This is a genomic window from Micromonospora sp. DT231, assembly GCF_049847025.1.
GTDB lineage: Bacteria > Actinomycetota > Actinomycetes > Mycobacteriales > Micromonosporaceae > Micromonospora.
Genome location: NZ_JBNCNO010000020.1, coordinates 60,165 through 114,442, shown reverse-complemented (window position 1 = coordinate 114,442; position 54,278 = coordinate 60,165). Strand labels below are relative to the sequence as shown.

The 54,278-nt window shown below is 71.5% G+C and carries 62 protein-coding genes and 1 riboswitch (1 of these 63 only partly in view); of the genes, 25 read left to right on the top strand and 37 right to left on the bottom strand.

The window, feature by feature from the left end; all coding sequences use genetic code 11:
* Together dusB and ACPXBU_RS33440 are read right to left on the bottom strand one after the other, a co-directional pair.
* On the bottom strand, positions 1–1,078 hold the 5' portion of the coding sequence (gene dusB, locus ACPXBU_RS33445) for a tRNA dihydrouridine synthase DusB (protein ID WP_425761225.1). It extends 95 nt beyond the left edge of the window; 1,078 of the gene's 1,173 nt are visible here — the first part of the coding sequence; it begins with the start codon at positions 1,076–1,078; the stop codon falls past the left edge of the window.
* 77 nt (positions 1,079–1,155) lie between these two features.
* Entirely contained in the window at positions 1,156–1,482 is a 327-nt protein-coding gene (locus ACPXBU_RS33440; RefSeq protein ID WP_425761224.1) for a hypothetical protein, read from the bottom strand.
* Positions 1,483–1,606: 124 nt separating this feature from the next.
* On the opposite strand from ACPXBU_RS33440, the gene ACPXBU_RS33435 reads away from it, so the two are divergent.
* Positions 1,607–2,077: a hypothetical protein gene (locus tag ACPXBU_RS33435; protein WP_425761223.1), complete on the top strand. Its 471-nt coding sequence runs from the start codon at positions 1,607–1,609 to the stop codon at positions 2,075–2,077.
* Positions 2,078–2,179: 102 nt separating this feature from the next.
* Here ACPXBU_RS33435 and ACPXBU_RS33430 read toward each other — a convergent pair whose 3' ends face one another.
* The 3 genes from ACPXBU_RS33430 to ACPXBU_RS33420 form a co-directional block, all read right to left on the bottom strand.
* A complete protein-coding gene (locus ACPXBU_RS33430) occupies positions 2,180–3,559 on the bottom strand; it encodes a glycine--tRNA ligase (protein WP_393375448.1) in 1,380 nt (459 codons plus the stop codon).
* Between the two features lie 114 nt (positions 3,560–3,673).
* Positions 3,674–4,153 carry a hypothetical protein gene (locus ACPXBU_RS33425; RefSeq protein ID WP_393375450.1) on the bottom strand — a complete coding sequence of 160 codons (480 nt, stop codon included), beginning with the start codon at positions 4,151–4,153 and terminating at the stop codon, positions 3,674–3,676.
* Positions 4,154–4,177: 24 nt separating this feature from the next.
* Positions 4,178–4,519, bottom strand: coding sequence for an antibiotic biosynthesis monooxygenase (locus ACPXBU_RS33420; RefSeq protein WP_110566725.1), 342 nt, complete (start codon positions 4,517–4,519; stop codon positions 4,178–4,180).
* A gap of 29 nt (positions 4,520–4,548) precedes the next feature.
* On the opposite strand from ACPXBU_RS33420, the gene ACPXBU_RS33415 reads away from it, so the two are divergent.
* The 8 genes from ACPXBU_RS33415 to ACPXBU_RS33380 all read left to right on the top strand — a co-directional run bounded on the left by ACPXBU_RS33415 (position 4,549) and on the right by ACPXBU_RS33380 (position 9,171).
* On the top strand, positions 4,549–4,806 hold the full coding sequence (locus ACPXBU_RS33415; protein WP_393375453.1) for a hypothetical protein: 258 nt from the start codon (positions 4,549–4,551) through the stop codon (positions 4,804–4,806).
* A gap of 54 nt (positions 4,807–4,860) precedes the next feature.
* Complete coding sequence (locus ACPXBU_RS33410) at positions 4,861–5,802, top strand: metal ABC transporter substrate-binding protein (protein ID WP_425761222.1); 942 nt, start codon at positions 4,861–4,863, stop codon at positions 5,800–5,802.
* On the top strand, positions 5,799–6,560 hold the full coding sequence (locus ACPXBU_RS33405) for a metal ABC transporter ATP-binding protein (protein WP_393375455.1): 762 nt from the start codon (positions 5,799–5,801) through the stop codon (positions 6,558–6,560). The genes ACPXBU_RS33410 and ACPXBU_RS33405 overlap by 4 nt, the downstream gene beginning before the upstream one ends.
* Before the next feature lie 3 nt (positions 6,561–6,563).
* Entirely contained in the window at positions 6,564–7,436 is an 873-nt protein-coding gene (locus ACPXBU_RS33400) for a metal ABC transporter permease (RefSeq protein ID WP_393375456.1), read from the top strand.
* A gap of 37 nt (positions 7,437–7,473) precedes the next feature.
* Positions 7,474–7,773 carry an ArsR/SmtB family transcription factor gene (locus tag ACPXBU_RS33395; RefSeq protein WP_355030824.1) on the top strand — a complete coding sequence of 100 codons (300 nt, stop codon included), beginning with the start codon at positions 7,474–7,476 and terminating at the stop codon, positions 7,771–7,773.
* Entirely contained in the window at positions 7,770–8,168 is a 399-nt protein-coding gene (locus ACPXBU_RS33390; protein WP_425761221.1) for a Fur family transcriptional regulator, read from the top strand. Before ACPXBU_RS33395 ends, ACPXBU_RS33390 begins: the two co-directional genes overlap by 4 nt.
* 51 nt (positions 8,169–8,219) lie before the next feature.
* Positions 8,220–8,828: a hypothetical protein gene (locus ACPXBU_RS33385; protein ID WP_425761220.1), complete on the top strand. Its 609-nt coding sequence runs from the start codon at positions 8,220–8,222 to the stop codon at positions 8,826–8,828.
* 175 nt (positions 8,829–9,003) lie between these two features.
* Positions 9,004–9,171 carry a hypothetical protein gene (locus ACPXBU_RS33380; RefSeq protein ID WP_393375465.1) on the top strand — a complete coding sequence of 56 codons (168 nt, stop codon included), beginning with the start codon at positions 9,004–9,006 and terminating at the stop codon, positions 9,169–9,171.
* A 72-nt stretch (positions 9,172–9,243) separates the two neighbouring features.
* On the opposite strand, the gene ACPXBU_RS33375 is transcribed toward ACPXBU_RS33380, so the two are convergent.
* The 5 genes from ACPXBU_RS33375 to ACPXBU_RS33355 form a co-directional block, all read right to left on the bottom strand.
* Positions 9,244–11,250 carry an acyl-CoA dehydrogenase family protein gene (locus ACPXBU_RS33375; RefSeq protein ID WP_425761219.1) on the bottom strand — a complete coding sequence of 669 codons (2,007 nt, stop codon included), beginning with the start codon at positions 11,248–11,250 and terminating at the stop codon, positions 9,244–9,246.
* A gap of 102 nt (positions 11,251–11,352) precedes the next feature.
* Positions 11,353–11,856, bottom strand: coding sequence for a DUF6328 family protein (locus tag ACPXBU_RS33370; RefSeq protein WP_425761218.1), 504 nt, complete (start codon positions 11,854–11,856; stop codon positions 11,353–11,355).
* A gap of 208 nt (positions 11,857–12,064) precedes the next feature.
* Complete coding sequence (locus ACPXBU_RS33365; RefSeq protein WP_425761217.1) at positions 12,065–12,814, bottom strand: sugar isomerase domain-containing protein; 750 nt, start codon at positions 12,812–12,814, stop codon at positions 12,065–12,067.
* Positions 12,811–13,620, bottom strand: a complete 810-nt coding sequence (locus ACPXBU_RS33360) for an aminoglycoside N(3)-acetyltransferase (RefSeq protein WP_425761216.1) — start codon at positions 13,618–13,620, stop codon at positions 12,811–12,813. Before ACPXBU_RS33360 ends, ACPXBU_RS33365 begins: the two co-directional genes overlap by 4 nt.
* 29 nt (positions 13,621–13,649) lie before the next feature.
* Positions 13,650–14,480 carry an alpha/beta fold hydrolase gene (locus ACPXBU_RS33355; protein ID WP_425761215.1) on the bottom strand — a complete coding sequence of 277 codons (831 nt, stop codon included), beginning with the start codon at positions 14,478–14,480 and terminating at the stop codon, positions 13,650–13,652.
* Between the two features lie 106 nt (positions 14,481–14,586).
* Positions 14,587–14,691, top strand: a riboswitch (TPP riboswitch).
* Positions 14,692–14,766: 75 nt separating this feature from the next.
* On the opposite strand from ACPXBU_RS33355, the gene ACPXBU_RS33350 reads away from it, so the two are divergent.
* From ACPXBU_RS33350 to ACPXBU_RS33340, 3 genes are all read left to right on the top strand, one after another.
* Positions 14,767–15,360 carry an ECF transporter S component gene (locus ACPXBU_RS33350; RefSeq protein WP_425761214.1) on the top strand — a complete coding sequence of 198 codons (594 nt, stop codon included), beginning with the start codon at positions 14,767–14,769 and terminating at the stop codon, positions 15,358–15,360.
* 93 nt (positions 15,361–15,453) lie between these two features.
* Positions 15,454–16,884, top strand: a complete 1,431-nt coding sequence (locus ACPXBU_RS33345; RefSeq protein WP_425761213.1) for an ABC transporter ATP-binding protein — start codon at positions 15,454–15,456, stop codon at positions 16,882–16,884.
* Positions 16,881–17,681, top strand: a complete 801-nt coding sequence (locus tag ACPXBU_RS33340) for an energy-coupling factor transporter transmembrane component T family protein (protein WP_393375486.1) — start codon at positions 16,881–16,883, stop codon at positions 17,679–17,681. The genes ACPXBU_RS33345 and ACPXBU_RS33340 overlap by 4 nt, the downstream gene beginning before the upstream one ends.
* A 207-nt stretch (positions 17,682–17,888) precedes the next feature.
* Here the strand turns inward: ACPXBU_RS33340 and ACPXBU_RS33335 are convergent, their stop codons facing one another.
* On the bottom strand, positions 17,889–18,383 hold the full coding sequence (locus tag ACPXBU_RS33335; protein ID WP_425761212.1) for a hypothetical protein: 495 nt from the start codon (positions 18,381–18,383) through the stop codon (positions 17,889–17,891).
* Between the two features lie 291 nt (positions 18,384–18,674).
* Between ACPXBU_RS33335 and ACPXBU_RS33330 the strand changes: the two genes are divergently transcribed.
* Together ACPXBU_RS33330 and gndA are read left to right on the top strand one after the other, a co-directional pair.
* A complete protein-coding gene (locus tag ACPXBU_RS33330) occupies positions 18,675–18,974 on the top strand; it encodes an MTH1187 family thiamine-binding protein (RefSeq protein ID WP_425761211.1) in 300 nt (99 codons plus the stop codon).
* Between the two features lie 104 nt (positions 18,975–19,078).
* Complete coding sequence (gene gndA / locus ACPXBU_RS33325) at positions 19,079–20,521, top strand: NADP-dependent phosphogluconate dehydrogenase (protein WP_425761210.1); 1,443 nt, start codon at positions 19,079–19,081, stop codon at positions 20,519–20,521.
* Positions 20,522–21,325: 804 nt separating this feature from the next.
* Here gndA and ACPXBU_RS33320 read toward each other — a convergent pair.
* The 5 genes from ACPXBU_RS33320 to recO form a co-directional block, all read right to left on the bottom strand.
* Positions 21,326–22,087 carry a pirin family protein gene (locus tag ACPXBU_RS33320; RefSeq protein ID WP_425761209.1) on the bottom strand — a complete coding sequence of 254 codons (762 nt, stop codon included), beginning with the start codon at positions 22,085–22,087 and terminating at the stop codon, positions 21,326–21,328.
* Positions 22,084–22,284 carry a thioredoxin reductase gene (locus tag ACPXBU_RS33315; protein ID WP_393375495.1) on the bottom strand — a complete coding sequence of 67 codons (201 nt, stop codon included), beginning with the start codon at positions 22,282–22,284 and terminating at the stop codon, positions 22,084–22,086. Before ACPXBU_RS33315 ends, ACPXBU_RS33320 begins: the two co-directional genes overlap by 4 nt.
* 354 nt (positions 22,285–22,638) lie before the next feature.
* Positions 22,639–22,824, bottom strand: coding sequence for a hypothetical protein (locus tag ACPXBU_RS33310; RefSeq protein ID WP_393375498.1), 186 nt, complete (start codon positions 22,822–22,824; stop codon positions 22,639–22,641).
* 71 nt (positions 22,825–22,895) lie between these two features.
* Positions 22,896–23,708 carry an isoprenyl transferase gene (locus ACPXBU_RS33305; protein ID WP_393375500.1) on the bottom strand — a complete coding sequence of 271 codons (813 nt, stop codon included), beginning with the start codon at positions 23,706–23,708 and terminating at the stop codon, positions 22,896–22,898.
* Between the two features lie 4 nt (positions 23,709–23,712).
* On the bottom strand, positions 23,713–24,579 hold the full coding sequence (recO, locus tag ACPXBU_RS33300; RefSeq protein WP_425761208.1) for a DNA repair protein RecO: 867 nt from the start codon (positions 24,577–24,579) through the stop codon (positions 23,713–23,715).
* A gap of 102 nt (positions 24,580–24,681) precedes the next feature.
* Here recO and ACPXBU_RS33295 point away from each other — a divergent pair, with 102 nt between their 5' ends.
* Positions 24,682–25,488, top strand: coding sequence for a DUF4097 family beta strand repeat-containing protein (locus ACPXBU_RS33295; RefSeq protein ID WP_393375505.1), 807 nt, complete (start codon positions 24,682–24,684; stop codon positions 25,486–25,488).
* 25 nt (positions 25,489–25,513) lie between these two features.
* Here the strand turns inward: ACPXBU_RS33295 and era are convergent, their stop codons facing one another.
* The 7 genes from era to ACPXBU_RS33260 all read right to left on the bottom strand — a co-directional run bounded on the left by era (position 25,514) and on the right by ACPXBU_RS33260 (position 31,683).
* Positions 25,514–26,419 carry a GTPase Era gene (gene era, locus ACPXBU_RS33290; protein ID WP_393375508.1) on the bottom strand — a complete coding sequence of 302 codons (906 nt, stop codon included), beginning with the start codon at positions 26,417–26,419 and terminating at the stop codon, positions 25,514–25,516.
* On the bottom strand, positions 26,416–26,802 hold the full coding sequence (locus tag ACPXBU_RS33285; protein WP_425761207.1) for a cytidine deaminase: 387 nt from the start codon (positions 26,800–26,802) through the stop codon (positions 26,416–26,418). Before ACPXBU_RS33285 ends, era begins: the two co-directional genes overlap by 4 nt.
* Positions 26,795–28,219 (bottom strand): hemolysin family protein, encoded by a 1,425-nt coding sequence (locus tag ACPXBU_RS33280; protein ID WP_393375680.1) that lies wholly within the window; start codon positions 28,217–28,219, stop codon positions 26,795–26,797. The genes ACPXBU_RS33285 and ACPXBU_RS33280 overlap by 8 nt, the downstream gene beginning before the upstream one ends.
* Complete coding sequence (gene ybeY / locus ACPXBU_RS33275) at positions 28,195–28,668, bottom strand: rRNA maturation RNase YbeY (protein WP_357077118.1); 474 nt, start codon at positions 28,666–28,668, stop codon at positions 28,195–28,197. Before ybeY ends, ACPXBU_RS33280 begins: the two co-directional genes overlap by 25 nt.
* A gap of 15 nt (positions 28,669–28,683) precedes the next feature.
* A complete protein-coding gene (locus ACPXBU_RS33270) occupies positions 28,684–29,742 on the bottom strand; it encodes a PhoH family protein (RefSeq protein WP_393375514.1) in 1,059 nt (352 codons plus the stop codon).
* Between the two features lie 131 nt (positions 29,743–29,873).
* Entirely contained in the window at positions 29,874–31,241 is a 1,368-nt protein-coding gene (locus ACPXBU_RS33265; RefSeq protein WP_425761229.1) for a serine hydrolase domain-containing protein, read from the bottom strand.
* Positions 31,242–31,323: 82 nt separating this feature from the next.
* Positions 31,324–31,683, bottom strand: a complete 360-nt coding sequence (locus tag ACPXBU_RS33260) for a histidine triad nucleotide-binding protein (RefSeq protein WP_088988083.1) — start codon at positions 31,681–31,683, stop codon at positions 31,324–31,326.
* Between the two features lie 96 nt (positions 31,684–31,779).
* Here ACPXBU_RS33260 and ACPXBU_RS33255 point away from each other — a divergent pair, with 96 nt between their 5' ends.
* Positions 31,780–32,541 carry an SDR family NAD(P)-dependent oxidoreductase gene (locus ACPXBU_RS33255; protein ID WP_393375517.1) on the top strand — a complete coding sequence of 254 codons (762 nt, stop codon included), beginning with the start codon at positions 31,780–31,782 and terminating at the stop codon, positions 32,539–32,541.
* Between the two features lie 72 nt (positions 32,542–32,613).
* Positions 32,614–33,525: a polyphosphate kinase 2 gene (gene ppk2 / locus ACPXBU_RS33250; RefSeq protein ID WP_393375520.1), complete on the top strand. Its 912-nt coding sequence runs from the start codon at positions 32,614–32,616 to the stop codon at positions 33,523–33,525.
* A gap of 27 nt (positions 33,526–33,552) precedes the next feature.
* On the opposite strand, the gene ACPXBU_RS33245 is transcribed toward ppk2, so the two are convergent.
* The 3 genes from ACPXBU_RS33245 to wrbA all read right to left on the bottom strand — a co-directional run bounded on the left by ACPXBU_RS33245 (position 33,553) and on the right by wrbA (position 36,235).
* Entirely contained in the window at positions 33,553–34,023 is a 471-nt protein-coding gene (locus ACPXBU_RS33245; protein WP_393375523.1) for a hemerythrin domain-containing protein, read from the bottom strand.
* An 89-nt stretch (positions 34,024–34,112) separates the two neighbouring features.
* Positions 34,113–35,582 (bottom strand): MFS transporter, encoded by a 1,470-nt coding sequence (locus ACPXBU_RS33240; RefSeq protein ID WP_425761206.1) that lies wholly within the window; start codon positions 35,580–35,582, stop codon positions 34,113–34,115.
* A 26-nt stretch (positions 35,583–35,608) separates the two neighbouring features.
* Positions 35,609–36,235 (bottom strand): NAD(P)H:quinone oxidoreductase, encoded by a 627-nt coding sequence (wrbA, locus tag ACPXBU_RS33235; protein WP_425761205.1) that lies wholly within the window; start codon positions 36,233–36,235, stop codon positions 35,609–35,611.
* A gap of 88 nt (positions 36,236–36,323) precedes the next feature.
* Here wrbA and ACPXBU_RS33230 point away from each other — a divergent pair, with 88 nt between their 5' ends.
* A complete protein-coding gene (locus ACPXBU_RS33230) occupies positions 36,324–36,764 on the top strand; it encodes a MarR family winged helix-turn-helix transcriptional regulator (protein WP_393375531.1) in 441 nt (146 codons plus the stop codon).
* Between the two features lie 128 nt (positions 36,765–36,892).
* Here the strand turns inward: ACPXBU_RS33230 and ACPXBU_RS33225 are convergent, their stop codons facing one another.
* The 3 genes from ACPXBU_RS33225 to hrcA form a co-directional block, all read right to left on the bottom strand.
* Complete coding sequence (locus ACPXBU_RS33225; protein ID WP_393375533.1) at positions 36,893–37,627, bottom strand: 16S rRNA (uracil(1498)-N(3))-methyltransferase; 735 nt, start codon at positions 37,625–37,627, stop codon at positions 36,893–36,895.
* Between the two features lies 1 nt (position 37,628).
* The gene (gene dnaJ / locus ACPXBU_RS33220; RefSeq protein ID WP_172862226.1) at positions 37,629–38,774 is read right to left on the bottom strand and encodes a molecular chaperone DnaJ; all 1,146 of its coding nucleotides are present in this window, start codon (positions 38,772–38,774) and stop codon (positions 37,629–37,631) included.
* Positions 38,775–38,849: 75 nt separating this feature from the next.
* Positions 38,850–39,872 carry a heat-inducible transcriptional repressor HrcA gene (hrcA, locus tag ACPXBU_RS33215; RefSeq protein WP_393375535.1) on the bottom strand — a complete coding sequence of 341 codons (1,023 nt, stop codon included), beginning with the start codon at positions 39,870–39,872 and terminating at the stop codon, positions 38,850–38,852.
* Between the two features lie 166 nt (positions 39,873–40,038).
* On the opposite strand from hrcA, the gene ACPXBU_RS33210 reads away from it, so the two are divergent.
* Positions 40,039–40,680, top strand: coding sequence for a DUF4870 domain-containing protein (locus ACPXBU_RS33210; RefSeq protein ID WP_425761204.1), 642 nt, complete (start codon positions 40,039–40,041; stop codon positions 40,678–40,680).
* Between the two features lie 66 nt (positions 40,681–40,746).
* Here the strand turns inward: ACPXBU_RS33210 and hemW are convergent, their stop codons facing one another.
* Positions 40,747–41,970, bottom strand: coding sequence for a radical SAM family heme chaperone HemW (gene hemW / locus ACPXBU_RS33205; protein WP_425761228.1), 1,224 nt, complete (start codon positions 41,968–41,970; stop codon positions 40,747–40,749).
* Between the two features lie 19 nt (positions 41,971–41,989).
* Here hemW and ACPXBU_RS33200 point away from each other — a divergent pair, with 19 nt between their 5' ends.
* Complete coding sequence (locus ACPXBU_RS33200) at positions 41,990–42,772, top strand: enoyl-CoA hydratase-related protein (protein ID WP_425761203.1); 783 nt, start codon at positions 41,990–41,992, stop codon at positions 42,770–42,772.
* A 162-nt stretch (positions 42,773–42,934) separates the two neighbouring features.
* Here ACPXBU_RS33200 and ACPXBU_RS33195 read toward each other — a convergent pair whose 3' ends face one another.
* Complete coding sequence (locus tag ACPXBU_RS33195; RefSeq protein ID WP_425761202.1) at positions 42,935–43,699, bottom strand: SDR family NAD(P)-dependent oxidoreductase; 765 nt, start codon at positions 43,697–43,699, stop codon at positions 42,935–42,937.
* A gap of 397 nt (positions 43,700–44,096) precedes the next feature.
* Here ACPXBU_RS33195 and ACPXBU_RS33190 point away from each other — a divergent pair, with 397 nt between their 5' ends.
* The 3 genes from ACPXBU_RS33190 (at position 44,097) to ACPXBU_RS33180 (ending at position 47,457) form a co-directional block, all read left to right on the top strand.
* Complete coding sequence (locus ACPXBU_RS33190) at positions 44,097–44,957, top strand: hypothetical protein (RefSeq protein WP_425761201.1); 861 nt, start codon at positions 44,097–44,099, stop codon at positions 44,955–44,957.
* A gap of 222 nt (positions 44,958–45,179) precedes the next feature.
* Positions 45,180–46,082: a phytanoyl-CoA dioxygenase family protein gene (locus ACPXBU_RS33185; RefSeq protein ID WP_091409805.1), complete on the top strand. Its 903-nt coding sequence runs from the start codon at positions 45,180–45,182 to the stop codon at positions 46,080–46,082.
* 190 nt (positions 46,083–46,272) lie between these two features.
* Complete coding sequence (locus tag ACPXBU_RS33180) at positions 46,273–47,457, top strand: low temperature requirement protein A (RefSeq protein ID WP_425761200.1); 1,185 nt, start codon at positions 46,273–46,275, stop codon at positions 47,455–47,457.
* A 12-nt stretch (positions 47,458–47,469) separates the two neighbouring features.
* Here ACPXBU_RS33180 and ACPXBU_RS33175 read toward each other — a convergent pair whose 3' ends face one another.
* Together ACPXBU_RS33175 and ACPXBU_RS33170 are read right to left on the bottom strand one after the other, a co-directional pair.
* Positions 47,470–48,660, bottom strand: coding sequence for a low temperature requirement protein A (locus tag ACPXBU_RS33175; RefSeq protein ID WP_425761199.1), 1,191 nt, complete (start codon positions 48,658–48,660; stop codon positions 47,470–47,472).
* Between the two features lie 144 nt (positions 48,661–48,804).
* Positions 48,805–49,446: an MOSC domain-containing protein gene (locus tag ACPXBU_RS33170; protein ID WP_425761198.1), complete on the bottom strand. Its 642-nt coding sequence runs from the start codon at positions 49,444–49,446 to the stop codon at positions 48,805–48,807.
* A gap of 134 nt (positions 49,447–49,580) precedes the next feature.
* On the opposite strand from ACPXBU_RS33170, the gene ACPXBU_RS33165 reads away from it, so the two are divergent.
* Positions 49,581–50,060, top strand: a complete 480-nt coding sequence (locus tag ACPXBU_RS33165; RefSeq protein ID WP_393375555.1) for a hypothetical protein — start codon at positions 49,581–49,583, stop codon at positions 50,058–50,060.
* A complete protein-coding gene (locus tag ACPXBU_RS33160; protein ID WP_425761197.1) occupies positions 50,057–50,371 on the top strand; it encodes a winged helix-turn-helix domain-containing protein in 315 nt (104 codons plus the stop codon). The genes ACPXBU_RS33165 and ACPXBU_RS33160 overlap by 4 nt, the downstream gene beginning before the upstream one ends.
* A gap of 33 nt (positions 50,372–50,404) precedes the next feature.
* On the opposite strand, the gene ACPXBU_RS33155 is transcribed toward ACPXBU_RS33160, so the two are convergent.
* The 4 genes from ACPXBU_RS33155 to ACPXBU_RS33140 form a co-directional block, all read right to left on the bottom strand.
* Positions 50,405–51,235, bottom strand: coding sequence for a carbohydrate ABC transporter permease (locus ACPXBU_RS33155; RefSeq protein WP_393375560.1), 831 nt, complete (start codon positions 51,233–51,235; stop codon positions 50,405–50,407).
* Complete coding sequence (locus ACPXBU_RS33150) at positions 51,232–52,218, bottom strand: carbohydrate ABC transporter permease (RefSeq protein WP_393375561.1); 987 nt, start codon at positions 52,216–52,218, stop codon at positions 51,232–51,234. The genes ACPXBU_RS33155 and ACPXBU_RS33150 overlap by 4 nt, the downstream gene beginning before the upstream one ends.
* Positions 52,215–53,501 carry a sugar ABC transporter substrate-binding protein gene (locus ACPXBU_RS33145; protein WP_425761196.1) on the bottom strand — a complete coding sequence of 429 codons (1,287 nt, stop codon included), beginning with the start codon at positions 53,499–53,501 and terminating at the stop codon, positions 52,215–52,217. Before ACPXBU_RS33145 ends, ACPXBU_RS33150 begins: the two co-directional genes overlap by 4 nt.
* A gap of 289 nt (positions 53,502–53,790) precedes the next feature.
* Positions 53,791–54,075, bottom strand: a complete 285-nt coding sequence (locus ACPXBU_RS33140) for a GlsB/YeaQ/YmgE family stress response membrane protein (protein WP_355030868.1) — start codon at positions 54,073–54,075, stop codon at positions 53,791–53,793.
* Between the last annotated feature and the right edge of the window lie 203 nt (positions 54,076–54,278).

Here is a 54,278-nt window from a genome sequence, read left to right as displayed (position 1 = left end):
AGTTGGTACGCCCGCGGGGCTGGCCCAGGGCGGTCAGCGGGAACGGTTCGGTCGGGTCGAGCTTGCCGAGCAGGTCGTCGAGCTGAGCCAGGCTTTCGATCATCGCCAACGAGCGGCGCAGTTCGCCGCCGACCGGGAAGCCCTTGAGGTACCAGGCGACGTGCTTGCGGAAATCGGCGCAGCCGTCCCGCTCACCCCGGGTGGGGTTGCGGGCGGCGGCCACGAACTGGTCGACGAGCAGCTCGGCGTGCCGGCGCATGGTCACCGCCACCTCGCCGAGGGTGGGCAGTCGCCGTTCCGACCGGCCGTTGAAGGCGGCTTCCAGGTCGGCGAAGAGCCATGGCCGACCCAGGCAGCCACGCCCGACGACCACGCCGTCGACCCCGGTGTGCGCGACCATCCGCAGCGCGTCGTCGGCCTCCCAGATGTCGCCGTTGCCGAGCACCGGCACGTCGAGGGCCTGCTTCAACGTGGCGATCGCGTCCCAGTCGGCGGTGCCCGAGTAGCGCTGCGCCGCCGTCCGCCCGTGCAGGGCCACCGCGGCCACGCCGGCCTCCTGGGCGGCGAGCCCGGCTTCGACGTACGTCAGGTGGTCGTCGTCGATGCCCTTGCGCATCTTGACCGTGACCGGCACCCCGGCCGGCGCCGCGGCGTCCACCGCGGCCCGCACCAGCCGGGCGAAGAGCCGGCGCCGCCACGGCAGCGCCGCGCCGCCACCACGCCGGGTCACCTTGGGTACGGGGCAGCCGAAGTTGAGGTCGATGTGGTCGGCCAGGTCGCGTTCCACGACGATCCGGACAGCGGCGGCGGTGATCTCCGGATCGGTGCCGTAGAGCTGGAGGCTGCGCGGCTTCTCGTCGTCGCCGAACGCGATCATGTGCAGGGTCTTCGGGTTCCGCTCGACGAGCGCCCGGGTGGTGATCATCTCGCAGACGTAGATGCCGCCGCCCTGCTCACGGCAGAGCCGGCGGAAGCCGACGTTTGTGATCCCGGCCATCGGCGCCAGCACCACCGGCGGCCACACCTGGTAGCCACCGAGGGTCAACGGGCGTCCGGCCGCCACCGCGACATCACTCACCCGGCAAGTATACGGAGGGGTTCCTCCCCCTTTGCCGGGCGCAGGGGGCGCTCGGGTCGACGCCTCCGGGGCCGCGCCTACCGGGCCAGCCGTCGGGCGGTGCTGAAGCCCGTCCCGCTCCTCCCCGTGCAGGTCTGGAGCACGAGGTCGTATCGGCTCGCCCAGTGCGGCATCGCGCCGCCCTTGCGCGGCTGCCACCGGTGCCCGACCACCTGGTAGGTGCCCGCGCACGGCCCCGACACGACCCGCACCACCCTCCCGGCCGGGAGCTCGTCCAGCCACGCCCAACCCATGGTGTCGTGCCCCGCCAGGAGGCACGTCGGCGAGGTCGTCCAGGTGACAAGCGCTCCGCTGTCGATCTTGGCTTGCGAGTGGATCGCCGTGACGGGGGTGAGACGTGTCACGGGCCGCGGGGGCGCGGTCGGCGCGGGACCACGGCGGGACGCGACCGGTGCCTCAGGCCTCCCCTGGGCGGCCTCGATCATCCCCCCGACGGACGACGCGGCCGGCGTTCCCGGCGGACCCGGCATGGCCGACGGACCCGACGTGACCGACGGACCCGACGTGACCGACGGACCCGACGTGACCGTCGGACCCGACGTGACCGACGGACCCGGCATGGCCGACGGACCCGGCATGGCCGACGGACCCGGCATGGCCGACGGACCCGACGGACCCGGCGGACCCGGCGGACCCGGCGGACCCGGCGGACCCGGCGGACCCGGCGGACCCGGCGGACCCGGCGGACCCGGCGTGGCCGTGGCGACCGCGCCGGTCGACCCGCGCCATACCGAGGACGCGTACGGCGGCGGCGCGGCCTGGGCGGCAGCCTCGGCACGGGCAGGCCGGACGCCGCTGTGGTGGGCCGTGGAGCCCGAGAGCGCCGGGAGCCCCGCGACGATCGCCGCCGCAGCGGTCACGCGCAGGACGGAAAGCCGCTTCGCCATGTCATCCCACCTTCTTCCGATCGAGACCCAAGATATCGAAAGATGGCATTGAATTAATTTCATCGGCCTGCGCGTCGCCGACGTGTCCCGCCCCTGGTCAGGCCGCCAAAAGGCCCCCTCCCGACCGCGGTCGGGAGGGGGCCTTCGGAGTACGTCAGCAGCCGGGAAGGCGCTCGATCAGGTAACGCTCGACCTGGTCCAGGGAGACCCGCTCCTGGGCCATGGTGTCCCGGTTGCGCACCGTCACGGCGTTGTCGTCGAGCGTGTCGAAGTCGACGGTCACGCAGAACGGGGTGCCGATCTCGTCCTGCCGGCGGTAGCGGCGACCGATCGCCTGCGAGTCGTCGAACTCCACCACCCAGCGCTTGCGCAGCAGCGTGGCGAGGTCCTTCGCCTTGGGCGACAGCGCCTCGTTGCGCGACAACGGCAGCACCGCCACCTTGACCGGCGCCAGCCGTGGGTCGAACCGCATCACCGTGCGCTTGTCCACGCCGCCCTTGGTGTTCGGCGCCTCGTCCTCGTCGTACGCCTCGAGCAGGAAGGCGAGCACCGCGCGGGTCAGACCGGCGGCCGGCTCGATGACGTACGGCATCCAGCGCTCACCCTTGGTCTGGTCGAAGTACGACAGGTCGACGCCGGAGTGCTTGCTGTGCGTGGAGAGGTCGAAGTCGGTGCGGTTGGCGACACCCTCCAGCTCGGCGAACTCGGTGCCGCCGAACTGGAAGCGGTATTCGATGTCCACCGTCCGCTTCGAGTAGTGCGACAGCTTGTCCTTGGGGTGCTCGTAGAGGCGCAGATTGTCCGCCGACAGGCCGAGGTCGAGATACCAGTTCCAGCGCTCCTGGAGCCAGTACTCGTGCCACTCTTCGTCGGTACCCGGCTCGACGAAGAACTCCATCTCCATCTGCTCGAACTCGCGGGTCCGGAAGATGAAGTTGCCCGGGGTGATCTCGTTGCGGAACGACTTGCCGGTCTGGGCGATGCCGAACGGCGGCTTCTTCCGGGCGACCGTCTCCACGTTCTTGTAGTTGACGAAGATGCCCTGCGCGGTCTCCGGGCGCAGGTAGTGCAGCCCCTCGTCGCTCTCCACCGGGCCCAGGTAGGTCTTCATCAGGCCGTTGAACATCTTCGGCTCGGTGAAGGTGCCCTTGTTGCCGCAGTTGGGGCAGTTCAGCTCGGCGAGCGAGGTCAGCGGCTTGCCGTGCTTCTCGGCGTACGCCTCTTCCAGGTGGTCCGCCCGGAACCGCTTGTGGCAGAACTGGCACTCGGTGAGCGGGTCGACGAACTCGGCGATGTGGCCGGACGCCTCCCACACCTTGCGGGCCAGGATCACGGCGGAGTCGAGGCCGACCACGTCGTCACGCTGCTGGACCATGTTCTTCCACCACTGCCGGCGGACGTTCTCCTTGAGCTCCACGCCGAGCGGGCCGTAGTCCCACGCCGATCGGGTGCCTCCGTAGATTTCGCTGGAGGGGAAGACGAAGCCTCGACGCTTGGCAAGGCTGACGACGGCATCGATACGGTCGGCTGGCATGTTTCCTCCTACGCCGGCTGGCGGTCGGCGGGGGCGAGATGTGGATGATTCGGTCGGTCCGGGTCAACGGTACGACCACCGTCGCCCTGAGCCCAGCAGAATACCGGGGGCGGGTCAGCTGACCCCGCAGACCTCCACGCCGCCGGTCTGCCCGTCGCGGCCGAGGCTGACCTGCTGCTGCTCCCGGTCGCCGCCGGCGAGGCTCACGTCCACCGGCACGGTCAGGTTGATGGCGTCGACCTCACCGAGCCGAAACGCGGTGACCTGCGGTTCGGCGGCGGCACGCCGTTCGAACTCGGGCCGGGACTCACGCCGCTGCGCGTCGTCGCAGAGCTGCTCGTACGCCCGCCCGTAGTCCCGCTCGACAAGCGCCTGGTAGTAGTCACCGGTCACGGTGCGGGCCTGTTCGCCGACCGCCTGCACACCGGTCACGGCCAGGCCGATGACGGCGCTGCCGCCCCCGCCACAGCAGAGCACCACGGCGAGCGCGCCGATGCCGAGGCCGATCCAGAGCCGAGTCCGGCGGCCCTCGGTGGGCGGCGCGGCGAACGGCGGAGCCACGCCGGGACCGGGTGGCGGGGCGGGTGCGGTCATAGGAGCAGCGTAGTGTCCGGCGCCTCAGCGGTAAGGACCCGCAGCCCGATCACTCTCGGCGACGACCACGGCCCCGCCGGGGGCGGCGGTGGCCAGCGCCTCGTACGCGGAGGGCTCGTCGACCGACTCGGCGAGCAGCGGGACGGCGCTGACCTTGACCTCGAAGGCGCCCAGTGCCCGGCGGTAGGTGCCGACCGACTCCCATTCGGTGACCAGCGACCAGTACCGGGGGTCGTCGAGCGCCCGGACCAGTTGACCGCGCAGGTAGCCGGGGCGGGCGGCCAGCGCGGTGAGGGCGGCGTGCGCCCGTTCGGTGAAGTCGTCGGCGACATCGACGTCGACCACGAACCGGTTGGTCACCAGCAACGGGTGTCCCTCCTCGTAGAGTCTGTGGGATGCAGCGTACGCAGCGCCCTCTGTTGGCCCGGTTGGCCGGGGCCAACCCGACGTCGGTGTTCCTGCTCACCCTGGTGGTGGTGCTGGTGGCGTTCTTCACGCCCGGGGTGATCGGCGGGCTGCTGACGCTCGCGCTCGCGGCCGTCCTGGTCGCCCTGTTGGCGACGACCTGGGCGGTTCAGGCGCCGCAGACCCGGCTGATTCGACTGGTGATGCTGACCCTGCTGGTGGCGGTGGGCCTCGCGAAGCTGCTCTGACATGCAATCATGCGTTTTTGACAATCATTATCGTTGCCACGGACAGTTGACGACATGAGCAACCGCACCACCTTCCGTGTCCTGGCCGCCACGACCGCCCTGCTCGCCCTGGGCGCCGGGGCCGGCTGCTCCACCAGCGCCGGCGGCGCCGACCCCAAGCGGGTCGACGTGGTGGCCGCGTTCTACCCCCTGCAGTTCCTGGCCGAGCGGATCGGCGGCGACGCGGTCCGGGTCACGAACCTGGCCAAGCCCGGCGCCGAACCGCACGACCTGGAGCTCAACCCCAGCCAGGTCGGCCAGGTCAGCGAGGCCGAGCTGATCGTCTACCTGAAGGGTTTCCAGCCGGCGGTGGACGACGCCGTCACGCAGAACGGTGGCGACCGGGCGTTCGACGTGACGAGCGTGCAGCCGCTGTTGGACGCGACAGCCGGCGGGCACAACCACGAGGGCGAGGAGGAGCACCCCGAGGAGGGCGCCGGCAAGGACCCGCACGTCTGGCTCGACCCGACCCGGCTGGCCGCCATCGGTGACCAGCTCGCCCAGCGGCTCGGCAAGGCCGACAAGGAGCACGCCGCCGACTACACCGCCCGCGCCGCGGCGCTGCGCACCGACCTGACGGCCCTGGACGGCGAGTTCCGGAACGGCCTGGCGACCTGCCAGCGGCGGGAGATCGTGACCAGCCACGCCGCGTTCGGCTACCTCGCCGACCGCTACCAGCTCGACCAGGTCGGCATCACCGGGCTGAGCCCCGACGTCGAGCCCTCGCCGCAGCGGCTGGCGCACGCGATCGAGGAGGCGAAGGAGCACCACGCCACCACGATCTTCTTCGAGACGCTGGTCAGCCCGAAGGTCGCCGAGACCATCGCCGGTCAGGTCGGCGCGAAGACCGCCGTGCTGGACCCGATCGAAGGGCTCGCCGCCGGCAGCGACGGGGACTACCTTTCGGTGATGCGTACCAACCTGGGGACCCTGCAGACGGCCTTGGACTGCTCGTGACCTCCCCTGTCATCACCGTCGAGCACGGGGTGGTCGGCTACGACGGCCGCCCCGTGCTCCGGGACATCTCGCTCACCGTGACCGCCGGCGAGGTGGTCGCGGTGCTCGGTGCGAACGGCTCCGGCAAGTCCACCCTGATCCGCGCCGTGCTGGGGCTGGTGCCGCTCAGCGCCGGCTCGGTCGCCCTCTTCGACAGGCCGTTGCGCCGGTTCCGGCAGTGGGCGCGCATCGGGTACGTCCCGCAGCGTCTGGGCGCCGGCGGCGGCGTACCGGCCACCGTTCGTGAGGTGGTGGCCTCCGGGCGGCTGGCCCGCCGGGGGGTGCTCCGCCCGCCGGGTCGAGCCGACCGTGCCGCCGTCGACACCGCGCTGCTCGCCGTCGGGCTCGCCGACCGGGCCGGTGACCCGGTGGCCACGCTCTCCGGCGGCCAGCAGCAGCGCACCCTGATCGCCCGCGCCCTGGCCGGCCAACCGGAGCTGCTGGTCCTCGACGAGCCCACCGCCGGCGTGGACGCGGCCAGCCAGGAGGCGTTCGCCGCCGCGCTGCGCGACTTCGTCACCGGTGGCGGCACGGTGCTGCTTGTCGCCCACGAGCTGGGCCCCCTGCGACCGGTGATCAGTCGGGCGGTGGTGGTGCACGAGGGGCGCATCGCGCACGACGGCGCGGTGCCGGACCCGGCCGGCCATCACGCGGAGCCCGACCACGACCATGTGCACCCGCACTGCTACGACGAGCCCGCCGGGCTGTGGAGCAACTGACCCATGGGACTGTTCCAGTACTCCTACATGCAGCATGCCCTGATCGGCGCGCTGGTGATCGGCCTGGCCGCGCCGGCGCTCGGCATCTACCTGGTGCAGCGCCGACTGGCGTTGATCGGCGACGGTGTCGGCCACGTCGCGCTGACCGGCGTCGGCGCGGGCCTGCTGCTCAACCGCTCGCCGGTGCTCGTCGCGGTGCTCGTCGCCACCGCCGGCGCGATCGCCATCGAGGTGGTCCGGGCGCGTGGGCGTACCTCCGGTGATCTTGCCCTGGCCCTGCTCTTCTACGGCGGCATCGCGGGCGGCGTCCTGCTCGTCGGCCTCTCCGACGCGACGAGCGCGAACCTCAACGCCTACCTGTTCGGGTCGCTGATCACCACCTCCCTCGCCGACGTGGTCACCATCGCGGTGCTCGGCGCGGCGATCCTGGTCACGATGATCGCGCTGCGCCCGGCGCTCTTCGCGGTCAGCCACGACGAGGAGTACGCCCGGGTCTCCGGCCTGCCGGTGCGCACGCTGAACCTGCTGATCGCGGTCTCCACCGCGGTCACCGTGACCATCGCGATGCGGGCCGTCGGGGTGCTGCTGATCAGCGCGCTGATGGTGGTGCCGGTCGCCACCGCCCAGCAGGTCACCCGGGGTTTCCGCAGCACCATGACCGCCGCGATGGCACTCGGGCTGTTCGCCGCCGGCTCCGGTGTCTGGGTGGCTGCCACGGCGGACACCGCGCCGGGCGCCTCGGTGGTGCTGGTGGCGATCGCCTCCTTCCTGGTGGTCGCCGTCGCCGGTGGGGTCTGGCGGACGCTGCGCCGGCGGTCGACGCCGGCCCCCGCGCCGGCAGCGGAACCACACGAGGTCGTGCTGGGCCGATCCTGATCCACGAGCAGTCGGTGCTAATGGGTACCGTTGCGCAATGACCAGCGCGACGGGCTACGAGGGGTTCGACGGGGCCAGCGAACTGCTCCGCGCCCTGTCGGCGCCCATCCGGTTGGCCATTGTCAGCGAGCTGGCCAGCGGCGAACGGTGCGTGCACGAGCTGGTGGACAAACTCGGCGCCGCGCAACCGCTGGTCTCCCAGCATCTGCGGGTGCTGCGCGGCGCGGGAGTGGTGCGGGGTTCCCGTCGAGGTCGGGAGATCGCCTACAGCCTGGTCGACGAGCACGTCGCGCACATCGTGGCGGACGCGGTCAGCCACGCCGGGGAGGGATCATGAGCGAGAACGGCGCCGCGGTGCGCAACACCCGCCAGCGTTCGGCGGTGAGCGCGCTGCTGGGTGAGATGGCCGGCTTCCACAGCGCCCAGGATCTGCACGCGATGCTGCGCCAGCGCGGCGAGCGGGTCGGCCTGACCACCGTCTACCGCACTCTGCAGGGGCTGGCCGACGCCGGCGAGATCGACGTGATGCGACCGCCCGGTGGCGAGCACCTCTACCGCCGGTGCAGCGAGGGGCACCATCACCACCTGGTCTGCCGGGTCTGCGGCAACACCGTGGAGGTGGCCGGGCCCGCCGTGGAGAGCTGGGCCGACCGGGTCGCCGCGCAGCACGGCTACGCCGACGTCAGCCACACCCTGGAAATCTTCGGCACCTGCCCCAGCTGTGCCCCCTGACCGTTGATCCGGCCCTGCCGGGAGCGCTCGGTTCGTGACACGCTGTCCGGCGTGAAAATCTATGCCGATCGGCTTCCGACCGCCGCCCGCCAGTTGCTCACCGACCTGCTCGTCGTCGCCTGGGTGTACGCGGCGATCCGCGGCGCGCTGTGGCTGCACGACCTGGTGCAGAAGCTTGCCGTACCGGGGCAGAAGTTGGAGGGTGCCGGCAGTGGCCTTGCCGACAACCTCTCCGACGCCGGGGCCAAGGTCCGCCGGCTGCCGCTTGTCGGCGACGACCTGACCGCGCCCTTCCAACAGGCCGCCGCCGCCGCCCGAGGGCTCGCCGACGCCGGCCGCGACCAGCAGCACCTGGTCGACCAGCTCGCCCTCGCCCTCGCCATCGCGGTGTTGATCTTCCCGCTCGGCCTTGTGCTGTTCGGTTGGCTGCCCCTGCGGCTGCGCTGGATGCGCCGGGCGGGGTCGGCCGCGAAGCTGGCCGCCGGGCCGGCCGGCCGGGACCTGCTCGCCCTGCGGGCGTTGGCCACCCAGCCGCTGGGCCGGCTGACCCGGATTGGCCCCGACGTGGCCGAGGCGTGGCGGCGCGGCGACGACCAGACAGTCGACGCGCTGGCCGCGCTGGAGCTACGCCAGCTCGGCCTGCGCGGCCGGGCCCGCTGACGCCGACGCGACGCCCCCGCTCGTGCTGGCGAACACCGCTCGTGCCGTGATCAGGTGAGAAAAAGTAGGTCAGAAGCAGCACCGGGACCTACTTTTCATCACCTGGTCAACGCAACGGCGGTGCCGACCACCGCGCCGTCGCGGTCTGCGGGGCGGGGACCGTTAAGGTCTTCGGGTGTTCTACTTCCTGCTCGTCATCGCCGTCCTGCTGCTCGGCTACGCCGCTGTCCTGGTGTCCTTCGTCCGCCGGGGCAAGAAGATCCCGCCCGCGGCGTACCTCGGTCTGGCGGCGCTCAACGGTCTGATCCTGGCGGCGGTGCTGGCCTGGGCGGTCTCCCGCTGACCCGCGCCGTGGACGAGGCCGCGAGCCAGCGCCGCGACGCGACCAGGCCGCGGGCCAGCGCGGCGACGCGGCTCACGGCTTCGGTGGGATGCGGCGGCGGACGTCCTCGGCGGTGGACGGGCCGGGCGACCAGCCGGCCACCCAGGGCAGCTCGTCGGACGGCGTGATCACGCCCTCCTCCAGGCCCGCGTAGCGGCCCGCGAGGATCCGCTTCGCGGCGGCGGTGTCGACCGAGTCGGTGTTGTCCCAGAGGGCCGAGAACAGGGCGTCCACCCGCACCCGCGCCTGCCGGCAGAACAGGTCGGCCAGCTCGACATTTTCCGGGCGGCTGTCCCGCTCGGATTGTGCCCGGACACAGACCGCGGACATCGCGAACAACTCGGCGCCGATGTCCACCACGCGGCCGAGGAACGCCTGCTTACGTTCCATCTTTCCCTGCCAGCGGGACATCGCGTAGAACGTCGACCGGGCCAGCTTGCGCGACGAGCGCTCCACCTGGCGCAGGTGCGCGGCGAGCGGCCCGAACTCGGCGTACGCCGACGGGCTCTGCCCCCGACCCACAGCCAGGGTGGGCAGCCACTTCGCGTAGAAGGCGCCGGCTCGGGCGCCGGCGCGTGCCTTGCGGCCCAGCCCCGCGTCCGGGTCGATGATGTCGCCGGCCACCGACAGGTGGGCGTCGACCGCCTCCCGCGCGATCAGCAGGTGCATGATCTCGGTGGAGCCCTCGAAGATCCGGTTGATGCGCAGGTCACGGAGCACCTGCTCGACGTTGGCGGGGCGTTCGCCACGGGCGGCCAGCGAGTCGGCCGTCTCGTAGCCGCGCCCGCCCCGGATCTGGACCAGGTCGTCGGCGATCTTCCAGGCCATCTCGCTGGCGTAGAGCTTGACCAGCGCGGCCTCGATCCGGATGTCGTTGCGGTCGTCGTCGGCGAGCAGGCAGCACAGGTCGAGCATGGTCTCCATGCCGTACGTGGTGGCGGCGATGAAGGAGAGCTTCTGCGCGACCGCCTCGTGCTCGCCCACCGGCCGGCCCCACTGGACCCGGTCGGCGGCCCAGCCCCGGGCCACGTTCAGCGCCCACTTGCCGGCGCCCACGCACATCGCCGGGAGCGACAGGCGGCCGGTGTTCAGCGTGGTCAGGGCGATCTTCAGCCCCTTGCCCTCGCCGCCGATGACGTTCTCGGCGGGCACGAACACGTCGTGGAACCGGGTGAGGCTGTTTTCCAGGCCGCGCAGACCGACGAACTCGTTGCGCCGCTCGACGGTGATGCCGGCGCTGTCCCCGTCCACCACGAACGCGGTGATCCCACCCCGGCGCCCCTCAGTGGCGGGCACCCGGGCCATCACCACGAGCAGGGTGGCCACGATGCCGTTCGTGGCCCAGAGTTTCACCCCGTTGAGCCGGTAGCCGGTGCCGTCCTCGGTCGGCTCGGCGACGGTGGCCAGCCGGGCCGGGTCGGAGCCGACGTCCGGTTCGGTGAGCAGGAACGCGGACACCTCGCCGGCGGCGAGCCGGGGCAGGAAGCGCTGCTTCTGCTCGGCGGTGCCGAACATCTTCAGCGGCTGCGGCACCCCGATCGACTGGTGTGCGGAGAGCAGCGCGCCGATGGCCGGGCTGACCGAGCCGGCAAGCATCAGCGCCCGGCAGTAGTGCAGGTTGCTCAGCCCGAGCCCGCCGTACCTCCGGTCGATCTTCATGCCGAACGCGCCGAGGTCGGCCAGGCCGTGGAAGACCGAGTCCGGAATGGACGCGTCGCGTTCGATGGCCGCGCCGTCCACCTCGGAGCTGAGGAAGGCGCGGAACCGACCGAGGAACTCCTCGGCGCGGGCCACGTCGTCCGGATCGGATTCGGGCCACGGGTCGATCAGGTCGAGGCGGAGGCGGCCGAGGAACAACTCCTTGCCGAAGCTGGGCCGGTCCCAGGCGGACTCGCGGGCGGCCTCGGCGACCCGCCGGGCCTCCTTCTCCGAGACCTGTCCGGCCTCCGCCGACAGCGGTGCGGCGGCCCCGGCGGTCTGCGGGGTGGTCGCGGAATCCGGGCCGTCCGGTGCTGGTCGACCGTCCTGTGTCGTGGTCACGGCTGCCCCCTCGAACCTCGGTGCGGCTGCTCGGCGTGTGCGACTACCGTCACGTTACTCCCGGGTGTTACCCAGGGGTAGTTTTCGTGGCGAACTGCTCGATCAGCGTCCGGCGATCTCGTCCGGGTCGTCGTCCTCGTCGTCGATGTCGTCGTCACCCCAGTTGCGGCGGGCGAACGGCAGGGCTGCCCAGAACGTCAGGAACCAGAGCCCGGTCAGCGCGCTGAGCACGAAGGCGATCGGCCGGTCCAGCACGAAGTCGGTGATCAGCAGCACCGCGCTGACCATCGCGATGAGCATGAAGGCGAGACCGCCGGTGGCCATCCGGTGCGCGAAGCGCACCAGCTCCGGCTTGCGCCCCTGGCGGAACAGCGCCCGGTGGAACGCCACCGGCGAGATGATCATCGCGGTGGCGGCGGCCGCGGCGAGCAGCGCGACGATGTAGACGTCCCGCTGGAACTCCGTGGTCTCGGTGAACCCGTTGCTGAACGGCAGGGTGAGCAGGAAGGCGAAGAGGATCTGCACGCCCGTCTGTGCGACCCGCAACTCCTGCAACAGGTCGGCGAAATTACGCTGCCAACGCTGCTTCTCGGTCTCCTTGGACACGCGCTACCTCCGGTGCGACGCTACTGCCGACGGTCCCGGCCGTCGGCAGCAACGCCAATGCCCCACCCGGCTGCGCGCGAAACGGGTTCACGACATTCGTTGTTCATCAGCGGTTCACACGCCGCCGGCCGACCGAGTCGACGCCGGGGACGGCCGGCGACGCCTGTCGGCCGCGGAGGTGCGGTGAGGCGTTCGCCCCGCGACGGCCTCAGGACCCGCGTCGGATCCGGCCGGCGTACCGGGCCTCCAACTCCGCGTTGTGCGCGTCGCCGTCCGGGATGTTCGCCGACAGGTAGACCGGCGGCCGCACGCCCGCCGCCAGCAGCCGAGCCACCACCTCCACCGTCACCTGCTGCGCCAGCAGCGCCGCGGTGATCGAGGAGATCGCGCCGACCGCGCCGCCGCCGGGCAGCGGCAGCGTCGCGTCACCGTACGGAGCGCCGTTGTCGAGAACGACGTCGGCGAGGTCGGCCAACGTGCGCCCGGACGGGTGGCGGGAGGTCATCCGGCCCGAGTGCTGCGCGGAGGTGATCGCCACCAGCGCGTGCCCGCGCGCCTTGACAAGCGTGGCGAACTCCACCATCGCGCCGTTGACCCCGGAGTTCGAAGCCAGCACGAAGACGTCGGTGGACCGCACCGGCGCCAACTCGTAGAGCCGGTGCGCGACCGCCGGATCCCGCTCCAGCAGCGGACCGAGCCGCTCGGCCGGTTCACCGCCGAGCAGCACCAGGTCACGCAGCGCGATCCGGTTCGTCGGCACCAGCCCTCCGGCCCGGCCGGCAATCTCCATGGCGAGAGCCTCGGAGTGCCCGGTGCCGAACGCGTGCACCACCCCGTCGGCGCGGACGGCGTCGGCGATCAGGTCCGCGGCCCGCCCCACCGCCTCCCGCTGGCTGGCGGCCACCCGGCCGATCGTCTCGGTCACCACGGCCAGGTAGGCCTCGGCACTCACCGTCATGCTTCCTCCGTCGTCCGGTTGCGGTCCAGCCAACGGACCGCGAAGTCGACAGCCGCCCGCTGCCGCATCAACCTGCCGGTCCCGGCGCCGACCGGTCCGGCGCGCACCGACCCGGTGGCCTCCAGGTCGGTGCCCAGCGCGTCGAAGTCGTCCGCGTCGAGCCGTACGTCCTGCCACCACACCCACTCCCGACCACCACCGTCGCCGGTCCGCACCGCGGCGCCGACCCGCTCGCGGGGTGAACCCGAGCAGCGGTATTCCGCCAGGTGCAGCGAGGTGCTCACCGAGTGGTCCACGCCGAGCAGGAGGACGTCGGCGTCCAGGTCGTAGAGCCGGGCCAGCGGGGAGCCCTCACCCAGCATGTCGGCCAGGCCGTGACCGGCCACCACCTGCTCGGCGGCCGGCCCGAGCGCGGCGAACGACACGTGCGGATGCACGCTGCGCAGGGCACCGGGCCAGCCGCGAACCGTCTCGGCGAGCACGCCCATGAACCGGCTCGGAGTGACCGCCGGGTCGAAGCCCGGCATCTCGGCACGGATCAGCGGCCACCAGTCCGCCGGCACCGGGGGGTTGCGCCACCCCGCGGGGTCGCTGTTGTCCGGCGTGTGGGTGGGCACCACGATCGTGCCGTCCGGGCCCAACGCGTCGCGCAGGGCAAGCACCACCGCGTGCGGTCCGCCGGTGACGAACCCCAGCGGACGCAGCGCGGCGTGCACCAACAGCGTGGCCCCGGGGCGTACGCCCAGCAGGCGCAGTTGCGCCGCGATCGAACGTCGAGTGCCCGGACCGCTGGTGTTCGTCGTCACGGTGCCCCTCCCTGACCGACCCGCACGGCTCAGGCCGTCCCGCCGGCCCGAGCGAGGATCGCCTCGGCGAGCGGGCCCGGCGCGGTGTCCGGAATCCAGTGACTCACACCCGGCAACCGCACGAAGCGGTACGCCCCGGTGACGTTCGCCGCGCACGCCTCGGCGGCGGTCCGGCCGATGGCGACGTCCCGGTCACTCCAGACGTACGTGGTGGGCACCGCGACCGGGCCGACACCGGCCAGGTCGGCGCGGGACATCGCCCGGTACCAGTTCAGGGCGGCGGTGAGCGCCCCCGGCTCACGCATCGGGGCCGCGTAGCGGTCCACCCGGGGCCCGTCGCCCGCCCCGCCGAGCATCTTGCGCAGCGCGGTCGCGTGCCACGCCAGCAGCACCCGCTCCGCCGTGCCCGGCTTACGGAACAAGGTGATGTACGACGAGCGGGCCTTCTGCTGGCCGTCGTTGGCCAGGGCGTGCGCCATGGCGGCCGGATGCGGCACGGACACGGCGGTCAGCGTGCGGACCCGGTCGGGGTGCCCGGCGGCGACCGCCCAGGCCACGATCGCGCCCCAGTCGTGGCCGACCAGGTGCACGGCGTCCAACCCCAGGGCGTCGAGCACCGCCACCACGTCGGCGACCAGCTCGGGGATCCGGTAGTCGGCCACCGCCGTCGGCCGCGCGCCGGGCGAGTAGCCGCGCTGGTCGAGCGCGTACGTGCGCAGCCCGGCCGCGTGCAGCGCGGGCACCACGTCGTCCCACTCGCCGCTGTGCTGTGGGAAGCCGTGCAGCAGCAGGACGGGTACGCCGTCCGACGGACCACCGGCGGTTACCTCGAACGTGAGACCTCGCGCGTCGACCCGCATGATCGTCAGCCTACCCAGCCGGCGTGCGGCGGGGTGAACGCCGAGATGGGCGGACGCCCTGCTGGGCCGGCACCCCTGGTCGGTGTTAGCGTCGACGAGACAACTTCACATCCGACAGGGGAGCGCACAGCGCTGAGAGTGCGGGCACGCCCGCAGACCCTCGAACCTGATCTGGGTAATGCCAGCGCAGGGAGTTCGGTCGACCTCCAGCCGCGCCGCCGTCCGGTGCCACCGGACGCGCGGCGTGCGTCTTCTCCTGGTTCGCACGCAGAACTGGGAGTAACACATGACATCCACCACCGACACCGGTCGTTGGCGCACCATCGACATCGTGGTCGCCTCGGTGATCGCGGTCGCCTTCGGCGTCATCTTCTGGGCCTGGGGCCTGGTCTGGAGCGCCACCGAGGGTGCGTTCGCCTTCTTCCCGCCGGCGCAGGCGCTGCTCTACGGCGTGTGGCTGATGCCGGCCGTGATCGGCGGTCTGGTCATCCGCAAGCCCGGCGCCGCGCTCTACTGCGAGACGGTGGCCGCGGTCCTGTCCGCGCTGCTGGGCAGCCAGTGGGCCGGCACGGTGATCCCACAGGGCATCGTGCAGGGCATCGGCGCCGAGCTGGCGTTCGCCGCGTTCCGGTACCGGTCGTACCGGCTGCCGACCGCGATACTGGCCGGCGCGCTCACCGGTCTCAGCGCCGCGCTGTTCGACTTCTTCGTCTGGAACGACGCCTACGCGCTCGCCGACTACCGCATCCCGTACGCGCTGATCACCATCGTCAGCGCCACCGCGATCGCCGGCGTTGGCGGCTGGCTGCTGACGAAGGCCCTGGCCAACACCGGCGTCCTGGACCGCTTCCCGGCAGGCCGCGAACGCGCCCTGATCTAACCCCGCCCACTCGCGTCGGTCATGAGGTGAGAACCACCGTCCACCTCGTGATCGACCGAGCAGGGTGGAGCCGGGCCGGAAAGGGGGTGTGTGGTGGGCGGGGTGTTGCTGCGGGGGTTCGGATGGCGGCACGCGGGGCGGCGCGCCTGGGCGGTGCGCGGGGTCGACCTGCGGGTTGAGGCGGGGGAACGGGTTCTGCTGCTCGGGCCCTCCGGGGCCGGTAAGAGCACCCTGCTCAGCGCGCTGGCGGGGTTGCTGCCGGAGGACTCCGGCGAGCAGGAGGGCACCGTCGAGATCGACGGGCTCGACCCGCGCAAGGGGCGGGAACGCGTCGGCATCGTCTTCCAGGATCCGGAAACCCAACTGGTGATGGCGCGCTGCGGCGACGACGTCGCGTTCGGGCTGGAGAACCGCGGGACACCTACCGACGAGATCTGGCCCCGGGTGGACGAGGCGCTGCACCGCGTCGGCTTCCCGTACCCCCGGGACCGCCCCACCGCCGCGCTCTCCGGCGGCGAGCAGCAACGCCTCGCCCTGGCGGGCGCGCTGGCGCTGCGTCCCGAGTTGCTGTTGCTCGACGAGCCGACCGCGAACCTCGATCCGGCCGGGGCCGACCTGGTCCGCGAGGCGGTGGCCGGCGCGCTGGACGCCGACACCACGCTGATCCTGGTCGAGCACCGGGTCGCCGAGGCGCTGCCGCTGGTCGACCGGGTCGTCGTCCTGGAACCGGGCGGCGGGGTCCGCGCGGACGGCACCCCGGAGGCCGTCTTCGCCGCCCACGGTGCCACGCTCGCCGCCGAGGGGGTCTGGGTGCCCGGTCACCCCATCGCGCCCCGACCCGCCGCCGCCGCGCCCGGGGACCTGTTGCTCACCGCCGACCGGCTCGGCCTGCCGCCCCGGTTGGGCTCCACCGACCTGGCGGTACGCGCCGGAGAGGCACTCGCCGTACGCGGACCCAACGGCGCCGGCAAGTCCACACTGGCGCTCCTGCTCGGCGGGTTGCTCCGGCCGGGCGCCGGACGGGTCACCGCATCCGTCGAGCTGGCCGGCACCGACCACGGCACTCCCCCGCACCGGTGGCGGGCACCCGCGCTGGCCCGGCGGATCGGGTCGGTCTTCCAGGACCCGGAGCACCAGTTCGTCACCAGCACCGTCTTCGACGAGCTGGCGCTCGGGCCACGCCGCATTGGTCAGCCCGAGGAGGCCGTCCGGGAGACGGTGAGCGGGCTGCTGGAACGGCTGCGGCTGGTCCACCTCGCCGCCGCCAACCCGTACACCCTCTCCGGTGGTGAGGCGCGGCGGCTGAGTGTGGCGACCGCCCTGGCCACCGCGCCCCGCCTGCTGATCTGCGACGAACCCACGTTCGGTCAGGACCGGCGGACCTGGCGGGAACTCGTCGACCTCTTCGCCGACCTGCGCGACGCCGGGCACGGCGTGGTCGCGGTCACCCACGACGCGGACTTCGTGACCGCGCTCGCCGACCGCACCGTCACCCTGCGACGCGCCCCGGACGACGACCGATGATCACCATCGGGTCGGTCGCCACGCCCGGTGCGCCGTTGGCCCGCCGCAACCCGGTGGCGAAGGTCGCCGCCGCGCTCGTCTTCTCGTTCACCCTGCTCGCCACCCTGGACCCGCTGGCACCGGCGATCGCCATCGCGCTCGAACTCGCCGTGCTGCCGCTGTTCGGCATCGGCTACCGGGTGCTGGCCCGGCGGGCCTGGCCGCTGCTCCTCAGCGCCGCCGGCATCCTGGTCACCCTGACGCTCTTCGCCGCCGACCGGTCCGGCCGGGTCCTGCTGGACGCGGGACCGGTCCTGGTGAGCACCGGCGTGCTGCTCACCGCGCTCGGGCTGGTGCTGCGCGTCTTCGCGGTGGCCCTGCCCGGCGTGATCGTCTTCGCGACCACCGACCCCACCGACCTGGCCGACGCGTTGATCCAGAACGCGAAGGCGCCGGCCCGGTTCGCCATCGGGGCGCTGGCCGCGTTCCGCCTGGTGCCGCTCCTCGGTCAGGAGTGGCAGATGATCAGCATGGCCCGACGCGCGCGCGGCGTCGACGCGGGACGCAACCCGGTCACGAAGCTGCGACTGTTCGCCTCCACCGCGTTCGCGCTGCTCGTCGGCGCGATCCGCCGGGGCACCCGCCTGGCCGTCGCGATGGACGCCCGGGGCTTCGACGCCGGTACGCCCCGCACCGTGGCCCGCCACCAACGCTTCACCTACGCCGATGCGCTCCTCATCGCCGGGTCCGCCGTGCTGGCCGGCGCCGCCCTCACGACAAGCGTCCTGGTCGGCACCTTCCGCCCCCTGATCGGCTGAGCCCGGCCGCCCCCGGCCGCCCCCGCGCGCGACCGACGCTCTCGCCGCCCGCACGCCGCCCCCCGCCCGCCGACCGCCGACCGTCGAGCGGGGCAAATCCGCGCAACAACAGGGATGTAGTGGCCTCGTTGGCGACGGAGGCCACTACATCCCTGATATTGCTGCCACCCCACGCAGCGCCTCCGCCCAACGGCGGGGACGGCTCGGTCAGCTGCGGCGGAAGGCGTAACGGCGGGTCTGGCCGGCCTGTTGGCTGCGGCCGCCGCCCGAGCGGTTGCCGCCGCCCTGGGGCGGACCAGCCGTCGGCGCCGTCGGTCGCCCGGCCGCCGGTTGCAGGTCTTCCACTGCCGGCGCGTCGACCACCGTCGGCACGTCGACCACTGCCGGCACGTCGACCACCGTCGGCACGTCGACCGGCAGCGCGAACGCATCCGAGGCGGCCGCCACCGGCAGCGTCGACTCGATCGGCACCGCCGGCTCGACCAGCACCGCCGGCAACGTCGGCTCGACCAGCAGCCCTGGCAACGCCGGCTCGACCAGCACCGCCGGCAACGTCGGCTCGACCAGCAGCGCCGGCTCGATCGGTTCGACGGCGAGGTCGGGGTGGGTGGACAGGGACGGGCCGGACTGGGCCGCCGGGTGGATGCCCAGCGGCGTCGCGCCGGGGGTACGGGACTTCTTCGGATTGCGCCTGGCAGGCATCCGGGCCTCCTTCGGTGCCGACCGGCTCGGCCGGTCCCGCGTTCCGGCGGTCGGTCGGATCGGCTGGTGACCGCCGCGTCGCGACGGTCGAACGGGAGAGAGACTGCTCACCGGGAGTCGGGCAGGGCCAGCACCGCCGAACTGCGGGTGGGATGCGGGACGCCCAGGAGCGCACGGACCGCGACGCGGGGCGGCGGGCCGGCTCGGAGAGGGGGCGTCAGTAGCGCATGCCCGCACACTATCGGCCGGTCGTCCGTCGGCGCAGCCGATTTTCCTGGCACCATCGGCGACATGCTTATCGCGTTCTCGGTAACCCCGCTCGGTGTCGGTGAGTCTGTCGGTGACCTGGTCGCCGACGCGGTACGCGTGGTCCGCGACTCGGGCCTGCCCAACCGCACCGACGCCATGTTCACCACGATCGAGGGTGAGTGGGACGAGGTGATGGCTGTCGTCAAGCGGGCTGTCGACGTGGTGGCCGCGCAGGCGCCCCGGGTGAGTGTGGTGCTCAAGGCCGACGTCCGCCCGGGGGTGACGGACGCGCTCACCGCGAAGGTGGCACACGTGGAGGATCGCCTGGCCCGGCAGAGCTGAGCATCATTTGCCGATAACCGGCTGTCGAGACGACACGCCCACGTTCCGCCGCACCGCGATACGGTCCTAGCACGCAAGTCCGACGGCGAGAGGTGGCGGCACGAATGGCTGAGCAGGCGACGGCGCAGATCGGTGTGACCGGGTTGGCGGTGATGGGCCGGAATCTGGCCCGCAACCTGGCCCGCAACGGCTTCACGGTGGCGGTGCACAACCGGTCGCCGGAACGCACCCGCAGCCTGGTTGCCGAGCACGGTGACGAGGGCACGTTCGTGCCCGGCGAGACGATGGCCGACTTCGTGGCGTCGCTGGAGCGACCCCGTGCGGTGATCGTGATGGTCAAGGCGGGTGCGCCCACCGACGCGGTGATCGACGAGTTGGTGCCGCTGCTGGAGGAGGGCGACATCATCGTCGACTGCGGCAACGCCCACTTCGCCGACACCCGCCGTCGGGAGGAGGCGTTGCGCGCGCAGGGGCTGCACTTCAGCGGCACCGGCGTCTCCGGTGGCGAGGAGGGCGCGCTGCTCGGGCCGAGCATCATGCCCGGCGGCTCCGCCGAGTCGTACGCCAAGCTCGGTCCGATGTTCGAGAAGATCGCCGCCCAGGTCGACGGTGTGTCGTGCTGCACCCATGTTGGACCGGACGGCGCCGGGCACTTCGTCAAGATGGTGCACAACGGCATCGAGTACGCCGACATGCAGCTCATCGCCGAGGCGTACGACCTGCTTCGGGCCGGTCTGGGCGCGAAGCCGGCGGAGATCGCGGAGATCTTCCGCGACTGGAACGGCGGCGAGTTGGAGTCGTTCCTCATCGAGATCACCGCCGACGTGCTCGCGCACACCGACGCGACGACGGGCCGGGCCTTCGTCGACATCGTGCAGGACCGGGCCGAGCAGAAGGGCACCGGCCGGTGGACCGTGCAGAGCGCCCTGGACCTGGGCATTCCGATCACCGGGATCGCCGAGGCGACCTTCGCCCGCTCGCTCTCCGGGCACGTCGACCAGCGGGAGGCGGCACGGCGGGCGTTCCCGGACGCGGGTGAGCAGTGGCAGGTCGACGACCGGGACGCGTTCGTCGAGGACGTCCGCCGGGCGCTGCTCGCTTCCAAGATCGTGGCGTACGCGCAGGGCTTCGACCACATCCGCGCCGGCAGCCAGGAGTTCAACTGGGACATCGACCTCGGCGGCACGGCCACGATCTGGCGGGGCGGCTGCATCATCCGGGCCCGCTTCCTGGACCGCATCCGCGAGGCGTACGACGAGAAGCCGGACCTGCCGACGCTGCTGGTGGCGCCGTACTTCGCCGAGGCGGTCGCCGCCGGCGTCCCGAGTTGGCGGCGGGTGGTGGCCGACGCGACCCGCGCCGGTGTGCCGACGCCGGCGTTCTCCTCGTCGTTGGCGTATTTCGACGCCCTGCGCGCCGAGCGCCTGCCCGCCGCGTTGATCCAGGGCCTGCGGGACAACTTCGGCGCGCACACCTACCAGCGGGTGGACCGCGAGGGCTCGTTCCACACCACCTGGGCCGGCGAGCGCACCGAGTCTCCGGCGTAGTCGGCGCGGCGCCCCGCGGCGCCGTGATCGTGCTCGATCCATGATGTAGTGGCCTTCCGCCCGTGGGGAGGCCACTACATCCATGTCAACGCCGTTGCGTTAGCGCCGTGGCGGCAGGTCAACACGTGCTGGATAACGGGACTCCTGGGGAGTGCAGCTAGATCAGGGCGTGTCTCGCGAGCAGTTCGCGCCGATCTTGCAGTTTCGGTTGTCCATATAGGTGATATGCCCCTTGTGTCGGGACAGAAAGTGCAAGATCGCGGAGCGGAGGCAGTCCGGACCCGGCAATCACCTCATCCTGGTGCCGAGCTTGGGGCCTTTATGGGCGCCCTGCCGCATGCCACAACGTCGTGACCGGCGACGCGGCGCGGTTGACGCGCAGCGGTCCCGCCTACAGCAACGGTGTTGTCCTGGATCTCAACGTGGTTGCGTTTGGCGCTGCGGCCGGCCCGGCACGACCTCGATCACCAACCGCCCCGTCGGGCAGGGTGCACGAGCCGCCCCCCTTTGCTCTGCACCCCAATAAGCACCGGTCACAGACCGTAGCCGTCGCACCCACGGGTGCAGAGCAAAGGACCCCCGACCACCCCCGGACACGCAGAGCCCGCCCCGCCGGCCGGCACCCCACGCACCCCTGGCCGACAAACCTGGGTCGACGCACAAGACCACCCCGGCACAACAGCATGATCGGCGAGACACTGCCCGTTGACGAACAACCGCTCGCCCTAACACAACGGCGTTGACGTCCTGGTTCGAGCGAGATCATGGGCCAGGGCGGTGCGAGCCGCCCACCCCGGGCACCGGTCAGGTGACGGTGGCGTGCATCTCCCAGACGAGGATCTCGGCCGGTTCGTCGGCGGTGACCCGCCGGCCGCCGGTCCTGGTGAGCCGGGCCGCGTCGCCGGTGCCGAGCGGGCCGCTGCCCTCCAGGGTCACCGTGCCGTTGGGCACGTACAGGTGCACGAAGGGCGCGTCGGGGATGGTGACCTCGTCGCCGGGGGTGAGCCGCGCGGCGTGCAGGGTCGCGTACCGGTTACGGATCCGGATCGCGGACGCGCCGTCGTAGCGGTCCATTCCGGAGGCGATCGGCACCAGGCCGCCGCGGAGAAGCTCGTCCTCGATCTCCAACTGCTCGTAGCCGGGATCCACGCCCGGTTCGTCGGGGAGCACCCACATCTGCACGAAGTGGACCGGGTCGGTGTGCGGTTCCTGGTTGTTGAGTCGCCAGGCGTCGTTCTTCTCCGAGTGCAGGATGCCGGTGCCGGCGCTCATCCGCTGGGCCAGGCCCGGATAGATCACCCCGGAGTGGCCGGTGGAGTCCTGGTGCACCAGGGAGCCGCGCAGCACCCAGGTGATGATCTCCATGTCCTGGTGCGGGTGGGTCTCGAACCCCGCCCCCGGGCGTACCACGTCGTCGTTGTTGACGAGCAGCAGACCGTGGTGGGTGTTGGCCGGGTCGTAGTGCCGGGAGAACGAGAACGAGTGCTTGGAGTCCAGCCAGGAGATCCGGGTGGCGAAGCGGTCGTCGGCGCGACGCACCTCGACCGACGGCGCGGGAGCGGTCACCAGGCCCGCCGCGCGGTGTCGGGGGTCGTGGGCGCCCAGGTCAGGGCCGGTTCGCCGGTGGCCAGCTCGGCGATCTCACCGGTGCGCAGTTGCGGCGTGTGACCGAACTCGGCGCAGTGCTGCTCGGCGATCTCGGCACAGATGTCGGCCACCTGCGCACAGATCGGCTCGCCCAGATCCGCGGCGTTCAACGCCATGATCATTTTGTACCGGAGATCCCGCACAGCCACCCCCACCGCCGTCGTCCCGCCACTCTCGGACCCTACCCGGCCCCATTTCCGCGGCACCCCAAAACAACCGCACCCACCCCGCCCCACCCCGCCCCACCCCACCCCGCGACACCCGGCCACACCCCGCGATCTTGCACTTTCTGTCCTCGCATTACCGGCATACCGGCATGAATCAACGACAGAAACCGCAAGATCGGCGAGGGCGGGGCGGGTGGGGCGGGCGGAGCCGGAAGCACGCGGACCCGGAGCAAGCGGGGTGGGATGGACGGCGCCGCCCGCACCGAGGGGTGCGGGCGGCGCCGGGGACGGGCGAAGGGGTGATCAGAAGAAGCGGCGCCGCTTGGCCTTCTGGGGACGCACGAGGTCCGCGCCCTTGGTGAGCAACCGGGTCATCCCGGAGGGACCACGCCGGGTCTCCAGGGTGTGGCTGAGTCGGCGGGCGCCGGCAGCCGCCAGGGGCACCGCGACCGCCATCACCGCCCACTGGGCAATGCGCTTCTGGATCATGTGGGTTCACCTCCGTCAGTGGCTTCTGACAACTGTGATACCCAGGGTGACGAGAGCGTAAGCGCGTCGGCTCAGATCACCGGGGCGACCGGGTTGGGCAGCGCCCCGCCGAAGCGTCGGTCCCGCTGCGCGTACAACTCGCACGCGTACCAGAGGTGGCGGCGGTCGAAGTCGGGCCAGAGCGTGTCCAGGAAGACCAACTCCGCGTACGCGGACTGCCAGAGCATGAAGTTGGAGATCCGTTCCTCCCCCGAGGGACGCAGGAACAGGTCCACCTCCGGGATCTCCGGGTGGTAGAGGTACTTCGCCACGGTCTTCTCGTTGACCTTGGCCGGATCCAGTCGCCCGGCCGCCACGTCGCGGGCGATCGCGGCGGCCGCGTCGCCGATCTCGGCCTGCCCGCCGTAGTTGACGCAGAACTGCAGGGTCAACGTCGAGTTGTCCCGCGACATCTCCTCGGCCGTCTGCAACTCGGAGATGACGCTCTTCCACAGCCGGCCGGAGCGACCCGACCAGACCACCCGGACGCCGAGGTCGACCAACTGGTCGCGGCGACGACGGATGACGTCCCGGTTGAACCCCATCAGGAACCGGACCTCGTCGGGCGAGCGCCGCCAGTTCTCGGTGGAGAACGCGTACGCCGTCAGGTACGGGATGCCCATCTCGATCGCGCCCTCGATGGTGTCGAAGAGGCTGTGCTCCCCGGCCTCGTGACCCTTGGTGCGCGCCAACCCGCGATCCTTGGCCCAGCGACCGTTGCCGTCCATCACCACCGCCACGTGCTTCGGCACCGCCTCGGTGGGCAGCGCCGGCGGCCGGGCGCCGGACGGGTGCGGTGTCGGCGGCGTCGGCTCGCGCCGGCCGGCCTTCTTCGATCGGATCACTCGGTCACTCCCTGTTCGTGCCGTCCGCCCCGGCCTCGACGTCGCCACGTGGCCGGAGCACCACGACCCCGGCGCCGTTCGGCGGCGAGGCCGTGCCGGCCGCCGAGGGACCCCGGTCGACCAGCGGCAGCGAGCGTAGCGCGCGCTCCAGGTGCCACTGCAGGTGAGCCGCGACCAGCCCACTGCACTCCCGGCGTACGCCGGAGTCGGTGGCGTCGGCGAGCACCCAGTCGCCGGTGGTCAGCGCGGACATCAGGTCGATGGTGGCCGGCGCGGGGTGGGCGGCGCCGGGTGGCCGGCAGTCCGGGCAGACCGCGCCCCCGGCGGGCACGGAGAAGGCGCGGTGCCGCCCGGGGGTGCCGCAGACCGCACAGGCGATGAGCGCCGGCGCCCAACCGGCGAGGGCCATCCCCCGCAGCAGGTACGCGTCGAGCACCAGGGTGGTGGCGTGCTCGCCCCGGGACAGCGCCTTCAGCGCGCCCACGGTGAGCTGGAACAGCCGCAGCGACGGCTCCCGCTCGACCGGGGTCAGCCGCTCGGCGGTCTCGGCGATCGCGCTGGCCGCCGTGTAACGGGGGTAGTCCCCGAGGAACCGCTTGCCGTACAGCTCGATGCCCTCGACCTGGCTGACGGTGTGCAGCGAGCTGCCGGTGTTGCCCTTCGGGTCGCCGGCGAGCTGGAGGTCGACGTGGCCGAACGGCTCCAGCCGGGCGCCGAACTTGCTGGTCGTGCGGCGGATCCCCCGCGCCACCGCGCGCAGCCGGCCGTGCCGACGGGTGAGCAGGGTGATGATCCGATCGGACTCGCCGAGCTTTTGCACACGCAGCACCACCGCGTCGTCGCGGTAGAGCTGTCGGCGATACCCGGCCATCGGGCCATTCTCCCTCGGGGTGTGAAATCAGGGTTGGTTCGGGGTGGATGCGCGGACGAACCCCGATGCGCCCGGCTCGCCGCCGGCCGTAGCGTGCTGGTCATGGCAACGCACCCCACCACCAGCGCCGTGCGTCGGCGCGCCACCGCGCCCGTCGCGCTGGGCCTGGCAACCGCCCTCATCCTTGTCGCCGGGTGCGACAACCTGGCCATGCGCCGGCTCGACTACGACGACACCGAGGCGGCGAAGATCACCACCATCCGGGTGTTGCCCGGTGCGGGCGACGTGATCGTCCGGGGCAACGGCACGGCCGGCGAGGCGCGGATCAAGCGGGTGGTGCGCTACCAGGGTGGCGAACCCCATGCCCGGTACGAGATCAAGGGCAGCGAGTTGGTGCTGGACACCAACTGTGGCGACAGGTGCAGCATCTCCTACGAGGTGGCCCTGCCGGAGGGCGTGGCTCTCCAGGGCGAGTCCGGCTCCGGCGACGTCGAGCTGACCCGGGTCGGCACCGTCGATCTGCGGCTGGGCTCCGGCGACGTACGGATCGTCGGCGCGTCCGGCGCGGTCGGGGTCGAGACGGGCTCCGGCGACATCGACGTGAGCGAGGCCAGCGGGGCGGTCCGGCTGCGCGCCGGCTCCGGGGACATCACCGCGCGCCGACTGGGCGGTGCGGTCGACGCGGAGGCCGGGTCCGGCAATGTCAACGTCGAGCTGGACAAGCCCGCCGCGGCCCGCGCCCATGCCGCCAGCGGCGATGTCACGCTGCTGGTGCCGGCGGGCAGCTACCGGGTCCGGTCCAACACCGGCTCCGGCGACGCCCGGGTCACCGTCGCCGACGACCCGGCGGCGTCGCTGGTGCTCGACGGCTCGGCGGGCAGCGGCAACGTCACCATCAGCCAGCGGTGACGGGCCGGCTTACCGCCGAGGACGCTCAGAAACCCAACTTGCGCAACTGCTTCGGGTCGCGCTGCCAGTCCTTCGCGACCCGCACGTGCAGGTCGAGATAGACCCGGCCGCCCAGCAACTCCTCGATCTGCCGGCGGGCGTTGGTGCCGACCTCCTTGAGCCGGCTCGCCTTGTGACCGAGCACGATCGCCTTCTGGCTGGGCCGTTCCACGTACAGGTCGGCGTAGATCTTCATGACCTGACCCTCGGGGATCATCTCCTCCACCACCACGGCGATGGAGTGCGGCAGCTCGTCCCGGACCCCCTCCAGGGCGGCCTCCCGGATCAGCTCCGCGACGAGCACCTGCTCGGGATCGTCGGTCAGCATGTCGTCCGGGTAGAGCTGCGGCGACGGCGGCAGATATTTGGTCATCACGTCGACAAGGGTGTCCACCTGGTGCCCGGAGACGGCGCTCACCGGCACGATCTCGGCGAACTCCCCCATCTGGCTCACCGCGAGCAACTGCTCCGCCAGGCGGCGCTTGTCGACCAGGTCGGTCTTGGTGACCACCGCCAGCACCGTGGCCTTCAGCTCGGCCAGCTCACCTGTGATGAACCGGTCTCCGCGCCCGACCGGCTCGTCGGCCGGGATGCACAGGCCGATCACGTCGACCTCCGTCCAGGTGGACCGGACGAGGTCGTTGAGGCGTTCGCCGAGCAGCGTACGGGGGCGGTGCAGGCCCGGGGTGTCGACCAGGACCAGTTGCGACTCCGGTCGGTGCAGCACGGCCCGGATCACGTGGCGGGTGGTCTGTGGCTTGTTCGAGGTGATCGCGATCTTGGTGCCGACGATGGCGTTGGTGAGCGTCGACTTGCCCGCGTTGGGTCGGCCGACGAAGCAGCCGAAACCGGCCCGGTACGGCCGGCTCTCCGGGTCCCGGACGGGACTCACTCGGTCACCGTGCCGAGGACCGTGCCGTCCGGGGCGGCCACGTGGATCGGCGCGTCCGCCGCGAGGTCACGCACGGCCAGGTGCCCGGCGCCGTCCAGGGTCGACGCCTCGGTCACCACCACCGCGGCCTCCAGCCGGCTCGCCCCGGCCGCCACGGCCGACGCGACAGCCAACTGCAGCGCGGTGAGGGTCAGCGAGGGCAGCGCGACACTTGCCGCCGCGTACGTCCGGCCGTCCTGATCCCGGACCGCGGCACCCTCCACGGCGGCGACCCGGCCACGGGCGCCCCGGGCCAGGACGACAAGCTTGGCGTCCTCGGCGCTCAGGGTTGCCGGCGCGGTGGGCGTGGGCTGGGCGGCGGGCGCGGCGGGTGTGTCAGGCATCGGCGGATTGCCTCTCGTCGTCTCGGTAGTTGTCCGTGTCGTCCCCGGAGCCGGCGTGCTCGCCGCGCCCCGCGGTGTCCTGCTCGTGGCCCGACTCCACCCTGTTGACCAGGACGGTGTCGATCCGGTTGCGCCGGCCGGTGGTGCCCTCGGCGAGCAGCCGGAGCCCGGCGACCTCGACCTCCGCGCCGGGGATCGGCACTCGCCCCAGCGACTGGGCCAGCAGGCCACCGACCGTCTCCACCTCGTCGGTGGGCAGCTCGGTGTCGAACATCTCGCCCAGGGTCTCCACCGGGAGGCGGGCGGTCACCCGCACCGAGGAGTCCGTCAGACGTTCGACGGGCGGGCGCTCGACATCGTACTCGTCGGTGATCTCACCGACGATCTCCTCCAGGATGTCCTCGATGGTGACCAGACCGCCGGTGCCGCCGTACTCGTCGACGACGATGACCAGGTGGTTGCGGGCCGCCTGCATCTCCGACAGCAGGTCGTCGACAGGCTTGGACTCCGGCACGAAGGTCGCCGGGCGCATCAGCTCGGCCACCGGCAACTGCTCGGCCGCCGGGTCCCCACCACGGGAGCGCCGGATCAGGTCCTTGAGGTAGAGCACACCGAGCACGTCGTCGACGCTCTCGCCGATCACCGGGATGCGGGAGAACCCGGAGCGCAGGAAGAGCACCAACGCCTGCGCGAGCGTCTTGCCCTCCTCGATCCACACCATCTCGGTACGCGGCACCATCACCTCACGGGCGATGGTGTCACCGAGCGCGAAGACCGAGTGGATCATCTGACGTTCGCCGTGCTCGACCACGCCGCGCTGCTCGGCCAGGTCGACAAGCTCACGCAACTCGACCTGGCTGGCGAACGGCCCCTCCCGGAAACCGCGCCCCGGCGTGACCGCGTTGCCGATCAGGATCAGCAACGAGGCGAGCGGGTTGAGCGCCCGGCCCAGCCAGCGGACCAGCGGCGCCACGGCACGACCCACGGCGTACGCGTGCTGCCGGCCGATGGTGCGCGGAGCGACGCCGACGACCACGAAGCTGACCACGGTCATCGCGCCGGCGGTCACCAACGCGGCCCGCCAGCCGGCGCCGAAGCTGTCCACCGCGACGAGCGCCACCAGGGTGGTGGCGGTCAGCTCGGCGAGCAGCCGCAACAGCAGGAGCAGGTTGAGGTGCCGGACGACGTCGCCGGCCACGGCCTGGAGGGTACGGGCGCCCCGCACACCGTCGCGGGCCAGCTCGGCGGCCCGCGCCGGTGAGACCGCGGCGAGCGCCGCCTCGGTCATCGCGATCAGGCCGGCCAACACCACCAGGCCGGCCGCGAAGACGATCAGCTGGAAGTCGGGAAGGCCGGCGGTGGCGCCGGCCGCCAGTAACGGAGGAGTGGACATCACTGGGTGCGGGTCGACCGCCAGCTGGACAGCAGGCGGGCCTGGAGGGCGAACATCTCCCGCTCCTCCTCCGGCTCGGCGTGGTCGTAGCCGAGCAGGTGCAGCACCCCGTGCACGGTGAGCAGGTGCAGCTCGTCGGCCGAGGCGTGCCCGGCGGTCGCCGCCTGCTTGGCCGCGACCTCGGGGCAGAGCACGATGTCACCGAGCAGGGCGGGCTCGCCACCGGCCGGTGCGGACTCCCCCGGGCCGTGGTCGACGCTGCCCTCGTCCATGGGGAAGGCGAGCACGTCGGTCGGACCGTCGCCACCCATCCAGCGGTGGTTCAGCTCGGTCATGTAGTCGATGTCGACGAGCAGCACGGACAACTCGGCGAGGGGGTTGACCCCCATCTCGTCGAGGGCGTGCCGGGCGACGGCGAGCACGGCATCGGTGTCAACCTCGACACCGGACTCGTTGGCGATCTCGATGGACAACTGCTTTCCTCTGCTTTAGCGGCGGCGGCCGGCCCGGCCGCCCTGGGCGGGTCGCCCGGGCACGGCGTGGACGCCCTGCGCCTGCTGGTTCTCCCGCTCGGCGTCCCAGCGGGCGTACGCGTCGACGATCTCCCCCACCAGCCGGTGGCGGACCACGTCGGAGCTGGACAACTGGGAGAAGTGCACGTCGTCGACGTTTTCCAGGATCTCCCGGACGACCCGCAGGCCGCTGCTGGTCCCGCCGGGAAGGTCCACCTGGGTGATGTCACCGGTCACGACGATCTTGGAGTTGAAGCCGAGTCGGGTGAGGAACATCTTCATCTGCTCGGGCGTCGTGTTCTGGGCCTCGTCCAGGATGATGAACGCGTCGGAGAGCGTCCTGCCCCGCATGTAGGCCAGCGGGGCGACCTCGATCGTCCCCTGGGCCATCAGCTTGGGGATCGTCTCCGGGTCGAGCATCTCGTGCAGCGCGTCGTAGAGCGGGCGCAGGTACGGGTCGATCTTCTCGTTGAGCGTGCCGGGCAGGAAGCCCAGTCGCTCACCCGCCTCCACCGCCGGCCGGGTCAGGATGATCCGGTTGACCTGCTTGGCCTGCAACGCCTGGACGGCCTTCGCCATCGCCAGGTAGGTCTTGCCGGTGCCGGCCGGGCCGATGCCGAAGACGATGGTGTGGGTGTCGATCGCGTCGACGTAACGCTTCTGCCCGAGCGTCTTGGGGCGGATGGTGCGCCCGCGACGGGAGAGGATGTTGAGCGTCAGGACCTCGGCGGGCCGCTCGGCACTGCCCTCCTCGAGCATGCCGACGGTACGCCGGACGGCGTCAGTGGTCAGGGTCTCGCCTTTCTCGATGAGTTCGAGCAGCTCACTGAAGACTCGCTCGGCCAGGGCGTTGTCCGCGGGGTCACCGGTGATGGTGATCTCGTTGCCGCGGACGTGCACGTCACTGCTGACCGAGCGTTCGACGAGCCGGAGGATCTCGTCGCCCGCGCCGAGCAGATTGACCATGATCTTCGAGTCGGGCACGGTGATCCTGGTCTGCACCCGGGGCGGGCCGGGAGGTGGGGTGCCGGTCATAAGTTGGGCCGAAGGGCCCTGCGCACCTGCTCTCGATCTCGGCGCCGGCCCTGCTGGCACGGCGTGCGGACGTTACACCCATCGTATCTGTTCAACGTGGGCGGCATCGCGCCCATTTCCGCTGGCCGCGATCAACTCCCGGCGCGGAAGTCGTACCTGTCGAAGGTCTCCTGATGACGGGTGAACCGGTACGTCGCCCAGTGCATCCGGACCACCGCGCCGACCTCGTCCCGGGTCAGCCGCAGCAGCTCACCGGTCTCCCGACCGGAGACCGTGCGGAACACGTCCGGCTGGTCCGGCAACGGGGTGAAGATCGCCGGCGGACGTCCGGCCGGGCCGCCGACCCGCTGCGCCCGCAGGGTGCCGTCGTGCCAGGAGAAGACGTACTCGAAGCCCTCGCCCCACCAGCGGCCGAGAGCACCCCGCAGGGCCGCCGGCGCGGGTGCGCCGGGCCGCCAGGGCTCGATCTCGGCCGGGTCGTGCTCGACGGCCGTCGCGAGCAGCAGGTGCGGCAGGTCGAACACCTCGGTCGCCGTGCCGGACGAGCCGAGCACCGCGGCACCCATCGCGCCGGCCGTGCCGTCGCCTCCTCGCCGGCCGTAGACGGCGGCGAGGAAACCGGGCATCGCCCCGTCGTGCCCCACGTGCACCACCCGTTCCCCCTGCGGGACGAGGATCAGCCCGAGCCCGAATCCCTCGCCCCAGAGGGTCTCGTCGGTGGTGGTCACCGGCCAGCGCATCTCGTCGAGCGTGGTGGTGGCGAGGACCGCGCCGGCCGGATCCAGCGCGGCCGGGTCGGCGAGGAACGCCGCCCAGCGGGCCATGTCGGTAGCGGTGCTCCAGAGCTGGGCGGCCGGGCCGACCGCGCCGAAGTCGGTGGGCGGCTCGGGGTGTGCCTCGTCGGAGTAGGCGTCGACCAGGAACCCGGTGGCCGCCGTCGGCCGCGGGGTCACGCTGGTGTCGGCCAGCCCCAGCGGTGTCAGGACCCGGTCGGTGAGCGACCGCGCCCAACTCTCGCCGCGGAGCCGGGCGACAAGGTGACCCAGCACGGCCAGGCCGAGATTGGAGTAGTGGAACCGCCGGGCCGTCGGCAGCACCCGCTCAGCCCGGTCCAGCTCGGCCACCAACTGGTCGGCGTCCGGCGCGCGCAGGGTGTCCCAGACGTCACCGAACGGCTCGCGTTGCAGGCCGGCGGTGTGCGACAACAAACGGCGGACGGTCAGCTCGCCGTGCGCGGGCAGGTCCAGGTGCCGGCCCACCGGGTCGTCCAGGTCCAGCAGCCCGTCGTCGCGGCACTGCAGGACCAGCACCGCGGTGAAGGTCTTGGTGACGGAGCCGATCCGGAACTGGGTGCCCGGCCCCAACGGGCTGTCGGTGCCGGTCGCGCCGACGGCGCAGCTGAAGAGCGGTCGGTCGGCCCGGTGCAGCGCCGCCGACACCGCCGGCACCCGAGCGTCGGCCTGCACCCTGCGGACCAGCCGGCCCAGCCGCTCGTCCATCCGGGCGTCGGCCCCGGAACCCGCGGTCACGCCGCCGCTCCGCTCCGCCGCCCGCCGGCACGCGGCTGCACGCCGAGCCCGCTCACGCCAGGTCCCGGGCGAGCATCGGGCCGAGCGGCGCGCCACCGAGCAGGTGCGCGTGCACGTGGAAAACCTCCTGCCCGCCGTACGCGCCGGTGTTGAACATCAGCCGGAAACCGTCGCCGAGCAGGCCCTCGTCCTCGGCCACGGCGGCGGACGTGGCCAGCACGTCGGCGGCCAGCGCCGGGTCGCCCTGGGCGAGCGTGGCGACGTCGGCGTAGTGCTCCTTCGGAATGACCAGGACGTGCACCGGCGCCTTCGGGTCGATGTCACGGAAGGCGAGCGTGGTGTCGGTCTCCCGGACCACGGTGGCCGGGATCTCCCCGGCGACGATGCGGCAGAACAGGCAGTCGGATCCCATCGGGGCAGTCTAGGGACTGACGGGCCGGGGGCGCTCCGGCGCGGCAGGGGCAGCCGGCCCGTTCGCGGAAGGGGCGGCTGAGGCAGGATGGCCGCCATGACGGATCGAGCGGTACTCGTGACCGGGGCCTCGCGCGGCATCGGCCGGGCGGTGGCGACGGCGTTCGCGGCAGGTGGTGACCGGGTGGCGATCCACCACCGCGACTCCGCCGACGCGGCCGAGGAGCTGCGGGCGCAGCTACCCGGCGCCGGGCACGTGGTGGTCCGCGCCGACCTCACCGACCCGGACGCGGTACGGGCCATGGTCGACCGGGCCGCCGAGCTGCTCGGCGGGCTGGACGTGCTCGTCAACAACGCCGGGACGTACGGCGACCGGGACGATCCGCACCCGGTCTTCGGCGCCTCCTACGAGCAGTGGCAGCAGCGCTGGCAGCAGGTGCTGGCGACGAACCTGACCGGTGCCGGCAACGTCACCTGGTGCGCCGCCCAGCACATGCGCGAGCGGGGCGGTCGGATCGTCAACGTCTCGTCCCGGGGAGCGTTCCGCGGCGAGCCGGACCAGCCGGCGTACGGCGCCAGCAAGGCGGGACTGAACGCGCTGGGTCAGTCCCTGGCGGTGGCGCTCGCGCCGTACGGCATCACTGTCGCCACTGTCGCGCCGGGCTTCGTGGCGACGGACATGACCACCGAGTACCTGCACGGCGAGCGGGGCGCGGCGATCCGGGCGCAGAGCCCGTTCGACCGGGTCGCCGAGCCTGCGGAGATCGCCGCCGCCGTGCACTGGCTCGCCTCGCCGCAGGCCGAGTGGGCCTCCGGCACGATCGTCGACCTCAACGGCGCCTCCTACCTGCGTAGCTGACGGCGCAACAGCCGCCCACATCACCCGGCCAGGGGGGTGGGTTGCGGCACGAGGCGGGTAAGTCTCACCGACATGGCCGACACCGCGCTGCTGGACCTCACCGCCGACTACCAGGTGGCCGATGGCCACGACGACGACCCCGTCCTGCTGCGCCCGGACGGCACCCCCGTGGAGACCTGGCGGGAGGACTATCCGTACGACGAGCGGATGGACCGCGACGAGTACGACCGCGACAAGCGACTGCTCCAGATCGAGCTGCTCAAGCTCCAGGACTGGATCAAGGAGTCCGGCGAGCGCCTGGTGATCATCTTCGAGGGGCGGGACGCGGCCGGTAAGGGCGGCACCATCAAGCGGTTCATGGAGCACCTCAACCCGCGCGGCGCGTCCGTCGTGGCGCTGGCCAAGCCGGACGAGCGGGAAGCTGGCCAGTGGTACTTCCAGCGGTGGCTGGCGCACCTGCCGGCCGCCGGTGAGATCGTGCTGTTCGACAGGTCCTGGTACAACCGGGCCGGCGTCGAGCGGGTGATGGGCTTCTGCTCCCGCAAGGAGTATCTGGAGTTCCTGCGGCAGGCCCCGGAGCTGGAGCGGATGCTCGTGCGCTCGGGGATCCGGTTGGTCAAGTTCTGGTTCTCGGTGTCGCAGAACGAGCAGCGCACCCGGTTCGCGATCCGCCAGGTGGACCCGGTCCGGCAGTGGAAGCTGTCCCCGATGGACATCGCCTCGCTGGACCGGTGGGACGAGTACACGGAGGCCAAGGAGGCGATGTTCTTCTGGACCGACACGGCCGACGCGCCGTGGACGGTGGTGAAGAGCAACGACAAGAAGCGGGCCCGTGTCGAGGCGATGCGGCACGTGCTGCACCGCTTCGACTACACCGGCAAGGACCCCGAGGTGGTCGGCACGCCCGATCCGCAGATCATCGGGCCGGCCGGGCTGGACCTACGTCCGGAGGAGGAGGTCGTGCCCGTCTTCCCCCGCCCCTGACCGAGCACGCGTCGGGGGCACCGTTGTTTACAGCGGGCCCAGAACCTCCTCGGGCGGGGCATCCAGCGAGAGTGTCTCGAGCACGCTGAGCAGCTGACGCTCCTCGTACCGAAAATGGCTCTCCATAATGGCTGCGGCGCCCTCGAGGTGACGACCCAACTCGGCAACCGGTGCCGCCCGATCGACCGCGGCCCGCAGTACGCCGAGTAGGTGCGCGATCATCGAGTGGTCCTGGGAGAGGTTGCGGAGCACGGGCTCCAACTCGGGATGAGCCGCCTTGATCGCCGGAAACAGGCGGTGGTCCTCGGCCCTGTGATGTCCATCGAGGGCAGCGCAAAACCCGTGGCAGTACAGCAGCAGCTCACGCGTGGCCGCCTCCGCGGAGCGACCTTCGGCAACTGCGGTGCGAGTGAGGTCAAGTGCTTCGCGCAGGCGCACATGCACCTGGCGAAGCTCACGGCTCCAGGCGATCAGCCTGGTCGTCTCGCGCTCAGTCACGCGAAGACGAAGGATGCGACGTCATCGTCGTCGGTCTCCCTCGGTCGGGCGCCTCCATGCCTGACACGGTCTGCCACCGGCACGCGACGCTAGTCAAGGATAGTAGGTGGTCGGTGGGCATCATGGGGCGTTGTGGGTCGGTTCCGCCGCCGCGTGGGGAGCAGCGGGCTGACTGCGGCAATCGTCAGGGCGACACCGGCCGCTATACCGAAAACCAGTGCATATCCAGAGGCCAGTGCGTCGAGCGGGGCGCTCGCGCTGTGGTTCGCTGCGGCTCGGGTGGCGGCCGCGGTCGCGTACACCGCAAGGGCGATCGAGCCACCAACCTGGCTGGCGGTGTTGGCCAGGCCGCCGACAATGCCGGCATCACCGGGCGAGACGTCGGCGGTCGCCGAGGCCATCAGGGTCGGGAAGACCAGGCCGATGCCGATCGCGACGAGCAGTGTCGGCCCGAGCACGCTGGCGGCGTAGTGACTGTCGGCGTCGGCTTGGGAGAGCCAGGCGAAGCCGGCCACGAAGCATGCACACCCAGTCACGATGAGCACGCGGGCACCGCTCTGGAGAAGCCGGCCGGTGGCGAAGCGGGCGACCACTACGAACACGACTGCGGCGGGGGTCTGTCCGAGCCCGGCGTCCAATGCGCTGTACTGCAGCACGTTCTGCATGAACAACGAGGAGAAGAACCACATCGCGATGGCGATGCCGCCGAACAGCAGAAGCATCGCGTTGCTGACGGCTACGGTGCGGTTCCTGAACAGCCGCAGTGGCATCATCGGGGCCGCGACGCGCTTCTCGACCACCAGGAACACGGCGAGCAGGACCACGCCGGCCAGGATCGGCGGCATCACCCGCGGGGAGCCCCACGCGTGATTGGCGGTCTGCATGACGCCGTAGATCAGCGACGCCAGGCCGGCCGTGCCCGTGATCGCGCCGAGCAGGTCGAGCGATTCGCGCCGGAGCGCCGGTGCCGCGGTCAGCGATGTGGCCACCAGGAGCAGCACGATGCCAATCGGCACGTTGATCAGGAACACCCACCGCCAGGAGAGCCCGGAGGTCAGCACGCCGCCGGCGACCGCGCCGACCATGCCGCCGACGCCGCCCGCCGAGGACCACGCACCGAAGGCCCGGGCGCGCTCCTTTCCTTCGGGAAAGCGGATGTTGATCACCGCGAGGGTGGCCGGTGCCAGCATGGCGCCGCCCAGACCCTGAGCGACCCGGGCGCCGACGAGCAACTCCGGCGTGTGGGCCAGGCCGGCGGCCAGGCTGGCCAGCGAGAACAGGCCGAGGCCGGCCACCAACATCCGGCGGTGCCCGAACAGGTCCGCCGCACGGCCGCCCAGCAGCATGAACCCGGCGAACGTCAGAACGTAGCCATTGACCACCCAGGCCAGCCCGGTGTCGGTGAACCCCAGGTCACGCTGTACGGAAGGCAGGGCGACGTTGACGATCGACACGTCCAGCACGACCATGAACTGGCAGGCGCAGGCCAGCGCGAGGACTAGCCAGGGAGGCCCGGCGGACGGCGTGGTCGCCGGATTCTCGGGACGGATACTCGTCATCATTTCCTCCGAAGCAGGGTGACTGCTCAGGCCGCTGCGGAGCGGCTTGGGACGGGGACGTCGCCGCCAAGCCGGGCGGCGAATTTGGCCAGACGCTGCCCCTGGTAGCGAGCGGCCCCGAGAGCCGCGGCGTCGGCGCCCTCGCTGCCGGTCGCGACGGTGCCGTAGGGGTTGCCGCCGGCCGCGTAGACGGTGGCGTCGGTGAAGCCGGGCGGGATGATGACCGAGCCCCAGTGGTAGAAGACGTTGCCGAGCGCGAGGATGGTGGCTTCGCTGCCACCGTGCCGGTTATGGGCCGAGGTGAAAGCGGTGACCGCCTTGTCGGCCAGCACGCCCGCACGCCACAGGCCGCCGGCCTGGTCGATGAACTGCTTGAGCTGCGCCGCCGGCGTGCCGAAGCGGGTCGGCGTGCCGAACGCGAACGCATCAGCCCAGGCGAGGTCGTCGAGCTCGGCCACCGGCACCGACTTGGTGGCGTCGGCGTGCCGGCGCCACAGCGGATTCTGGTCGATCGCCTCATCCGGCGCGAGCTCGGCGGCCCGGCGCAGGCGCACCTCCGCGCCGGTGGTCATGGCCCCGCTGGCAACGGCCTGCGCGAGGGCATGCACGGTACCGGTCGAGCTGTAGTAGATGACTGCGACCTTCACCGTCATGCTGGCTCCTTGGTAGCGTTAGTTATGCGCCTAACCATTAGGCAGATAATGTTATGCGCATAACGAATGCCGTTGTCAAGGAGGTTCCGTGGATTACGAGTACGCCGACGCCCTGAACCAGGCGATCCGCCTGCTCAGCCTGCGTCACCGGGCCAGGGCGGCACATCTGCTCGCCTCGCTCGGCCTGCACGTCGGCCAGGAGGCTCTGTTGCTCGAACTCGACCGGAGTGGCCCTCGCATCCAGGCGCAGCTCAGCGAGGCGCTGGGTTGTGAACCACCCAGCGTCACGCTGATGACCCGGAAGCTGGAGGCCTCCGGCCACATCAAGCGCACGCCCGATCCGGCCGACAAGCGCGCCACCGTCGTCGCTCTCACCGACAGCGGCGAGGCGCTGGTCGGGCAGATCCAGCAGCTGTGGCTCACCCTTGCGGAGGAGACGATCCGCGACCTACCCGCCAAGATGCTCGAGCAACTGCCCGGCATCCTGCACACGATGTCCACAAACGTCAACGGCAAGCTGCCCGCTTGACCGTTACACCGTGCGAGAGTCCGGCGTGCGGTCGGCGTCTGGCGCACGCCATCGCTGCCGTTCGATAGCCCTCCTGGGGGTGGCCGGCACTGACCGTCGCAACCAGCCGGCGTGACCGCGGGAGCGGGTCACCAGCGGCCGAGGCGGGTGGCGAGCACGCTGAGCGCCGCCACGCCGGCGGTCGAGGTACGCAGCACGGCCGGGCCGAGCCGCACGACGCGCCCGCCCGCCTCCCGAAACGCCGTCAGCTCGGCCGCGGCGATGCCACCCTCCGGCCCGACGACCAGGACGATCTCACCGCCCGGCGGCAGCTCGGCGGTGCTGAGCCGTTCCTCGGCCTCCTCGTGCAGCACGAAGGCGGCGGCAGCGCCGGCGATCCGGCGGGCGACGGTGGCGGTGGACTCGTCCGGCGCGCCGGCCACCACCGGCAGCCAGGGCCGGCGGGCCTGCTTGGCGGCCTCCCGGGCGGTGGCCACCCACTTCTCCCGGGCGCGTACGCCCCGGTCGCCGCGCCACTGGGTGACCGAACGGGACGCCGCCCAGGGCACGATCTCGTCCACCCCGACCTCGGTCATCGCCTGCACCGCCAGCTCACCCCGGTCGCCCTTGGCGATGCCCTGCACCACGGCGATGCGGGGGACGGGCGCGTCCGCGTACCCCCGGGAGGTGATGGTGACCTCCAGGCTGCCCCGGCCGACGGCGGTGACCACGGCGGCGGCCGTGCCGCCCCGACCGTCGGCGAGCAGCAGCTCCTCGCCGACGCGCAGCCGCTGCACGGTGGCGGCGTGGTGCCCCTCCGGACCGTCCAGGGTCAACGCGTCACCGGTGGGCAGCGCCTCGACCAGGAACAGCGGCGCGGACACCTCAGGCGTGCCCGTTGAACGCGTCGCGCATCCGGGAGAAGAAGCCGCCCTGCTTGGATAACTCGGCGACCTCCTCGCCACGGGTCTTGGCGAAGTCGCGCAGCATCTTCTCCTGGTCGGGGTCGAGCTTGGTCGGGGTCCGCACGTCCAGGTGCACGTAGAGGTCGCCCCGGCCGGTGCCGCGCAGGTGTGGCACGCCCCGGGCGCGCAGTCGCAGCGTGCTGGCCGGTTGGGTGCCGGCCTTGACGTCGACCGTCTCCTCGCTGTCCAGGGTCTTGATGGTGAGTCGGGTGCCCAGCGCCGCCGCGGTCATCGGCACGGTGACCCGGCAGTGCAGGTCGTCGCCCTTGCGGGAGTAGACGTCGTGCGGCCGCTCGTGGATCTCCACGTAGAGGTCACCGGCGGTGCCGCCACCCGGGCCGACCTCGCCCTGCTGGGCCAGCCGGATCCGCATGCCGTCCTCGACGCCGGCCGGGATCTTGACGGTCAGCGAGCGGCGGGTGCGTACCCGACCGTCGCCGGCGCAGGTGGGGCAGGGGTGCGGGATCGTCGTGCCGTAGCCCTGGCACACGGTGCACGGCCGGGCGGAGACCACCTGGCCGAGGAAGGTGCGCTGCACCGACTGCACCTCGCCGCGACCAGCACACGCCTCGCAGGTCGCCAGGTGGGTGCCGGCGGCCGTGCCGGCGCCGGAGCAGGTGGTGCAGAGCACCGCGGTGTCGACGGTGATCGGGGCCTCGACGCCGAAGGCGGTCTCGTGCAGGTCGAGTTCGAGCCGCAGGATCGCGTCGGCGCCCGGCCGGGTCCGTGGACGGGGGCCGCGCGCCCCACCGGCCGCGCCGCCGAAGAACGCGTCCATGATGTCCTGGAAACCGACGAACGGGCCGGCGCCACCGGGGCCACCAGGGCCGCCGGCGCCACCGCCGCCCGGGGCGAGCGGGTCGCCACCCAGGTCGACGATCTGCCGCTTGCGGTCGTCCGAGAGGACCTCGTACGCGGCATTGATGTCCTTGAACTTCTCCTGAGCCTCCGGGTCCGGATTGACGTCCGGGTGGAACTGGCGCGCCAGCTTGCGGTAGGCGCGCTTGATCTCGTCATCGGAGGCTTCCCGGCTCACACCGAGGATGCCGTAGTAGTCCCTGGCCACTGCGTTCCGTGTCCTCATGTTCGTCTCGCGTTGCGCCGATCCGGCGGCAAACAGCCGGCCGTCGGCCCTGACTGGTCAGTTCTGGGCCAGCAACTCGCCCACGTAGCGTGCCACGGCGCGCACCGTGGCGATATTGCCGGGGTAGTCCATCCGGGTGGGCCCCAGCACCCCCAGGCCGCCGACGATCGTGGCGCCCGGGCCGTACCCGGTGCTGACCACCGAGGCGGCCCGCAGGTTGTCGAACTCGTTCTCGTCGCCGATCAGCACCCGGGTCGTGCTCGGCTCGGTCTCACCGATGAGCTTGAGGAGCACGACCTCCTCCTCCAGCGCCTCCAGGATCGGCCGTAGCGAACCCTGGAAGTCGAGCAGGCCGCCCCGGGTGAGGTTCGCGGTGCCGGCCAGCGCGATGCGTTCCTCGTGCCGCTCGACAAGCGTCTCCAGCAGCACCGTGGAGAGCGTGGTCATCGCCGGACGCAGCTCGGACGGCACCTCCTCGACGAGCGCCTGCACCAACGGTGGCGTGTCGGACAGCCGCGCGCCGGCGAGCTTCTCGTTTACCAGCCGGCGCAGGTCGGTGACGTTGTCGGCGGGCACCGGACCGGGCAGCTCCACCAGCCGCTGCTCCACGCGCCCGGTGTCGGCGATCATGACGAGCATCAGCCGGGTGGTGGAGATCGGCACCAGCTCCAGGTGCCGAACCGAGGAGCGGGCCAGGCTCGGGTACTGCACGACGGCCACCTGCCGGGTGAGCTGGGCGAGCAGTCGCACCGTGCGGTGCACCACGTCGTCGAGGTCGACCGCACCGACCAGGAAGCGCTCGATGGCCCGACGTTCGGCCGGGCTGAGGGGCTTGACCCGGGACAACCTGTCGACGAAGAGCCGGTAGCCGCGGTCGGTGGGCACCCGGCCGGCACTCGTGTGCGGCTGCCGGATGTAGCCCTCCTCCTCCAGCACGGCCATGTCGTTGCGGACCGTGGCCGGGGAGACCCCGAGCTGGTGCCGCTCGACAAGCGCCTTGCTGCCGACCGGCTCCTGGGTGGAGACGTAGTCCTCGACGATCGCGCGGAGCACGGCGAGTTTTCGGTCGTCGAGACCCATCCTCCGCACCTCCTGTCGCACGTCGGCCGCCGGTGCCGTAGGCCCGGCCGGGCCGCCCTGGCACTCGACTGTAACGAGTGCCAGTCTACGTCGGCGTGCCCGCCGGCGCGATGATCAACGGTCGCCCACTGGTGCGGCGTTGCCACGGACCCCTACCGTGACACCCATGACTGAACCTCCTCGCCCTCCCGGCGCGGGTGACCCCGGCAACTACCCGCCGGAGCCGACCTCTCCCAGCTCGTACCCGTCGGCCGAGCCACCCACCGCACCACTGTCCGGGGCGCCTGGCCCGGGCGGCTATCCCCCGGCCGGTGGCTATCCGCCGCCCACCGGTGACCAACCGCCGTCGGGCGGCTACCCCCCGGCGGGTGGCTATCCGCCGCCCGGCGGCTACCCGCCCGGTGGCAACCCGGCTGGCGGATATCCGACCGGCGGCGCCTACGGCGGCCCCGGTGGCGGCTTTGCCAGCAACGAGGACAAGACCTGGGCGCTCGTCGCGCACTTCGGCGGTGCCGCCGGCATGATCCTCAGCGGCGGGGTGCTGGGCTGGATCGGCCCGCTGGTGGCGCTGCTGGCCCGCGGCAACCAGTCCCCGACGGTACGGTCGCACGCCGTGGCGGCGCTCAACTTCCAGCTCCTCTGGTCGATCGTCGGCCTGGTCGGCTGGGTGCTGTCCTGCATCCTGATCGGCTTCCTCGGGGTCGTGGCGGCCTTCATCCTCGGTGCCGTGTTCGGCATCATCGCCGGCATCAAGGCCAACGAGGGCCAGCTCTACCGCTACCCGCTCTCGGTCAACTTCATCAAGTGACCTCCTCCGGCCGCTCCCCCGGCCGGTCGGTGCCCCGCTGCCCCGGTCCCGGGCGGCGGGGCTGGTTCAGGGCAGCAGGTCGCGCACGACCGCGTCGGCGAGCAGCCGCCCGCGCAGGGTGAGCACCGCCCGACCGGCCGCGTACTCGTCGGCGGCCAGCAGGCCACCGGCGAGGGCCCGCTCGGCGCCCGCCCGGCCGGTGGCGTCGAGCACCGCCAGCGGCAGGCCACTGGCGAGCCGCAGCCGGAGCATCACGTCCTCCATGTGCGCCTCGTCGGCGGTAAGCACCTCGCGGGCCAGGCCGGGAGACGCGCCCGCGGCCAACCGCTTGGCATACGCCGAGGGGTGCTTGACGTTCCACCAGCGCACCCCGCCGACGTGGCTGTGCGCCCCGGGCCCCAGCCCCCACCAGTCCGCACCGGTCCAGTAGAGCAGGTTGTGCCGGCACCGGGCGTCGTCGGTGCGGGCCCAGTTGGAGACCTCGTACCAGGAGAGCCCGGCCGCGTCGAGCGCGGCTTCCGCGGCCAGGTAGCGGTCCGCGGCCACGTCGTCACTCGGGTACGCCAGTTCGCCGCGCCTCATCCGGGCGGCGAGCCGGGTGCCGTCCTCCACGATCAGGGCGTACGCGCTGACGTGGTCGACCCCGGCGGCCACGACCTGCTCCAGCGAGGCGGCGAAGTCCTCGGGCCGCTCCCCCGGGGTCCCGTAGATCAGGTCCAGGTTGACGTGCTCGAACCCGGCGTCGCGCGCCTCCAGGGCGGCGGCGGTGGCCCGGCCGGCGCTGTGGGTGCGGTCCAGGATCGCCAGCACCCCCGGTGAGGCGGACTGCATGCCCAGCGAGATCCGGGTGTAGCCGGCCGACCGCAGCAGCTTCAACGATTCCGGGGTGACCGACTCGGGGTTGGCCTCGGTGGTCACCTCGGCGTCGGCGGCCAGCCCCCAGGTGCGGTCGATGCCGTCGAGGATGCGGGCCAGGTCGTCGGCGGGGAGCAGGGTGGGCGTGCCGCCGCCGACGAAGACGGTGTCGACCCGGGGCGGCGGGTTGTCGCCGAGCACCCGGGCGGCGAGTGCCAGCTCGGCCAGCACGGTGTCGGCGTACCCCTCGCGGCTGGCGCCACCGCCCAGCTCGGACGCCGTGTAGGTGTTGAAGTCGCAGTAGCCGCAGCGGCTGGCGCAGAACGGCACGTGCACGTACACGCCGAAGCCGCGCGCGCCGACCGCCGCGGTGGCGGTGGCGGGCAGCGATCCGTCGACGGGGACGGTCTCACCATCTGGAAGGAGGCCGGGCATGGCCACTAGTGTGCCCGGCATGACCTCTCCCGACGTCCTCGTGCGGGTCGCCACGGCCCGCGGGGTGACCACGCTCACCCTGGACAGCCCGCACAACCGCAACGCGCTCTCCACCGGCCTGATGACCCAGTTGCTGGCCGGGCTGGGCGACGCGGTCGCCGACGAGACGGTCCGGGCGATCGTGCTGGACCACACCGGCCCGGTCTTCTGCTCGGGCGCGGACCTGAAGGAGACGGCCGCGGCGTACGCCACCGGCGCGGTGCCCGCCGGGATGCTCGGTGACGTGCTCGCGGCGCTGTGGGAGTGCCCGAAGCCGGTGCTGGCCCGGGTGGGCGGGCCGGCGCGGGCCGGTGGGCTGGGTCTGATCGCCGCCGCCGACCTGGCGGTCTGCGCCGACGAGGCGACGTTCGCGTTCACCGAGGTGCGGATCGGGGTGATCCCGGCGGTGATCTCGGCGACCGTGCTGCCCCGGCTGCACCCGCGCGCCGCCGCCGAGCTGTATCTGACCGGAGACACCTTCGACGGCCGGCGGGCGGCCGAGATCGGCCTGGTCACGGCAAGCGTGCCGGCGGACGGGCTGGACGACGCGGTGCGGCGCTACCGCGACTCGCTGGTACGTGGCGCGCCGGGCGCGTTGGCCGGGGCGAAGGAGTTGCTGCGCCGGCCGGGCACCGCCGAGCTGCGTGCCGACCTGGCCCGGCTGTCCGCCCTGTCGACCGGGTACTTCCTGTCCGACGAGGGACGCGAGGGGGTCACGGCCTTCCGGGAGAAACGACCTGCGGCCTGGGTGCCCACGCCTTGATCGACTCGATTTCGGTGATCTGGGGGCGTCGAGTGCCCCTGGATGCCGCGACTTTGCCGAAACCGAGTCGATCACGACGCTGATTCGCCGCGCACTGTTGTCTCCCGGCCGACGTGCCGGGACGCCGCCGGTGGGCTGCGGCGTCCCGGTGTCTCGGTCCGCTCACCAGGCGGTCGCGCCGCCGTCGACCGGGTAGTTCGCCCCGGTGATGTACGACGCCCGGTCGGAGGCCAGGAACACCACGAGCTCGGCCACCTCCTCGGGTTGAGCGAACCGCTTGAGCAGCGTCTTGCCGGTGATCGCGTCCCGAGCCGCCTGGTTGTCGCCCAGGTCGCGCTCACTTGCCGGGCTGATGATCGGCCCCGGGCTGACCGCCACCGCGCGGATCCCGTGCGGCGCGCCCTCGAGCGCGAGCTGTCGGGTCAGGCCGATGACGCCGGCGTTGGCGGCGGTGTGACCCACCATCGGGGGGACGTGACCGGCGATCATGCCGGCCATGGAGGCGGCGTTGATGATGACGCCGCCGCCCCGCTGGACCAGGTGCGGCCAGGCGAACTTCGACACGAAGTACGGAATGTCCAGTTCACCGGTGATGGTGTAGCGCCAGTCCTCGACCGAGAAGTCAGGCATCGGGCCGAAGCGGAGCGCGGCCGCGTTGTTGTAGACCACGTCGAGCCCGCCGTAGGCCGCGGCAGCGTCCTCGACGAACGTCCGCACCTGCTCCGGATCGGCGAGGTCGACAGGCGCGATGCCGGTCATCTCACCGCCGGCGGCTCGGACGAGTTCGACAGTCTCGTCGTTGCCGGCGACCTGGATGTCGGCCCCGACGACCTTCGCGCCTTCCCGCGCGAAGATCTGCGCGGCGACGCGTCCCAGACCGCCGCCGGTGCCGGTGATCAGCACAACCCTGCCGTCGAGCGTTCCCATGGAACTCCTCCTTGCTCCGTGGCCCCGGGCCGGTGGCGTACCACCGGGCGGGCCAGCGATTGACATGTCAACCGTAGTAACTCCTTGACCGGTCAACCACTTCCCGGTCCGGCCGAGGCGGTGACCCGCACGACAGGCCGGCGACCCGAGATGCCGGGCGCACACCAGCCAGCCGGCGACAACCGGCACCACACGCCTTGGATCCTCGTTGAGCCAGGGTGGGCGGGAGAGCGATACGGGCAGGTGAGACCGCGCCCGCAGCGGGAATGCCTCGATCGGTTCACGTCGGCGGAGCCGACCCGAACCGGGACGGAGTCGCCGAGCCAGCCCCGAACCCGCTCGGACGACCCGTTGAGCGCGAGAGGGACGTACGCTTGGCGGACTTGTCGATCTGGGGGTGTGGGTGCGAACTCGGGCAGCCGTAGCGGGTGGAGTGGTCCTCATCCTCGTCGCCGTGATCGCGATCTGGCTCGTCGTACGGCAGGTCGGAGGCGGTCTCCAACTGCCGTTGGCGGCACGCAAGTGCACCGTGCGGGCCGACGGCCGGGTCGCCCTGGACGCCGACCAGATGGCAAACGCGGCGACCATCGCGGCGATCGGCGCCCAGCGCGGCATGCCCGAGCGGGCCGTGGTGGTCGCGCTGGCCACGGCGTACCAGGAGTCCGGGCTGCGCAACCTCGCCGACGGCGACCGCGACTCGGTCGGCCTGTTCCAGCAGCGGCCGAGTCAGGGCTGGGGCACCTCGGCGCAGATCCGCGACCCGCGCTACGCGGCCAACCGGTTCTACGCGGCGCTCAAGAAGGTCCGCGGCTGGGAGAAGATGCGCGTCACCGACGCCGCCCAGCGGGTGCAGCGCTCGGCCTTTCCGGAGGCCTACCAGAAGTGGGCCAACGACTCCGAGGTGCTCAGCCGGGCACTGATGGGCGACGCCACCGGCGCGGTCGCCTGCACGGTGGGGCGCACCCCGGTGATGCATGGCGCGGCGGCGGCCGCGCAGCTCACCCGCAACCTCGTGCTGGACTGGGGGTTGAAGGGCCTCGACCCGAACGACCCGACCGGCCTGACGGTGACTCCGGGCGATCAGCGGGACGGCTGGCGGTACGCGCACTGGCTGGTCTCCCACGCCCAGGACCACGGGGTGAAGCGGGTCAGCTTCGGCGACCTGGAGTGGACCGCCCGGGGCGGCACCTGGGTCCGGGTGGACGGCAGGCAGAAATCCGCCGGCCGGGTGGTGGCCGAGGTGTTCGACGAGGGCTGACCGGCCCCGGATCTCTTAACCGGCAGTCACCGCACAATCGGACAAAAACCCGTAAAGATCTCTACCGATCACGGAAATCTCACTTAACGCAACCCTCCCGCTGCGAGGGGTTCCACCCGGGGCCCCACGCGCAACATGCCCTCCCCGACGGCTTGGCCATCGCGTTACGATCGGCGGCCTGTGCCAGAAAAGGTTTCACCTCATGGGGAGGGGTACGACACGGTGTTCGATTACGGCGACCGGACCGGTTACGAACCGATCAGCGACACTGACCGCAAGGAGTTCCACGAGCAGGGCTTCCTCCTGCTGCGCAACGTCCTGACGGAGGACCACCGGGCGGCGCTGGAGGCGGCTGTCGACCGCGTCTACGCGGAGGAGCAGGCCAAGGGCACCACCAAGAAGGACGGCACCCTGCACCTGCTGGGCTTCCTGGAGCGCGACGAGCTCTTCGGCGAGCTGCTCACCCACCCGATCGCCTTCCCGTACATGTGGGGGCTGGCCGGCTGGAACATCTACACCCACCACAACCACCTGGACGTCACCCCGCCGGCCGCCGAGCCGGAGAAGCCGTACTGGGGTTGGCACCAGGACGGGTACCGGCAGAACTCCGACCCGGAGACGATGGACCCCAACCTGCCCCGGCCGATGTTCTCGCTGAAGGTCGCGTACGTGCTGTCGGATCTCTCCGAGACCGGCCGTGGCGCCACCAAGGTCATCCCGGGCAGCCACCTGAAGAACTCGCTGCCCCGGCCTGCGGACCTCACCGTCCAGAACCCCGACCCGGAGGGCACGGTGGAGATCACCGCCAACCCGGGCGACGCCTTCATCTTCGACCGCCGGCAGTGGCACTCGCGCTCGACGAACCTGTCGACGATCACCCGTAAGATGCTCTTTGTCGGCTACACCTACCGGTGGATCCGTCCGCTGGACGAGCTGCACCCCGACGTGAACGGCGAGTGGTACCGCAACCGCACCCCCGTGCAGCGCCAGCTGATCGGTGAGGGCACCCACACCGCCAACTACTGGGGCATCAACTGGGACGGGTACGTCGACGACGAGATCCCGCTGCGCAAGGAGCTCAAGGAGCGCGGCCTGCTCGACCGCAACATCCCCTGGCTCCGCTGATCTCTCGCTCGTAGAACGGCCCTCTGCCACCGCCGCACCATGGCAGAGGGCCGTTTCGCGTCTGCGGGGGCCCGATCACCCGGGCCGAGCCCGTTCCCGACCACCGGAGACCGCACTGTCGGTAGCGTGGCGGGTGCGCAGGTCGGGGCGCCCCCGCCGGAGGGCGCGGGTGGCACGGGAGGCAGTCGCAGTGACGTCCGCTCCGCTTCCCCGGATTCTCCGCCGCCGGGGCGAGCCGGCCTATCCGACCTTCCTGGAGCTCTTCTTCGACCTGGTCTACATCTTCATGTTCTCCCGGCTGGCCGCCAGCCTGGCCGCCGACCTCACCGTTCGCGGTGCGCTGCAGACCGCCGTCCTCCTGCTGGCCGCCTGGTGGGTCTGGGTGCTCACCGCGTGGCTCACCGACCTGTTCGACCCCCGGCTGCCGATCATCCAGGCGACCGCCCTGCTGGTCATGCTCGGCACCCTGCTGATGGCGATCGCCACGCCGTACGCCTTCGGCCGGTACGGGTGGCTCTTCGTCGCCGCGTACTTCGGCATCCACCTGGTCCGCGACGCCGTCCTGATCCCCGGCACCCGGGTGAACCGCCCGATCCAGGCCAGGAGCATCCGGGTCTTCTTCTGGTTCGGCATCACGGTGGCGCCCTGGGTGGCCGGCGTGTTCGTGGACGAGACGCCCCGACTGGTGCTCTGGTCGATCGCGGCGGCGGTGGACCTCGGCTCGGCCCGGTTCGGCTGGCCGACGCCCCGGCTGGGACGTACCGAACTCGCCAGCCAGATCTTCACCGGCATGCACCTCACCGAGCGGCACCGGGCGATCTTCATCGTGGCGCTCGGCGAGTTGATCCTGAGCACCGGGATGGGGCTGGCCGACAGCGGGTTCACGGCCGGCCCGGTGGCCACCTGCGCGGTCGCGTTCGTCAGCGCGGTCCTGCTGTTCCAGCTCTACTTCCAGCGGGTCCAGCGGATCCTGGCCCCACCCAGCGTCACGACCGTGGAGCGGGTCCGCCCCGGCACCTCCACCTCGTACAGCCACCTGGTGATGGTGGCTGGGGTGGTGTTGGTCTCGACAGGCACGACACTCGTCATCGACCGGCCGTTCGGTCCCGCCTCGGTCGAGGTCATGGCCGCCGCCCTCGGCGGACCGGCCCTGTTCCTGCTCGGCACCGTCCTGTTCGACGCCGTGGTGACCGGCCGGACCCTCTGGTCCCGGGTGCTGGCGATCGCGGTGCTGTGCGCCCTGCTGGCGCCCGCCACACTCCTGCTCCCGCCCCTGACCGCCCTGGTGCTGGCGAACCTGGTCCTGCTGCTCACCCTGGTCGGGGAAGGGCTGGCCGCGCGGAACCGCCCGGTCCGGCCCGCCGGGCCAGGATGAGGCGAGGCGTGGTCACCGCAGCATCGGCGGTGCCGGCGCACGCGCGTGTCGCCGGGTACTCACCAGGTTCGCCACGGCGATCAGTAGCAGCACCGTCATGGCGAGCAGCGCGACCGTGACCGGCGGCAGCAGAGGCGTGGTCGGCGCCAGGCACGCCAGCAGCACCACACCGGCCAGCCGGGACCGGGAGATCCGTCCGAACACGGTGAAGTCGAGGACGCCCCGGCCGAGCAGGTACAGCGCGGGGCTGCCGAGGATGACCGCCGCCCACGAGGGCGGGGTGTCGCCCAACGGGCGGCTCACGACGAGGTGGCTGGTGACCGCCGCGCCGACGATCCCGGCCACCATGATCAGATGGGTGGCCGCCGCGGACTGGGTGAGCAGCGCCGGGTTCGTCGACCGGGCGATCGCGTCGGTCAGCAGCTCACCGGCGCGGTAGATGTAGATCCGCCACATCAACACGACGGTGGTGAACACCACGAGCAGTGCCCAACCGCGCTCCATGGTGTACGCGCTGGTGCTGAAGGTCGTTCCGGTTACGAAGATCGAGACACCGAGCGCGACGATGACGAACTGCCGGTACCGCTCGGCCACCCGGGCGCCGACCAGCCGCCAGTCACGCGCCCGGGAGTGGCCGATCCCCGGCACCGGCCAGCCCAACGCCGCTGCGCCGTACTCGACGACGACGGTGAGCGCCCAGATCGCCAACTGCCCCGAACCGCCGACGAGCGCCCCACCGATCCAGCCGACGCCCGCGACGGCCTCCCAGATCTGGATCCGGATGCTGCGACGCGGCAGTCTCCCGGTCGAGACGACCAGGACGTGGTAGGCCGAGGTGCTCAGGTGGATGACCACGTACGTGGTGGCGAAGAGCAGCGCCCGATCGCCGTACGCGTCGGCCGCGAGCGCGGCCAACAGCAGACTGGCCGCCGCCACCCAGATGAACTGTCCCTGCCCGGACGGACGGGTCAGGTCGACGCTGTCCGCCCCCCAGACGGTCAGCGCCCAGATCATCGTGAACCCGAGCAGCAGCACCACCGTCTCGGCGAGGCCGGTCCAACTGAGGTTGTCGGCCAGGACGGTCGCCAGGGTGATCAGCGCGAAGACGTAGACGAGGTCGAAGAAGAGTTCCAGGAAGGCCGGACGCTCCAGGCCCGGATCGGGGGGTGCCGCCGCGGCACCGCTGTCCGTCGCCGTCGACATCGCGCTTCACCCGGCCCCCCGCCACACGCCCTCGGTGGGGACAATACGGGCAACCGTGCGCCGCCGGTCCCGTCCTCGGGTTCTTGCCGGCCGCCAGCTACCCCGACCCGAACCGCAGGGCCGCGTGTCGCCACGGCAGCACGCTCAACCGCGGGAGGCGAGGCGACGGCGGGCCTTCTCCCGGATCGGCTCCGGCAGGTCCTCCGCGTCGAGCAGCCGGGGCAGCAACTCCGGCTCCAGGCTGGTCGCGCGGAACACCTCGCCGATCGTCACACCGTGCGCGGGCCGCTCCACCACCTCGACCGGGTCACCCGGGCCGACCTCGCCCTCCCGCAGCACCCGCAGGTAGGCCCCGGGCAGCGCCCGCGCGGTGAACCGCTTGATCAGATCCGGTACGCCCCAGAACCCGGCGAATGTGGTGCAGGGCGTCCGGGGCTTGGTGACCTGGAGCAGGGTGGACCCGATCTGCCACTGCTCGCCGATCACCGCGCCGGTCACGTCGACCGCGTAGGTGGACAGGTTCTCCCCGAACCCACCGGGCCCGATGGTGCGGCCCAGCTCGGCCGCCCACCAGGCGGCGTCCTCCTCCGCGTAGGCGTAGACCGCCTGGTCGGGACCGCCGTGATGGGCTCGCTCGCCGACGAAGTCACCGACCACCCCGTCGACGCGGACCAGCACCGGGCCGTCCACCGGCCGCTTGTCGATGCCGCTGCGACCGCTCGCGTCGCCGGCCCACTGCGCCTCGGTCACGATGCCGAGGTTCACCGCTGCCACCCTGCCCGTCATGGCGTCAGCCTAACCGTGCGTCGATGCCCGGAAGCTTCACCTGTCCGCCAACGAGGAAAGTACTTTCCCGTTAGGCAAGAACGTGCTCTACTTGCCTAACAGGAAAGTGTTTGCCTCACTCTCAAGGAGCAGCAATGACCGACTCTGGCGTCACTCCCGCGTCGGCCGCCGACGCGCTCGCCGAGATCCACGCCCGCCGCGACCAGGTGGTCACCGCCACCCTCGTTCCCCACTGGTACTGGCCCGCGGTGGGCGGGCTCATCGTCGCCTTCACCGCGGCCGTGGAGACCCACCGGCCGTGGGTGGTCGCGGTCGGGTCGGTGGCGTACGCGATCGGTCTGGCCGCCGTCGTGGGCCGAGTCGTGGTGCGGCACCGGGCCCAGGTCCGCACGAGACTCATCGGCGTACACGGCGTGATCACCATCTCCGCGTACGCGCTCGTCCTGGTCGCGCTCGGCCTCGGCACCGGGTTCGCCGCCGAGGCGGCCGGCCTGCCCTGGCCGTCGACGATCGGCGCGGCCACCACCGCCGGTGCGATGACCGCCACCGGGCTGCCGCTGATGCGCTACCTTCGCCGGGTGATGACCACCCGACCGCTTGGCGGCGGCCGGTGAGCGCTCCCCGGTTCGACGAGCTGATCCACGCGCCGACCCGACTGTCCCTGGTGAGCCTGCTCGCGGCCACCGAGTGGGCGGAGTTCCGCTACCTACGCGAACAGCTCGGGCTCTCCGACTCGGCGCTGTCCAAGCAGCTCACCACGTTGGAACAGGTCGGCTACGTGGAGATCCGCAAGAGCTTCGTGGGCAAGCGCCCGCGTACCTCGGTGAGCCTGAGCAGAGCCGGCCGGGCGGCCTTCGACGGGCACGTGGCGGCGTTACAGGCGATCGTCGCCCGGTCCGGGCTCACCGTCCTGCCCGGCGGATGACCACCAGGCCCGGCGGTCGTCCCGCCGGGCCGGTCAGCCCTTGACGGCGCCGGCCACCAGACCGGAGACCATCCGCCGCTGCACCAGCAGGAAGAAGATGATGACCGGCAGGGTGAACAGGGTGGACGCGGCCATCACCGGACCCCAGTTGGTGTCGTCGCGCCCGAAGAAGAACGTCATCGCCACCGGCAGCGTGTAGCTGCCCTGGTCGTTGATGAACGTCAACGCGAAGATCAGCTCGTTCCACGCGGTGATGAACGAGAAGATGCTGGTGGCCACCAGGCCGGGCGCGACGAGCGGAAACAGGACCCGGCGGAAGATCTGGGCCCGGCTGGCGCCGTCGATGGCCGCCGCCTCCTCCAACTCCTTGGGCACCGCGGCGACGAAGCCGCGCAGCATCCAGACCGCGAACGGCAGCGAGAAACCGAGGTACGTGAGGATCAGGCTGGGCAGGGTGTTGTAGAGCCCCAGCCGCTGGATCATCAGGAACAGCGGGATGACGAGCGCCTCCAGCGGGATCATCTGCACCACCAGCAGCATGATCAGGAAGCTGGTCCGCAGCTTGAAGCGGAACCGCGCCACCGCGGTCGCCGCCAACAACGCGACCAGGCCACTGAGCACCACCGTGGAGACCGCGACAAGCGCGCTGTTGAGGAAGAAGTCGAAGAAGCTCACCCCGGGGATCAGGTTGCCGGTCAGGATCTCCCGGTAGTGCGCCAGCGTCGGGTGGGTCGGCACCGGCTGCGGGGTGGCCGAGAAGATCTCGTCGCTGGGCTTCAGCGACGTCGAGATCATCCAGTAGACCGGGAACGCCGCGAAGAGCGCGACAAGCAACCCGGCGGCGTTGAGGGCGACCTTCTTCACGACTCGTCCTCCTGCCTGAGCACCATCCGTACGTAGAAGCCGGTCACCACGAGCAGGATCAGCGTGAGGATCACCGCGATGGCCGCGCCGAGTCCGTACTTCGGCGGTGGGGAGAAGGCTTCGGCGTACGAGTAGATGGCGAGCATGAACGTCGGCCGGTCCTGGGTGCCGCCGGCCAGGACGAACTGCTGGGTGAACACCTTGAAGTCCCAGATGGTGGAGAGCACGATCAGGATCCCGAAGACCGGGCGCAGCAGCGGGAAGGTGATCTTCCAGAAGACCCGCCACGGGCTGGCGCCGTCGACCCGGGCCGCCTCGTGCAGCTCACTCGGCACGCTCTTGAGACCGGCGAGCACGCTCACCGCGATGAACGGGAACGAGTGCCAGACCACCACAAGGGTGAGGATGGCGAAGAAGAGCAGCGGCGAGTTGAACCAGCCGTAGCCGGTCCAGTCACTCCGACCGAACAGGCTGCTGGAGAGCCCGTCCGGCAGCGCGTTGAACAGCCACGTGACGAGGCCGCTCGTGTCGTCGAAGATCCACTTCCACACGATGGTGCCGGTCAGCGCCGGCGTGGCCCAGGCGAGCATCACGCAACTGGCCACAAAGGTCGCCATCTTGCGGCCGAGCCGGTTGAGCAGCAGCCCGACAAGCGTGCCGAGGACCATCGTGAGCAGCACGTTCGCCGCGGCGAAGAGGACCGTGTTGCGCAGCACGGTCAGGAAGAACGGGTCGGAGAGGATGTCGGCGTAGTTGCCCAACCCCACCCACGGCCACTCCCGGTCGCCGCGCAGTTGACGGACGCTGTTGAGCCGGTAGAAGGACATCACCACCACCTGGCCGAGTGGCCAGAGCAGCAGCACTCCGATGATCACCAGGGCGGGCAGGAGCAGCAGGTAGGGCAGGCGGTCCACCCGGCGACGCCGCCGCGCGGGGGTCTCCCGCGCGGCGGCCGTCTCCGGCACCTCGGTCAGCGTGGTCACTTGGCGTTGAGGATGCTTTCCATCTCACCGGCCGCGTCGGCGGTAGCCTTCTCGACCGTCTTCTGACCCTTCATGACCGAGCTGTTCATCGCCTGGGTCACCGTCTTCGTCCGGCTGACCTCCACCCACTTCGGGGTGAGCGGCGTGAGCTTGGTGTTCTGCATGGTGGTGGCGAACGCCGCCATCACCTTGTCCTTGGCGTACGTGTCACCGGCGACCAGATCCTGGTAGACCGGGAAGAAGCCGAGGCTGCTCGCGAAGCTCTGCGAGTTCTTCTTGTTCAGCAGCACGGTCAGGTAGTCCCAGGCCAGGTCCTGCCGCTCGCTGTCCTTCCAGATCGCCACGTCCGAGCCGCCCGCGAACCCGGGTGCCGCCTTGCCGTCCGGGCCGGGGATCGGGAACGTACCCCAGACCTTCTCGATCTCGGGGTTGTCCTTCTTGATGGCGTTCTGCTGCCAACTGCCGGCGAACGCCATCGCGGCCTTGCCGGTGGCGAACTGCGTACGCGCGTCGATCTCGTTCCAGCCCGCCGCGGCCGGCGGGGCCACCTTGTGCACGGTCACCAGGTCGGTCCAGAACTTGACGGCCCGCTGCGCCTCCGGCGTGGTGTAGCCGGACTTCCAGGTGCCGCCCTGGTTGCTGGCGATCTCGCCGCCGGCACCCCAGAGGAAGGAGTAGAACGGCAGCTCGGAGTTGCCCGGCAGGGCGATGCCGTAGGTGCCCTTCTTCTTCGCCTGCACGGCCTTCGCCACGGTGACCAGGTCGTCCCAGGTCTTCGGTGGCTGCACGCCGGCCTCGGCGAACCAGTCGGTGCGGTAGTAGATCGCGCGCACCCCCGCGTACCAGGGCACGCCGTACTGCTTGCCGTCGAGCTGGGCGTTGCGCACCAGGTCGGGCAGCAGGTCCTTGCCGTCGGCCCAGCCGCCCATCCGACCGCTGACGTCGGCGAGCGCCTCCTGGGCAGCCCACCCCTGGGTCTCGGTGTTGCCCAGCTCGGTGATGTCCGGCCCCTCGCCCCCGGCGAGCGCGGCCTGGAACTTCTTGGGCGCCTCGAGCCAGGGAATGTACTGCACCACCACGTCGGTGTCGGGGTGCTTCTGGCGGAACTCGGTCTCGACGGAATCGAGGAAGGCGTTCTGCGCGTCGCCGCCCTCGCCCATCATCCAGACCGTGAGCTTGCTGTCATCGGCCGCGTCCTCACCAGAACCCCCGCAGCCGGTCAGCACCATCGCGGCCGAGGCCACCATGGCGGTGACCGGGGCCAACCGCTTCCACCTGTTCACGCCACTTCTCCCCTCGCGCCGCCTGGAACTAACCTTCTCCGCCGCACCCTAGTACGGAGAATTCCTTTACGACAGTGGGCAGGACTGATCGAAGCGTGGCGACCGTATCGCAGCGGCCCGACGAACGACGCTCCGACATCGGGCCGAAGTAGGGCACATGGCACGAAAAAGCGCCCGGCTCTCGGCCGGGCGCTCCTTCAGTCGTGCTGTTCTACTGTGGTGCTGTCTCGCCAGGTGTTGCCAGGTCGTTATCGGGTGTGGTGCTGTCTCGCCAGGTGATGCCAGGTCGTTACCGGGTCACTCGGCGGCGGCCACCCACACCGGCCACCAGGGCGACCGCGATCGCGGCAACCACGACCTGCACCAGCAGCTCGGCCCAGTCGATACCGCTCGTCTCGGTCGCGATGCCAACGGCCCGCGCCAGCACCGTACCCAGCAGGGCCGCGCCGATACCGATCAGCAGGTGCAGCCAGATCGGCATGTTCTGCCGGCCCGGGACGACCAGGCGGCCGAGCGCGCCGACGATGAGACCAACAACGATCGCAGTGATGATGCCCCACACGGTGAGCTCCACGGCCACCCTCCTTCAAAGAATGTCTGACACACAAGGTGTGTGCTTCCTGTCGTGACCGCTAAGTGCCCGCCCCGCCGAAATCCCAAACCGACTTCGGCCACCAAACGATCACGGTTTGGCCGACACGAGCACGTTCCACCGACCGCCACGCACCAAGCCCACCGCCGCCACGCCACCGGGCCCACCGGGCCACCGGGCCCACC

Bases quoted from the DNA above. Each gene is read 5' to 3' on its own strand.
- ACPXBU_RS33435 (WP_425761223.1), top strand. From the start codon at position 1,607: ATGGCCGACGGACCCGACGTGACCGACGGACCCGACGTGACCGACGGA.
- ACPXBU_RS33430 (WP_393375448.1), bottom strand. From the start codon at position 3,559: ATGCCAGCCGACCGTATCGATGCCGTCGTCAGCCTTGCCAAGCGTCGA.
- ACPXBU_RS33425 (WP_393375450.1), bottom strand. From the start codon at position 4,153: ATGACCGCACCCGCCCCGCCACCCGGTCCCGGCGTGGCTCCGCCGTTC.
- ACPXBU_RS33415 (WP_393375453.1), top strand. From the start codon at position 4,549: ATGCAGCGTACGCAGCGCCCTCTGTTGGCCCGGTTGGCCGGGGCCAAC.
- ACPXBU_RS33410 (WP_425761222.1), top strand. From the start codon at position 4,861: ATGAGCAACCGCACCACCTTCCGTGTCCTGGCCGCCACGACCGCCCTG.
- ACPXBU_RS33400 (WP_393375456.1), top strand. From the start codon at position 6,564: ATGGGACTGTTCCAGTACTCCTACATGCAGCATGCCCTGATCGGCGCG.
- ACPXBU_RS33395 (WP_355030824.1), top strand. From the start codon at position 7,474: ATGACCAGCGCGACGGGCTACGAGGGGTTCGACGGGGCCAGCGAACTG.
- ACPXBU_RS33390 (WP_425761221.1), top strand. From the start codon at position 7,770: ATGAGCGAGAACGGCGCCGCGGTGCGCAACACCCGCCAGCGTTCGGCG.
- ACPXBU_RS33365 (WP_425761217.1), bottom strand. From the start codon at position 12,814: ATGACGGTGAGTGCCGAGGCCTACCTGGCCGTGGTGACCGAGACGATC.
- ACPXBU_RS33355 (WP_425761215.1), bottom strand. From the start codon at position 14,480: ATGCGGGTCGACGCGCGAGGTCTCACGTTCGAGGTAACCGCCGGTGGT.
- ACPXBU_RS33350 (WP_425761214.1), top strand. From the start codon at position 14,767: ATGACATCCACCACCGACACCGGTCGTTGGCGCACCATCGACATCGTG.
- ACPXBU_RS33340 (WP_393375486.1), top strand. From the start codon at position 16,881: ATGATCACCATCGGGTCGGTCGCCACGCCCGGTGCGCCGTTGGCCCGC.
- ACPXBU_RS33335 (WP_425761212.1), bottom strand. From the start codon at position 18,383: ATGCCTGCCAGGCGCAATCCGAAGAAGTCCCGTACCCCCGGCGCGACG.
- ACPXBU_RS33330 (WP_425761211.1), top strand. From the start codon at position 18,675: ATGCTTATCGCGTTCTCGGTAACCCCGCTCGGTGTCGGTGAGTCTGTC.
- gndA (WP_425761210.1), top strand. From the start codon at position 19,079: ATGGCTGAGCAGGCGACGGCGCAGATCGGTGTGACCGGGTTGGCGGTG.
- ACPXBU_RS33315 (WP_393375495.1), bottom strand. From the start codon at position 22,284: ATGGCGTTGAACGCCGCGGATCTGGGCGAGCCGATCTGTGCGCAGGTG.
- ACPXBU_RS33310 (WP_393375498.1), bottom strand. From the start codon at position 22,824: ATGATCCAGAAGCGCATTGCCCAGTGGGCGGTGATGGCGGTCGCGGTG.
- recO (WP_425761208.1), bottom strand. From the start codon at position 24,579: ATGGCCGGGTATCGCCGACAGCTCTACCGCGACGACGCGGTGGTGCTG.
- ACPXBU_RS33295 (WP_393375505.1), top strand. From the start codon at position 24,682: ATGGCAACGCACCCCACCACCAGCGCCGTGCGTCGGCGCGCCACCGCG.
- ACPXBU_RS33285 (WP_425761207.1), bottom strand. From the start codon at position 26,802: ATGCCTGACACACCCGCCGCGCCCGCCGCCCAGCCCACGCCCACCGCG.
- ACPXBU_RS33270 (WP_393375514.1), bottom strand. From the start codon at position 29,742: ATGACCGGCACCCCACCTCCCGGCCCGCCCCGGGTGCAGACCAGGATC.
- ACPXBU_RS33265 (WP_425761229.1), bottom strand. From the start codon at position 31,241: ATGGACGAGCGGCTGGGCCGGCTGGTCCGCAGGGTGCAGGCCGACGCT.
- ACPXBU_RS33260 (WP_088988083.1), bottom strand. From the start codon at position 31,683: ATGGGATCCGACTGCCTGTTCTGCCGCATCGTCGCCGGGGAGATCCCG.
- ACPXBU_RS33255 (WP_393375517.1), top strand. From the start codon at position 31,780: ATGACGGATCGAGCGGTACTCGTGACCGGGGCCTCGCGCGGCATCGGC.
- ppk2 (WP_393375520.1), top strand. From the start codon at position 32,614: ATGGCCGACACCGCGCTGCTGGACCTCACCGCCGACTACCAGGTGGCC.
- ACPXBU_RS33240 (WP_425761206.1), bottom strand. From the start codon at position 35,582: ATGACGAGTATCCGTCCCGAGAATCCGGCGACCACGCCGTCCGCCGGG.
- wrbA (WP_425761205.1), bottom strand. From the start codon at position 36,235: ATGACGGTGAAGGTCGCAGTCATCTACTACAGCTCGACCGGTACCGTG.
- hrcA (WP_393375535.1), bottom strand. From the start codon at position 39,872: ATGGGTCTCGACGACCGAAAACTCGCCGTGCTCCGCGCGATCGTCGAG.
- ACPXBU_RS33210 (WP_425761204.1), top strand. From the start codon at position 40,039: ATGACTGAACCTCCTCGCCCTCCCGGCGCGGGTGACCCCGGCAACTAC.
- hemW (WP_425761228.1), bottom strand. From the start codon at position 41,970: ATGCCCGGCCTCCTTCCAGATGGTGAGACCGTCCCCGTCGACGGATCG.
- ACPXBU_RS33200 (WP_425761203.1), top strand. From the start codon at position 41,990: ATGACCTCTCCCGACGTCCTCGTGCGGGTCGCCACGGCCCGCGGGGTG.
- ACPXBU_RS33195 (WP_425761202.1), bottom strand. From the start codon at position 43,699: ATGGGAACGCTCGACGGCAGGGTTGTGCTGATCACCGGCACCGGCGGC.
- ACPXBU_RS33175 (WP_425761199.1), bottom strand. From the start codon at position 48,660: ATGTCGACGGCGACGGACAGCGGTGCCGCGGCGGCACCCCCCGATCCG.
- ACPXBU_RS33170 (WP_425761198.1), bottom strand. From the start codon at position 49,446: ATGACGGGCAGGGTGGCAGCGGTGAACCTCGGCATCGTGACCGAGGCG.
- ACPXBU_RS33165 (WP_393375555.1), top strand. From the start codon at position 49,581: ATGACCGACTCTGGCGTCACTCCCGCGTCGGCCGCCGACGCGCTCGCC.